Below are 55,814 nucleotides of genomic sequence, written 5' to 3'. Positions count from 1 at the left end.
CCTCGGCGGGCCTCACCTGGACTAACGCCAGCAGCATGCTCGGTGTCGCCGGGACGGTTTCCACGACCAGCATCACGGTCGGGGGTCTGACGCTCCAGCAAATCATGGCCAGCGCCACCACCGCGCAGGGCGACCGCATCACCTCCGGGACCTCGGCCGTGGTGATGAACAGCGCCACCGGCATCGTCAGCATCACGCAATTCGGGGCCGTCGCCTCCTATGTGCATCCCAGCCTCGGCTATGTCGGGCCGGGGGTGAGTGCCACCGGCACCGTCAGCGGCTCGAAGGTGGCCACCAATGTCGTCAAGTTCTCCGGCGCGACAAGTTCCTGCGCCACGGCGGCAGATGAGGGCGCATTCTTCTACGACACCGCCAGAAAGCGCCTACAGGTGTGCAGCCTGAGGAACTGATAGGCTGCACGCCCGTCGTGCGGATTTCGGGAACGCGGGGTTCTATCCGCACCAGTTGTTGCGGCGAATGGAATCGTTGTTCTTGGCGATATAGCCCCGATGCGCGGCGATGATCTTGTTGCGGCTTGGCAAGGCCTCGCAGGTATTGACCCGCTTGATGACGTCCTGATGGAACGCGTTCATCCGGCGCATGTTGGCGCAGGCTGTTCGGTTCGACAGATTGCCGGTGCCCATGAACTCGGCTTTGACCCGCTCCCTGAGGGCAGTGGATTCTCGGGTGAATTGAGCCTCGATCTGCGCTTCCGAGACGTTGCAGCGGGGAGCAGCCTTCGGTGCGCCAGCCGGGGCGCTCGGTGCCGTTACCGTCGCTCCGGGAGGAATCCGGTCCGGACAGCGCAAATATTCCACGGAGTGCCCGTCGAATATCGGTCCATCGCCGGTGATGGCCTCGCCGTTCTCGATCCCTATATGGACGGTAGCGCGGGCCGGACGGCCAGAGCGTGGGCTTTCGGCATCTTGGATGGTGACGCGATAGGCCATCTCGCTGACGCGTTTTACGGCGATGATTTTCGAGACGGAAACATTGCCCGGCGCACCCTGGATGATAGAGTTTTTGGTGATCGTCATGCCCATGTTGGAGCCGCAGGCTTCCTCGGCACGCAGCCGCCAGGTGCCCTCGAATGGCAGCGCACCGGGCCGCCGGGCCACCGGTTGGGCCGGTTCTGCCGAGGCGCGAGGAGCAACGACCGCGACGCTGGCGGGCGTGCCGTTCGGCGCCGAGCCGACAAGTACCTCGGGATCGAAGGCGGCTAGGCCCGTGGTGAGATAGTTTCCGGCTGGGGCGCCCTTGGCGATGGCGTCGGCGCACAGGCTGCGCAGCCGCTCGCGGGTTTCAGTGAGGCCGTCCAGGTTGATCTTGCCGACGATGCGGCTTTGAGCCGTAAAGTCCATGACTCCGGAGTAGTCGGGCCGTTTGCGGACCTCGGGCGGCGTATGCTTCTCTAGATCGAGCCAATTTTTGACGAAATTCTCCCAGGCGGCCGGTGTGGCCAGGCCGTTGCGGTCGAGAATGAAGCCAACATCCCACCCGCCCATCGGAAAACTGATTTCCTTCTCGCTGAAGCCGGGCTTGAATTTCACCCGAAAGCCGATGGCGTCCTTGGCCCGGCAATACATCATGAACGCTACCACGGACTGCGAATCCGTCGCGCGGGCATAGGCGACCGGCGCTCCGGTGACGTTGGTGTTGATGGTCCACTGCTCGATTTTCTCGCCTGGGGGAGCCGCAGCCGCGACGGGCGCGCCTACTGGCGTCTGCGGCGGCGGAGAGGGGGGAGTTGCGGGCGCCGCTGCCTGGCCCGGTGCCGGGGCGGAGGCCTGCCCCGGCTTGCGGACGATCTCGACGCACATCTGCTGCTGGCGCGGCCGGAGCGAGGCCTTGGCCTCGTCTGTCATTTCCGACATGGCGAACTCATGCACGCCCATGCAGGTACAGAACTCCTCGACCTCGCCGAGTTTCAGGTCAGCGGGAGCCGAAGCCAGGTGCGCCTTGCAGAATGCGGCCCCCTGGGCGACGCCCTGCCGCAGCGCGTCGGTACCAGCAGGGGGGGCTGAGGCTTGCGCCTGGGCAACAGGAGGCGCAGATGGCGCGGCCGTTGCCTCGATGCCGCAGATTTTCTCGATACGGCCGATTTCCCGATCAGCGTTGCGCAGCGGGATCGTATCGTATCCTGCCTTCAGCCCCGCATCCCGTATTTTCATGACCTTGCCGGTCTTCATGGCGGTGAGGAAGCCCGGCGGAAGGGCAACAGCCCTGTTCGTGTACGCCAACTGCGGCGAACCGGGAGCCCGGAAAGTCATCGGGAATCTTTGCCCGTCGATGTCCATCACCACATTGCCTGTGATGTCCGGTCCCGGCGCCGCAGCGTAGAAGTTCATGCTGCCTTTGGCGTCGCAGCGCAGGAATGTGCAGACATATTCGTCGCCAGGCATGACTGCGCAGCCCTGTGCGGCGTTTTTCTGGTCACCGGCGGCAGGCTCCCAGCCTGCCGCCCATGCTGCGGCGCTCGACAGGATGAATCCGGCGACGGCTGCCGCCCGGCCGATAGTCCTAGCCAACATGCTTCCCCCAGCTTCGATGCCGACCGTGCGGCTTAACCCTCGGATTTCTACTTCTGCTCGTTGATGTATTCCACACTGACGTCGCCGCGTCCGGCGCCACGATAGGCCTTCGACCGGAGCGTACCCGGCCGGGGATTGGTGGAAGGGCCGATGTGGGATCGGCCTTTCGCGGTTTTAGAATTCTCTACCCTTGCAGAAGTTCTGCCGGATGAAGGCCAGGGCCTTTTCGGTCCTGGCATAAGCCTCGGAGGCGTTATGCGTGAATCCGCCGGGGCCGAAATGAGCCACATCATTGTTATGGCATTCGGTAGTTTTGGCGGGAATGCGCGTGTTGGCGCCGTCCTTGGCCGTGGGGCTGGAACAGGAAGCGCCCTTTGCGATTCTGAGCCGGGTTGTCATGGAGCGGCTGCCGTCGCGGATGGGGCTTTCTAGGGATGGGTCGGCCAGGCCGATGACGCGATTCAGGTCAAGCGTGTTGATCCAAGCGTAATTGTAGTCCGGATTTTTCGGGTAGGTTTCATGACGCGTCGTCGTGACGATGCAGTTCTTTACCGAAATCGTCCACCAGTCTTCGCTGTTCGGATTGGTGAAACGCTTGTTGAGATCGCGTCGGAACGTGCCGTTGGCAAAGTCCCACTGGTTGGTGTTGACCGGGTCGTAGAGCACCAGCACGGCTTCTTCGAGCGTCTGCGCGTTTGCGGAGGATGCCGCCAGTAGGGCGGCGGCGAGGCCCGCCAGGAAACAGATTGCGGCACCAGTGCTGCCAAGGGTCAGGTAACGCTTCTCGTTGTCGTCCGATTGATTGGCCATATGTTACCCCCGGAAGTGGAATTCGGTGCAACATTATTGCTCATAGTGGTACATTCCCTATAGAATTGGAGGTTTGATTGGCTATAGAGAGATTCTTGGCCTGCGATTCATCACGCGTTCATCTGAGATGCCGTACCAAATCGGCGTTTTCCGCATGCGCAACACTATGAGCAATAAGGTTGCGCCAGCGCGAGGTCGAAGCGTGCAAGCCTCGAAACGCGACGCCTCTCCGCTCTATGGCGTCCATGGCGGGCGCAAGTACCTGACATCGGCTGAGCGAGGGCGCTTCATTGTAACGGCCGCGACGATGCCCGAAAGCGCCAGGCTGTTCTGTCTGGTGCTCGCTTGGTCGGGCGCGCGGATATCGGAGGTTCTCGCGCTTTCGGCGGCGAGCATAGACCTGGACCGGGGAATGATCGCCATTGTGACGCTGAAGCGACGCAGGAGAGGGATCGTCCGCGAGGTGCTGCTGCCGCCTGAACTCGTCAGAGCGCTCGATCGACATTTCCGCTTGCGGCTTCGCCAGGTCTCAGTTGAGCAGGCAGACCGCCGTCTATGGCCATGGTGCCGACAGACGGGCTGGCGTCAGGTTAAAGGCCTGATGGCTGCCGCCTCCGTAACCCCATCGGCCGCGATGCCGAAAGGGCTGCGCCACGGCTTCGCCGTCGCCGCACTCCAGGCATTGGTTCCAGCCACCCTCGTTCAAAAATGGCTTGGCCATGCGTCGCTACGGACCACTGCGGTTTACGCAGATGTGTCCGGTGCCGAGGAGCGTGGTTTCGCGAGGCGGATGTGGTCCTCGGCACTGAAGCGGCAGTAAGCTCTCGGACGCTGCCTCCGCCGTTCGTTTTCGGAGTTTTCGACCGAGGCAGATGGCTAAGTGCGCGCGTTTCGCACAAAATTCGCGGGAAAAGACGCTTCCGCATGCCTATTTCAGATGTCGTATTCGCACCGGGTGATACTATTCAACTATGCTGGACATTACGCCTGAAGATATCGCTGCGTTGCAGGATGACGTCCTGCGGGAGCTTGTAGGGAGGCTCTGCGAGGCAACCGTTAGGGCGAGCGGCCTATCCCCTTCGGGGGTGACGTGGTCTGGACATCAGGACGCCGCAGATGGCGGTATCGATGTTCGTGTCGAAGCCGATGGTGCTTTGAATGGCTTCGTTCCATCACAGAATACCGGCTACCAGGTCAAAAAGCCCGATCTTCCGCCAGCCGCCATCCGAGATGAAATGGCTCCAGAGGGTATTCTGCGGCCATCTATCAAGGAGCTTGTCGATCGATCCGGCGCCTATGTGATCGTAAGCTCCGGGGCATCGGTAACCGACGCGGCCCTGACGCTGCGTAGGGACGCAATGCGCCAGGCTGTGGCGGGCGTCGCCAACGGTTCTTCTCTTGCAGTGGACTTCTATGACCGCCGCCGCCTTGTGACCTGGCTCACGGAGCATCCAGGCCTCATCCCCTGGATCAGGGCAAAGGCCGGGCGCCCAATGTCCGGCTGGCAATCGTACGGCCAGTGGGCTGTTGCCCCAGAGGGGGACGAAGCGCCGTATCTCTCGGATGAAAGGGTTCGTCTGGTTGTCAGTGGCAACCGCTCGCAAACGCTAACCGCTCTCGAGGGCCTGAAGCACGTCCGAGATATTCTGAGGAAACCTCGGAAGTCCGTGCGATTGGTAGGCTTATCCGGTGTCGGCAAGACGCGGTTTGTACAGGCATTGTTTGAGGGCATCGGAGAAAACCCGCTAGACCGCTCGGCGGTTGTATATGCCGACATGGCGGATAGCCCCGATCCGCTGCCCACGGCCTTGGTAGGCCAATTGGTCGCTCAAAAGCGGCCGACTGTCGTTGTGGTCGACAATTGCCCGTCAGACCTCCATCGCCGCCTGACCGAGCAGTGCCGGGCGGCGGGAAGCCTCGTCAGCGTGCTCACCGTCGAATACGATATCCGCGACGACGAGCCCGAAGGAAGCGAGACCGTCAAGATCGAGGCGGCGTCAGCCGACCTGATCGAACGGCTCATTCGGCTACACGTACCCGAGCTGCCTCCGCTTGATGCCGCCGCTATTGCACGTTCGGACATTTCCGGTGGCAATGCGAGGATTGCTCTGGCTCTAGCCCGCACCTACAAGCCCGGCGAGTCGCTGAGCCGTTTGAATGATGCAGAGCTTTTCAAGCGCCTCTTCCAGCAACGGAACGAGCATGACCCCCGCCTGCTGGCTGCGGCAGAGGTTTGCTCGCTGGTTTATTCGTTCGATGCCGAAATACGCGATGGCGATCAGGCTGAATTGCCGCTGCTAGCGGCTCTGATCGGCCAGTCACCGGAGGAACTTTACCGGCATGTGGCGACGCTCAAGGGGCGTGACCTCGTGCAACAGCGTGGCCAATGGCGGGCGGTGCTGCCGCACGCCATTGGCAATCGGCTGGCGAAATCTGCCTTGAAGCAGTTGCCGATTGCTCCGATCGAGGCCCGGCTCGTGACCGAGGGTTCGGAGCGTCTCGCCCGGTCGTTCTCACGGCGGCTCGGGTATCTTCACGACAGCGCCGAGGCTGTGGCACTGGCAGGGCGCTGGCTCGGCCGGGGCGGCTTTCTGGGCGATATCGATGCGCTGAACGAGCTTGGCATGACGATGCTGACCAATGTTGCCTCTTTGGCTCCTGAGGCAGCATTGCAGGCTATTGAGCGCTCTTTGGCTGCTGGAGAGAAAAGCGCGCTGCTGGATGAGAGGGGTTCCCGGCGGCATGATGTCCTCAATCTCGTTCATCACATAGCGTATGATGCAGCGCTCTTCGGTCGATGTGTGGATGTCCTCGTCACCTTCGCGAAGGTTGAGAAGCCGAATGAGAACCATGACAGCTCAATCGGCGTGCTTCGTGCTCTCTTCCAGGCGCGGTCCTCGCGAACACATGCAACCGTTGACCAGCGCGTCTCCAAGATTCGCGCACTGCTCAGGTCTCCCGATAACCGTGAGCTGGCCATGGGTGCTAAACTCCTGGCGATGATGCTGAAAACAGGCCATTTCTCGCCACGTCTCATCGCTGACTTCGGCAATCTCGCGAGAGATCTGGGGTATGAACCCCGTACTGCAGCCCAGATAGAGGAATGGTTCTCGCGATCGATCGACCTCGCGGTCGATCTGCTCAGTGACGCCGGATCCTCCGCCAAAGACCTGCGTATCGAACTCGCGCCCCTTTTACCGGGACTTTGTACGGATGCGAACGTCCCCGAAGCCGTGGATCGCCTCGTCGATGCGGCCTCGGCCAAGGAATATTGGCAAGATGCGTGGATTTCTGTTCGCCGGTCTATCCGCTTTGCCGACAAGCAGAACAAAAAGAAGAAACTCGAACAGCTAAAGGCATTGGAGCGCAAGCTTGCCCCGTCGAACCTGAGCGAGAGGGTCAAAGCAGTTGTCTTTTGCCAGAGCCATATGGCAATCGACCTGATCGAGCTGGAAATCGGCAAAGAGAAGGACTATTCGGCGGCGCGCGACAAAGTCGATGCTCTGGCGGAAGAATATGGGCAACAGGTCGCTGGAGATGAGGCGCTTTTCGCGGAGCTGCTGTCGGTCGTTGCCTCCGGGAGTGGCGCCTATCTAGGTGTTTTCGGGCGAGGCATGGGGCTTGGAGCCCCCGATCCGGAAGCAATGTGGCAATCGCTCAGGCAAGCAGTAGCTCAAGTTGCCGAACCTGATCGAAACCCGCAGGCGATGCTGGGCTTCATAGAAGGGGTCAAACAAAAATCGCCAGCACTAGCGACAAAGCTGCTGGATGATGCCGTCACGGATGATGTGCTTGGCCCATTTTTCCCGCCGATCCAGGTGGCAGCAGGCCTTGATATCGCCGGGATGGCTCGGTTGCAGCTTGCTCTGGAAACCGGACTGGCGTCGGTCTGGCAGTATCGATGCCTGATGTATGGCCGCGTGACCGAAAATGCTGATCCGGAAATGCTTGCGAAACTACTCGGCACGTTAGCCGGTAGGGAAGAGGGGCATCTGGTGGCAATCGACATTCTCGGCATGTACTTCCACCGAGATGACAGAGAAACAAGGCCTTGGTCGCATCATATTCTCAAGGTCGGCCTGTCGCTTCTTGCACTGGTGCGTTTCACCGACGACGAAAATAAACTGGATTACGACTTAGCAAAAATCGCCTCCGTCTGCCTCAAAGGTCGCTCTGGCCCTGCTGCGGCTCGCAATATTGTCCGAGAGTACCGAAAGTCGTCGATTGGGCGTTATGTTTCACCTTATGATTTCAATGACTTCCTATCGACTGTATTTGCACTCCAGCCGGAGGCCTGCCTTGACGCAGCTCTTCTGAAGCCGTCCCGCTCTCGACGGCAATGGAGTGATCCATTTGAGGACGAAGATCGCCCCATGGGAATCTTCAGCAAAATCCCTACACCAGCGCTGATGGCGTGGTGCCAAAAGGACCCTGACATCAGGTTTGAACGAGTGGCTGCATACGTTCCTTACATGACCGCCGCCTCTGACGAGGAAAAGCCGACGTGGACGCCGGTGGCCCTTGAAATTTTGCATGCAGCGCCAAACAGGGCTGCTGTCCTGGAACGTTTTATCGCCAGGTTCGAGCCCAACAGCTGGAGCGGGTCGCGCGCTGCGATTATCGAGAAGCGCGCGGAATTACTCTTGGATCTCGACAGCGATGGCAAGATGGGGCTCCGGCCTCTGGCAAGGGAGGCCTATGAGAAGCTCAAAGATGTTGTCCGACAGCAGCGCGAGTGGGAGGAGAAACGCGAACGCGAGCACGACGAGGCATTCGAGTAGGGTTTTTCATGCAGTACGCCTTGGTCGATCATCAGCGGCTTGAAGCCTTTGCTGGCGGTTCGGGGCAATGCCCGACCTGCGGATCAAGAATGGTCGCCAAATGCGGGCCGCGCGTCATGCATCATTGGGCACATACCGGGCGCCGGAATTGTGACCCATGGTGGGAAAACGAAACGCCCTGGCATCGCGCCTGGAAAAGCCTGTTCCCGGAGGAATGCCGCGAGATTTGTCACGTCGCACCGGACGGGGAAATTCATCGGGCCGACATCAAAACGCCAACCGGCATCGTGATCGAGGTCCAGCACTCGGCGATGTCGGACGCTGAACGACTCTCCTGCGAAGCCTTCTATGGAAATCTGGTCTGGATCATCGACGGCAGCGTATTTCGCGACAATTTCGACATCTATCACCTGCTTCCCGACCCTGCTTCGCCCCTGGCGCAGGATCTCGTTTGGTCAAAGGCCACTCGCCCTATGCAAGGAGCGGCGAGAGGCCTGTTCTTCAGGCTATCTGAGGGCCTGCTAGAGAACCCTCTGATCACAAAGGCCACCCTGCGTTCTGGTTGGATTCACGGCATCCATGAAATCGAGGATCAGGTAAATCAAGCATACCGAGGCCACCATCAATATGACTGGGTCCGGCCACGGCGAACTTGGCTGGACGCCAAATGTCCCGTTTACATCGATTTTGGTGAGGAGTTTCTGACCAGATTGGAGACCTATGACGAATCTGGCCTACCATGCATCCGCCGCGTGTCGAAGCGGAAATTCGTTCACGACGCCATGGTTGAGCGGAATGCTCAGGCAATCGCCAGCCGCTTTTATCCTCTGCCGCGCGAATAATTGAGCTACACTCATAAAAGGGGCGCGAGATTAGTCAATGCAGCGTCCTGCAAGTGTCCTTTCCATAAACTAAACCATTGGAAGCAAACAGGATCGCGATTATGCATAAGCATAAGATGGGACGCCGTCGCGACCCGTCACGTTTAGAATAAACCCAGCGTCAAGTCAGGCCGAATCAAGTAACCTGATGCATTCCTCAGCGACATACTCCGGCACGCTCTCAAATTTGTGCGGATTGAGCTGCATCACGTACTCATTCTCGATGTGATACGACTCATTTATGAACTTCGTGATGACGTTGTCCTCGTGCTTTCCTCGAATGATACGGAAAAGCTGAATTTTTTCGTACCCGACATTCGTTGCGGCAAACTTAAGCTTCATTGCGGCATCATCGTTTACGACCCCTACCAATGCGTCGTAATCAAAATCGGGAATACGTTTCTTGATTTCTGTTTCGGCCGTCAGCTTCTCTGCCGCTGTCATGTCGCGGTTCTCTGTAGCTGACTGAATGGTCGGGAGGGCCCGCTTCTTGAATAGGCTTGCCAGAAGATTATATTCGAGGCCCGCATTATCCATTATCTCGTAAAACCGCCTCAGATAAATCGACTTGATCAGATTGTCTCCGGGAGCATTGACGATCTCGGTGCAAATCTTTGCGAACGTATGGATATCATTCGATTTGATCGGTACTTCGGTCACTACCCCCGCACGCGACGAGAGGAAAGTCGCGGAGGGATGAGACCCTTCAAAAACCTTCGCCGTGCTCTTGATCACATCGATCGCTGGCTCAATGTCATGAGTGAGCATCAGGGTAGTGCGATCTCTAAGGCTGGCCTTGCCCTTGAATAGCTCATAAAGGATCGCAAATTTCTTGTTTTTGTCGAAAGATGAAATCGGATCGTCCAAAATGATTATATCCGGATTCTCGCTTATCACTTGGTGCATGAAGAGAACGAGAGCAAACGCATTCTTCTCACCATAGCTTAGATGTTTTGATGCTGTATCGATGTGGTCAGCCAGATCCCTGTGAAGGAGCTTCATTTTATACGAATCGGGCTCGCTTATGATGACGACCGTATATTTATAACCTGCTGATCTAAGGAAGCTGTTTATGCATTCTTGATTTTCTTCAATAGCCTTTTTGATTCTTGCTTTGTGCTTATTGATACTGCCCTGAAGAACGCCGACCTGTTTTATGAGTTCTTCCAGCTGCACATTGATGGGATCGGTAACTTTGCGAGTTTCAGCCGAATCTAACTTCTCGGTCATTCCGAGATCAATTTTCAGAAGCTGGATTTTGTCGGCAATTTTCTCGACATCACGAAGAGAAAAGAAGGAAATATTGCGGAGCCCTTCGAGCATTATGATAAGAGAATCAATATCATTCTTTAGCCCACTCAAAAAACTCTTCTCTGGCGCCGTCAACTCAAGCTTCGCCTTCGTAATCTTTTCGAGATTTTCCTGGCATTTTGCGCTGAAATACTTCCCAAGCCGCTCGATAACCGCTTTAAGCGTATTTAGATGCCCGATGGCTGTAGCGTCGTATTCCTTGGCGACGGCGAGGGGGATGTCTTTCTGGGGCCCCTCCGGCAAGCTCGTTGAGCAATATGGGCAGGTATCACCCAGTTTAAGGAACTCATTGCCCTTGATCTGCCACCCAATCCATTTCGAGGGGTCCGGGCTTTTGATGAACGATTCAAAAGGCTTGAGCGTTTCCGGTATATTTTCAATCTTGTTGCCGGAGCCATAAGCTTTTAGCATCTTGCTCGACTTGGGAATCGACCCATCAGCATTCGTTTTCCCGAAAGCGTCACGCAATTCTTTCAAGTCTTTTGTAGTTTGCTCGATCTCCACGTCATCAGCGAATGCCTTTTTGATACCGGCAAAGAGCTGCTCTATTTCGAGCATTGTCTTAGAATATTCAGGGGTCTTAATGAATATGTCGAAGCTATTTTTAACTACCTCGTCCTGCTGGAAAGCAAATTGATTTACATACTCTTCGTCGAAGACGAGGGCCGAATTGATACCCTCAATACCGGTTACTTTAGGCTGACCGGATCCAGCTTTACCGCGCCCCTTAAATGGGGCCAGCTCTGCCAAACTGCCGTCATTACGAGCCTGACTTACTATCGCCTTGGCGATAGTGCTCTTACCTAGCCCATTGGGGCCGTATTTAATGTTTAGGCTGCCCTTCTTAAGGATTATATCGGCGCAATCAATGCTGTTGCAATTCTCAATCTTAACTTGATAATCAGCCATGATACGCCTTCTTTCCTTTATTGTTATTCATCTTGAAATAGGCTGTATGGCGCCGATCGAGTCTTTGCCTAGGACTGTCGCAAGCCATCAATGAAGCCACTCATGACCTCTTCTAGCGTTCCGAAAGAGGGGACTTTGACAAAATGCTCGGCCAGCTCGGTGTGCAACGTCGCCAGCTCCTTCTGGACCGGGTTCACCCCATGCCCGGCCGCCGCGCGGCCTTGATGCAGCACGTCCCAGGATGAGACACGGTTGGTCCTGGTCGTCGGCGCGTCGCCGTGCTTGCCGAAGCCTTGGACGATCTTCGTTTCCTTGTTCCAAATCGGTTTGAACAGCCGGATCAGATAGTCCTCGGCCGGGGTTTCCCATCCTGTCTGAACGGCCAGCGCGCGACACTCGAAATCGGCGATATCGAGAGATTCCGACGCTTTCAGAATGGTCTTCCGGTGCTCGTTGAGCCGAGCAGCAAGACGGGCGCCTTGTTCGACCGGCGTGCGGGCATCGTGCGAGCCAGGCGCTGCCTGCCCGACGTAGATCGGGGTCTCGGTCTTGCTGATGGGCGCGTAAGGTGCGAAATCGCCCGTGTAATACAAGGCGTAGATACCCGAACCGTAACGTGGCTCGAATGCATCCAACGGATGGCGTGGCTGCGCGGTCATCGCCAGCGCGATGAAAAAGCCAATGGTGCGGGGATTGCCCGGATCGAAAACGTCCTTCGGACGCTTGATCGGATCAAGCTCCGCGAGAAGCGCGGTTAGTTCGCCCGCCGCGCGCTCTATCTCGGAGTTCAGTTTGCTGCGGCTACGCGGGTTGAGCTCGGTCGCCCTTGCCTGGGCAACGATGTCCGACAAGTCCTGACGAAGTTTGGCGACCAGCAGATTGGTCGCGGAAGGGGGAGATTTGCTCATTTCTGGCGGGTAGCTCCGGAGGCCGCGACCAGATGCGTGCGCACATGACTGGCGATGATGCTAGCGAGATCCACCGGCACGGCGTTGCCGAGCTGGCGCATGGCCTCCGACCAGGAGCCATGGAACACGAAATCGTCCGGGAAGGTCTGCAGGCGGGCGCTCTCGCGGACGCTGAAATAGCGCAGGCTACCGTCCGGCCGGACCACCATGTTCTCGCCGCCCGGCACGCCATGCACGCCAGCCTTCAGCGTCTTGGCGGGTTCGTCCATCGGACTGCCGGTGTGGCCGGGATAGGAGCGGGCGCCGCCCTGGAACCGATGGTTCGAGATCTCCGCGGCCTGGCGCGGGCGGAACTCCGGATCGGGCAAGTCGCCGATCGCGTCGCGCACCGTGCGCCAGGGCAGCAGGATGGGCGCCCCCTTGGTCGTCAGGACGCGGTCCTTCCTCGCGACCCGGTGCCGCTCCCAATAGGTGCCCGCGGCGCCTTTGTCCCAAAGCAGCGCTTCCTTGGAGTGCGTCTCTTTCGGGAACGACCACTCGATGCCGAGACCGCGGCGGAACCCCACGAACACGACGCGCTCGCGCTTCTGCGGCACGCCGTAGTTGGCGGCGTTGAGCACGCGATGCACCACCTGGTAGGTCAGCCCGGCGTCGCCGCGGCGACGGCTGGTGTGATGGCGCTCCAGACGACCCAGGTGGTCTTCCCAGGTCTGGTCGCCGCAGCGGACTAGCTCGGGATAGGTCAGCTGTAGCTCGATGTAGGCCAGATAGCTCGCGAAGCTCGCGCGGGTCAGGCCCTTCACGTTCTCGAAGATGAACGCCTCGGGCTTGGATTCGCGGACGACGCGAACGGCTTCCGGCCACATGTCGCGGGAATCGTCCTGGGCGCGATGCTTGCCGCCAAGCGAGAACGGCTGGCAGGGCGGCCCGCCCGTCACCAGCTGAATCTTGCCCTCGTATTTCTCGAAATTGACCTTCTTGACGTCGCCCTCGGTGGGCGTCGGCCAATTCGCGACCGCAGGTACGCCGCGGGCCTGGTTCTCGCGGATTGTGTCGCAGCACCAGCGGTCCCATTCCACGACGGCCTCGGGCTTGAAGCCCGCCTGGCTCACGCCGATTCCAAGGCCGCCGGCACCGGCGAAGAGTTCGATTGCGCGCATCATCGGTCCGTTAGAAATTCCCGTAGTTTGTTCTCTAATTGTTCTTTATCTCTTAATTCGCACTGCCAGACAACCAGAACGCGCCAGCCATTAGCTTCTAACGCTGAAATTGCATGCAGGTCTCGCGACTGATTCGCCACGAATTTCGCTTGCCAGAAGTCAATGCGGGTCTTGGGTTGCCTGGCAAGACGGCAGGCTGGATCGGGGTGTTGATGCCAGAAACAACCGTGCACGAATATCACGGCATGGTGCCGCGGAAGCACAATGTCCGGCTTTCCCGGCAGGTCGCGGCGGTGAAGCCGGAAGCGGTAACCGAGCCGGTGAACGATCCGCCGAACAGCCAGCTCGGGACGGGTGTCCTTGCCGCGGATAAGGCTCATCCGCTCGCTTCGTTCTGTCGGTGATAACGAGTCGGCCATAGGATTACGTCATACAGCTAGATGATGTCGCGCATGTACGCACACCGCATGAGGGCGTTCGCAGTGTAAGGCCACTGATAATGCATTCGAAAAGGGGCTGCCGCCCCGCGCCGTCAAGGCCAAGGCGAGCGATTGGTCGGCGGTTGCCGCCCAATCGGCCTTGACGGCGCTCCCCGCTTTTTGGGGCTGGACATCGGGCTGCAAAGGGCAGCCCTGCCTTGAGAAGGCGGCTTTTCGAAGCTCTGAGGCACGATTGCAACGCGGTTAGTCAAAATGTCCGACAAACTCTGGCGGGGCAGGCGAGCTTTTGGTAGGGTGTCCGCGAAGAGTTTGGCCGTCATTGAGCCAACGATACCGTTCCCTCCATTTCAACAAAATTAGGCTTGGTCGGCGAGGCATCAACGCGCGCTTTGCTAGCACAAGAATTAGCACAAGCACAAATTAACACAAAAAATAACTAACAATTTCATATAGATATGAGATACCTAGGAGGACTTAAAATGCCTCGCCGGAAACGGCATGCGGGTTCGATCCCCGCCGTCCGCACCATGCTCTCAAGGGGCTGTGGCGCCAGCGAACACTCGGCATTGTCGAAAGCGGTCCCGCCCATCTTGGCTCAAGCAGTGAGCAGGGCGTTTGGTCGCGCGAGGCGAAACGCATTCAACCGGGCCGCGACTGCTCGCGAAACTGGCGGGGCGCGACGCCTGTCATCCGTCGGAAGGCGCGGCTGAAATGTGCTGGGTCGGTGTAGCCGGAGGAAAAGGCGACATCGATGATCCTGCAATCGGTGTCGCGCAGCAGCCGGCTCGCATTCTCGTATCTGACCGTGTCGAGGATGTCCGAATAGGACAGGCCGATCAAAGCGAGCTTGCGCTGAAGCGTCCGCGTGCTGACGCCTGCGATCTCGGCGACGTCGGCAAGCGCCGTTGTTCCCTCGTCGAGATAGGCCGGCAGCATCAGCTTGAGCAGTTCGACGATGTCGTAGGCGGAAGGGTCATCCTCCTGGTTCCGCGGTGGCGCAAACGTCGCGACCGAACGGTTGGGGAGGCTGAGGAGCGCGATCGGCAGGCTGATCCAGGCGGCATGCTGGCCCGATAGAAACCGCACATTCGGCCAGCAGGATCGCGTCGCCGGGCTCGGCGCATAGGACGATTCAAAGGCGATCGCCGTTGGCATCCAGCCGGGCCCTGCGAATTGCCGGACGATGTAGATCGAGAAGATGTTCTGGATCCATTGCGCGTATTTCAGATGCAGGAGCCCAGTCCCGGCAAGCCTGCTGCAGACCCGCACCTGGTCCGCGTCATGCTCGATCCACATGCTCAGAATGGTGTCTTCGCGCGACGCCCAATGGCAGGCGTGCCGGAGCGCGACGAGCAGCGTCGGGGAATGCGCGATCAGGGCGCGTGTCTCTTCCCTCATATGGGAGAAATGCAGCCGCTGGGCGGCGAGGAAGCCAAAATCTTCGATACCCTGGGTTCTTTGGGCGGTCTCGACGAAGCGCAGCGCCGGCAGGAGCGGCAAATAGAGATCGCTTTTCTCGGCCAAGGATGATGGCAGCCGGGACTGCTCCAGAAGCGTCTCCGTCGGGGCGCCGATATCGTCGAGAATGCTGACGAAGGGCAGCAGGAACTGGCCGCGCGTCAGGGGGATATCAGCCATCGGACCTCGCCGCGATCACCGCGTTGGCGCTTTTCACAAGGCCGAATCCCGGAGGGTTCGCGACCGGCGAGGAGGAAGAATAGCCGGTCGCGATTGGCGTGAAATGGCAAGACGAGCAGGCGGCCCATGCACGAAATGCTCACGACGATAGTCGCCGGCCGCTGGGCCGCGATCGCGTGCTGCTGAGCTGGAGCGCTCGCGCAGGTGCCGACAGGGCATGCAAGGCGGGAGACGAGCAACGATGTCAGGCGCAACGGCGCGCAATCTCGCCATCGGCTCGATGGTGGCTTCCTTGTGCGGGTCGGTCTGGGCATCCGATCTCCGGCAGCCCGCCGCGCCGCCGGCTCCCGTCCTCGCGTCGGGACCGAGCTTTTCGGTGACCAGCTATGTCTGGGCGACCGCGATCGATGGCAGGAGCGGAACGCTGCCGCCGCTGCCGGCCGCGGATATCCATCTGCGCTTCCGCGACGTGCTCAAGGAACTCAACGGCGCGCTGATGGCATCTGCCGAGATGCGCATCGAGCGCTGGAGCGTCCTGGTCGACGGGCAGTTCTCGCAGGTGACGACCGGCGGCAATCTGCCCGGCTCCTTCTTTTCGGCGCTGAAGCTGCGCTCGCAGAGCACGACCGTTCAGGGCTCCGTCTTTTACCGGGTCTATGAGGACACCGTGCTTGCGCTCGATGTCGGCGGCGGCGTCCGGTTCTGGAACCTCGACACCAAGCTCGAGATCCTGCCCGGTCTCGCCGATCTTCGCATCGATCATCGCGAATCCGAGATGTGGGCCGATCCGATTGTCGGCGCCCGGCTCGGCGTGACGCTCGGCGGTCCGTGGAGCTTGACGGTGGCGGGTGACATCGGCGGCTTCGGCGCTGGCTCGCGCCTGACTTGGCAGGGCCTGGGCAGCGTCAACTACGCCTGGAGCGAAAACCTGACGCTGAAAGCCGGCTATCGGGCCCTCCATGTCGATTATCGCGATGGCGGCTTTTCGTACGACGTGACCCAGCACGGGCCTGCCGTTGCCGCGACATACCGGTTCTGACCGGGGCCTTCATGAGTTCAGCGGAGGTCGAAAGGGATGGGAATGTCGATGACTGGGAATACGGTTCGGGCCGCGGGCGTCTCCGTGTCGATGCTGCTCGCGCTCTGCGGGCAGGGCTTTGCGCAATCGGCCGAAGCGCAGCCTCAAGTTACCGATCCGCATTTCAAGATCGCGCCAGGCTACCTCAAGCGGTCGGACCTGCCGAACAGCCTGGTCCTGCTCGGCCCGCCGCCCGAGGCGGGCTCGGCTGCGCTGGCCCGGGACGAAGAGGCGCGCAAGGCGACAATCCCCCTGCGAAACACCGCGCGTTGGAAGCTCGCCCGTGCCGATGCCGATCTCGCCTTTCCGCAGGCGGCCGACAATTTCTCGTGCGCGATGGGTGTCAGGATCGATAGCGAGCAGACCCCACGCCTCTATGCGATGACGCAGAAGATGCTCTCGGATTTCGGCCTCTCAACCTATGGTGTGAAGACCAAGTACAACCGGGTCCGCCCCTTCGTGGTTCACAACGAGGCGACCTGCCGGGCCGATCAGGAGGCCATTCTGCGCGGTGACGGCTCCTACCCTTCAGGGCACACGGCTGCGGGCTGGGGCTGGGCGCTCGTCTTCGCGCAGATCAACCCCGAGCGCGCGGATGCACTGCTGAGGCGCGGCATCGAATTCGGGCAGAGCCGCGTGATCTGCGACGCGCATTGGCAGAGCGATGTCGATGCCGGCCGGATCATGGGCGCGGCGACCGTCGCGCGGCTGCAGACTAATGCTATCTTCCTCGCCGACCTCAAGGCCGCGACAGCGGAAGTAAAGGCCGCCAAGGCGAAGCAGGTACTCCCGGCCTCCGAATGTGCCGTGGAGGCTGCTGCGCTGTCCGTTCGGTAACGACGAGCACATCGATCAATGACAGCAATGAGGTACCGTTCAATGCGAATGATTTCGATCTACAGCCTGAGTTTCCTGGCTCTCGCGCCGTGCGCGGCGTCCGCACAATCGGTTCCGGTCAATGTCGGCAACTTCAAGCGAGCCGAGAGCGATTTCTATATGCGCAAGACGGCCGACGCTGGCGCCCTCGGCAAGTTCGCCCATAGCAGGACGCCGACGCCGATCGATAATCAGCCCGTAGTCCGGATGAACCGGGATACGCTCTATTCCCAGGCGCTCTTCGACCTCGACGCCGGTCCGGTGGCCATCACCCTTCCCGATGCCGGCAAGCGCTTCGTCTCGATGCAGGTCATTAGCGAAGACCACTACACCCCGATGGTGGTCTACAAGCCGGGCCGCACGACGCTCACCAGGGACAAGGTCGGGACCCGCTATGTGTTCGTCGCGGTCCGTATCCTGGTCGATCCCAACGACAGCAAGGACCTCGCGCAGGTCCACGCCCTGCAGGATGCGTTGAAGGTGGAGCAGAAGTCGGTCGGCAAGTTCGAGGCCCCGAACTGGGACCTGGCTCAGCAGAAGAAGATTCGTGACGCGCTCGAAGCGCTCTCCGCCGCGTCAGGCAGCTTCACCAACGCGTTCGGCCCGAAAGGAAAGGTCGATCCGGTCATGCATCTGATCGGCACGGCCGCCGGCTGGGGCGGCAACCCCGACAAGGACGCATCCTACCCTTCGTTCACCCCGGCCAAAAACGACGGCAAGACAGTCTACAAGCTCAGGCTCAACGATGTCCCCGTCGATGCGTTCTGGTCGATCAGCGTCTACAACGACAAGGGCTTCTTCCAGAAGAACGACTACGACGCCTATTCGGTCAACAGCATCACCGGCAAGAAGGGTGCTGATGGCGCGATCGATATCCAGTTCGGCGGCTGTGACGGCAAGATTGCGAATTGCCTGCCGATCACGCAGGGGTGGAACTACACATTCCGGCTCTACCGTCCTCGCGCCGTGTTCCTGAACGGCACGTGGAAGATCCCGGAGGCGCAGCCTGCATCGTAGCAGGCGTCAGATTCGTCTGTTGCACCGGTAAGTCGCGATAACCCACGCAAGCTTGCCGTTTGCCGAATGCTTGAACTGGCTCGGCGGTCACCCGCCGTGCCGGGGTCGTTATAAATCCAACCGCTTGGATATGCTGTTTTGCCCGAACCGGTCGCTGCCAGAGGCAGCGATAACCAAATTCCCCACTCGCCAAATTTGACCGATAATGCCCGAGACGGGTGGGAAGCGGGCGAAAATGCCTCGGAGGTCTAAGGGAAGAAGCCGACTCATTCAGGCTTCTTCGCGCTCGTAACCGTCAGCGCCAATCCGACCAGCACGCAGGCGACGCCCGCGATGAACAGCGGCCCGAGGTTGTCTCCAAACATCAGTGCGGCCGCCCCGACTCCGATGATCGGCTGAAGATATTGGATGCTGGCCGCCACGCGGGCTGGCAGAACACGCAGCAGGTGGAGCCACAGGAACAGTCCCAGCACAGTGACCATGACGCCGAGATAGACCGCGGTCGCGACGCCGATCGCGGTAGTCGTGAAAGGCGTGTGGAGCATTTCCCAAGCCGCCCATGGCGACAGCGCGAGGAAGCCAAACAGGGTGCTCCAAGCGGCCACCGGGGCAGTCCCATACTGCTCCGTGAGCTCGACGCTCCAAACGTAGTAGAAGGCGATCGTTAAGGTGGACAGCAGGACCAGCGCGGCTCCCCATAGGCTCGTCTGCGTAGCGGACGAAGAGGCGTCGCCCCGCCCCCAGGCGACCAAGGCGATGCCGACGAAAGCGATAGCAAGGCCCAGCGCCTGAAGCGCCGATACGGGCTGCTTCAATCGTAGCGACGCGAACACCACGACGAACACCGGGATCGCCGCCGAGATGGTCGTCGCCACCGACGCGGACGTACTGAGAACCCCGAAGGTCTGGGCGACTTGGCCGATGCCAATGCCGAGGACGCCGAGTGCCGCGACGCGCGGTATCGCGCGCAGCGGAAGGCCCTGCTTACCGACGATGAAGACAAACATCAGCGGCACCGCGATCAGAAAGCGCAGGCCGGTCAGCGTCAGCGGCGGCAGGGTCAATAAGCCGAGCTTTGTGATTGGAATTGATAGGCCCCAGACGACGGCGAGGAAAAGGGCTGCGCCAAGGTTGGCGAAGTTCGAATTCATAGCGATGGCCCGGCGCTGTTGCTGTGGACTGCTAACGCGCCTTTTGAGGTCCCGCCAGTGGCGTATGAGCGCTATGGGTCGAAAGCAGGCGCTTGGTTCTGGCGGGACAAGCGCTGGCGGCCTTGCTCTTTCTCGGTTCGGCAGATGAAGGTAGCGGCTGCTACCCCCGCCGATGCTCTACCTTCGGCAGGAACCAGGCGAGCAGGCCGATCGCCGGCAGGAAGGCGCAGAGGCGGTAGACCGCTTCGATGCCGATCCAGTCGGCGACTTCGCCGAGGATCGCCGCCGCAAGCCCGCCGAGGCCGAAGGACAGGCCGTAGAACAGGCCGCCGATCAAGCCGATCCGGCCCGGCATCAGCTCCATCGCGTAGATCAGGATCGCGGCGAAGGAGCTCGCCATGATCAGGTTGATCACCACCGTCAGCACGCCGGTCCAGAACAGGTCGGCGAAGGGCAGCAGCAGCGAGAAGGGCAGGGCGCCGAGGATCGAGAACCAGAGAATGCGGTTGCGGCCGACCCTGTCGCCGATGATGCCGCCGGCGAGCGCCCCGACGGCGGCGGCCGCGAGGAACAGGAACAGCATCAGCTGCGAACCCTGCACCGAGATGCCGAACTTCCCGATCAGGTAGAAGGTGTAATAGGAGCTGAAGCTCGACGAATAGGCGTTCTTCGAGAACAGCAGGATCACCAGGATGGTGATCGCGAAGGCGATCTGGCCTTTGGTATGCGCGGGGATGGCAGGTGCGGCAGCTTCGACCTTTACGGGCTTCGGAGCGGCGGCCGCAGCCTTGCTCAGGCTGGCATAGCGGCGCGCCGTCCAGACCATCAGGACCATGGCGAGCAGCGCCGCGGCCGAGAACCAGGCGACGCTGGTCTGGCCGCGCGGCACGATGATGAAGGCGGCGAGCAGCGGGCCGAGCGCGCCGCCGCTCTGGCCGCCGACCTGGAAGATGCCCTGCGCCAGCCCCTGCTGGCCGCCCGAGGCGTTGCGAGCCATGCGGGTCGCCTCGGGATGGAAGATAGAGGAGCCCAGCCCGACGCAGGCCGCCGAGATCAAGAGCAGCGCGTAGCTGCCGGCATAGGCGAGGCCGATCAGCCCGGTCAGCGTGCAGCCCATGCCGACGACCATCGAATAGGGCATCGGGTTCTTGTCGGTGTAATGGCCGACGACCGGTTGCAGCAGCGAGGCGGTAATCTGGAAGGTCAGCGTGATCAGGCCGATCTGGCCGAAATCCAGCGCGTAAGCCGTCTTGATGATCGGGTAGATCGCCGGGATCAGCGACTGGATCATGTCGTTAAGCAGATGCGTCGCGCTGAGCGCGAACAGCACCGGCAGGTCGGCGCGGCGGGTGGAGGCGATCGGCTTGCTGACGTTCATGCGGATGATTTCGCCGGGCGCAGCTGCGAATCCGGGCGAGGGCTCGCCCGATGGCTGCGGAGCCGGCTCATAGCACCATGCCCGGCTGACAACCCAGAGCCGCCGGCACAGGTCCGCCCTGATGTGGACGCGGGATTGGCGGCGGCAGGCGGGCTGCCGCCGCGATCCGCTGGTTACTTCACCTCGCCCGCGATCTCGGCGAGGGCCGGAGCCTTCTGGATCAGGCCGCGCTCGACGAGGAAGGCGCCGAAGCGCTCATAGCGGCGCTGGTCAAGGGCGCGCGGGCGCTTGGCGAAGCGCGGCAGGGTGTCGATCCAGGCCTGGCGGTTGAGGGCGTCGTCGAGATCGGGATGGGCCGCGATGAAGAGCTTCCAGGCTTCCTGTGGATGGTTGGTCAAATAGAGCGCCGCCTTCTCGATGGCGTCGAGGAAGCGCGGCAGGCGGTTGTCAGCGAGGGCGTCGCGGCGGGTGATCAGGATCAGCTCGTCATAGGCCGGGACGCCGTGCTCCTCGGGATAGAAGGCCGTGCCGGGGTGGCCTTCGAGCTTGAGCTGCGTCAGCTCGAAATTGCGATAGCCGCCGATGGTGGCGTCGACCTTGCCGCCGATCAGCGCGGCCGAGAGCGCGAAGTTGACGTTGACCAGCTTGACGTCGTCGAGCTTGAGCCCGGCCTTGGCCAGCATCTGGCCGAGCAAGGTGGTCTCCGTGCCCGAGACGGCGTAGCCGATGGTCTTGCCCTTGAGGTCGGCGAGGCTCTTGATCGGCCCGTCGGCCTTGACGATGACGCTGTTGAGCGGGGTCTCGACCAGCGTGCCGACGCGGACGATCGGGATGCCGGCGGCGTGGTCGAGATAGAGATTGGGCTGGTAGTGGATGCCGATATCGGCCTGGCCGGCGGCGACGAGGCGCGGCACGGCGGAGGGGTCGGAGGGCGGCACCATGGTGACTTCGAGCCCGGCCTCCCTAAATAGACCGAGTTGCTGCGCGACGACGAGCGGCGCGTGGTCCGGATTGACGAACCATTCGAGCATCACCGTCAGCTTGTCGGCGGCGCGCGCCGGGCTGGCGAGGCCGGCGGCCAAGACGAGGCCGGTGGCGAGGAGAGTGCGTCTGGTCAGGGCGCGGAGCGTCATCAGGCGAAATCCTTCTGCGTGATCGGCTTGAAGCGAAGTGGCGTCACGGCTCGCTCGCCCAGGGGAGGAGGCGCGGGCCGAGCGCATCGACGAGATGGCGCAGGACGAGGCTGAGCACGGCGAGGACCGTCATCGCGGCGAAGACCGTGTCGGTCTGCATGCGGGCATTGGCCTGGACCATGACGAAGCCGAGCCCGGCGGAGGCGCCGACCCATTCGCCGATCACCGCGCCGAGCGGCGCCAGCGGAGCCGCGACCCGCAGGCCGGTGAGCAAGCTCGGCATCGCCAGCGGCAGGCGGACATAACGCAGCGTCTGCCAATGCGTCGCCGTGGTCAGGGCGGTGGCGTCGATCAGCTCGGGATCGGTCCGGCGCAGGCCGTCGGTGAAGGCGGAGGCGACCGGGAAGAAGATGATGATCGTCGCCATGATCACCTTCGAGCCCATGCCGAAGCCGAACCAGACCACCAGCAGCGGCGCGATGACGAAGACCGGGAAGGATTGCAGGACCAGCAGGACCGGCCAGATGAGGCGACCGAGTCGCGGCAGCGCCACGATCGCGAGCGCGGTCAGCGCGCCGAACAACGAGCCGAGCACGAAGCCGAGCGCCATCTCGGCGATGGTGGTGAGGCTGTGGCTGAAGAGGAAGCCGGGCTGGCGCTGGAAGGCCAGCGCCACGTCGAGCGGCGAGGGCAGGATGTAGCGCGGTGGCTGGAACAGCCAGATCGCGCTTTGCCAGGCCAGGAGCAGGACGAGAATCGTCCGCAGGGCTGGAGCGAGCGCGGCCATCATCAGCCCCGCTGCGGCCGAACTGCGCTCTATCCTGTCCTGCGTCGTCAAAGCTCGCCTTTCCGGTGGAAGGCGGGCACGGGGATGAGCACTGACGAGGCTGCCCCGAGCGACTCCCTCCGCCAGCATGATCTGGTTCAGGTTCGAAGGGTGCTTCTCAGCTCGCCTTCCGGCGAACGCCCCCGTCTCTCGATTGTGCTTGTGGCAGAAAGGCTTGCGCCTGTCACGCCTGCCTCAGGCCGCAGCGCGCCGCTCAGGCTTCGTCATAGGCCGAGTCGAAGAAGGCCTTCTCCAGCGCGACGGTACGCAGGAAGAAGTCCCGACTCGTCTGCGTCTCGCTTGGGCCGACACGGTCGAGCTCGCTTCGTAGGAAGTCGACGAAGTCGCGGAAGTCGGGATTGTCGTGCAGGGTGATCCATTCGGCATGGACGAAGTTCGCCGGCAGCGGCTCTGACACCTGCTGGGCCCAGTCGAGATAGAGCCATTCGGCCACGACCAGCACGGAGAGGGCGGCGGCGTAAGAGCGCGTCGCGGCGGCTTCGCGCATGATCGCCTTGAAGCCGGCGGTGGCCTTGCTGTCGGGAGGCGTAGCGCGGTCCTGCTCGCTGACGCCGAGCGCCGCGAAGGAGCGCAGGAAATAGGTGTTCTCCTCGCCGCTGACCATGCCGATGAAGCGGCCGAAGCGGATGCGGGCCTCGAAGCTGTCGGCGCCGGCGAGCGCGGCGCCGAGCAGGGTCAGGAAGCTGTCGAGGAAGCGATGGTCCTGGATCAGGTAGCGGGCCATGACCGCGTTGGAGACCGAGCCATCGAGCAGTTCGCGGACGAAGCGGTGGCCGACGGATTGCGACCAGGCCGGCTGGCTGGCCTGGCGGAGGGTCTCGGTGAAACGTTCGGTCATGGGCGTAGCCTTCTGCTGATCGGGCTCTCCCTATCAGCAGCGGCGCCGCGACCGCACGCTATTTCAGCCGCGCCGCGACGATCTTCGCGAGCTCGCCGACGCGCGCCTTGGCCTCAGCGTGTAGCGCCTGATCGCGCTCGCCGCCGGAGACGCGGACATCGACCGTCACCAGCCCTTTGCGGATATGGATGCGGTTCATGATGTCGAGCGCCGCCTCGTCGCCCAGCCCTTCGACCGGCGTCTTGGCCTCGGAGACCTTGATCGCGCTCTGGAACCAGCGCTTCGACAGGTCCTCATTGGCGGCGACGTTGCGGACGCTGACCTGGATCTGGTTGAGCTCGACCGTGCGCTTGCCGTCCTTCTCGACGGTGCGTTTGGCGTCGAACTGGCAGCCGATCGGGTTCGGCAAGGCCTCCTGCCGGTTCTCGCGGCTCTCATGGGTGATCTTGCCCATCAGCTTGCGCGGATCGCTGATGGTCATGCCGGGGAAGGCGGCCTTGACGTCTGTGGGCGTCAGCAGCGCGCAGGCGTCCGGCCACTGCTCGACCGGGGCGACGGAGGAGGGGCGGGTGTCCGCCGGCACGGTCACGGCGCTGTTGGTCGCCACCTGCGTCGGTGCGTCGACCATGCCGGCTCCACCCTGCCAGCGCGCCGCCGCCTGCTTTGCCAGAGCGAGTGCGTTCGGCGCGGTCTGCTCGGAATAGAGATCGAGCGAGACGGCGTAGATCAGATCATCCTTGCGGGCGCGGATCACGACGCTGGACGAATTGGTCTCCTGGAAGGCCTCGTCGCCGATGCCGGAGAGCTGCTCGAGCTTGAGGGTGATCTTCGGATCGCTCGCGACCTTCTCGCGGGTACCCTTGATCGAGGCGAAGGCCTGGGCCGGGGTTTCGCGGCCCTTGGCGACGCCGTCCCAGCGGATCACCGTGACCGAGGCGAAGCGGGCATGGTCCATCTTCGAGGTAGGGCTCGGCAGCTTCACCGAATACATGCAGCTCTCGGCGTATTGCGGGCCGCGGCTGATCGGGCTCAGCGTCGGGCCCTTGGCGGTGATCGGGCGGCCGGGGAAGAGCGCTTCCAGATCGGCCTGCGGCAACAGGCGACAGGCATCGGGTGCCTTACCCGCCGCGGTCGGTTCCGAAGCGGCCGGAGTGGCCGTCGTTGCGGTCTGGGCGAGGATGGGGCTGGCGAGAATCAACAGCAGCGGCGTCACGAGCGCGGAACGGGCGAGCATCGGATCGGTTCTCCAGGGACGGGCGCAAGCTGCAGCGGAGGGCGGTCGCGCCGTTCGGGGACTGGCGAATCTAGGTGCGACGGTGGCGCGATCATGGCGCTGCGGCAGGTCGCGACGGAGATTGCTGACACAGGCTGTCAGCCGGAGAGGTGTCAATACAAACCAATTGGTATGTATGGGAGGAAGCGATGATGAAGCTCTACGGATTCGGACCGACGCGGACCTTGCGGGCGTTGTGGGGGCTGAACGAGCTCGGCATTCCGTTCGACTATATCCATGTCGACCTGCTCGGCGGTGAGGCGCAGACGCCGGCATTCCTCAAGATCAACCCGGCGGGCAAGCTGCCGGTCCTGGTCGATGGCGACAATGTCCTGCCCGAGTCGGCGGCGATCATCCTCTATTTGTCCGAGAAGTTTCCGGAGAAGCGCCTGCTGCCTGACGATCTCGACGAGCGGGCGCAGGCCTATCGCTGGATCCTGTTCGCGATGACCGAGCTGGAGCAGCCGCTCTGGCGCATCACCAAGCACAGCTTCCTCTACCCGGAGGAGCAGCGGCTGCCGCAGGACATCACGCTCGCCAGCGAGGAGTTCAGGCGCATGGCGGCGGTGCTGGAAGCCCATATGGTGGGGCGCGACTTCATCGTCGGCGACCGGATGGGGGCGGCAGACTGTGTCACCGCCTATCTGATGGATTGGGCGAACGAAGACGGGCTGCTCGACGGCTTCCCGCATCTGCAGCGCTATCTCGAACGCATGTATGCCCGCCCGACGGCGCCGCAGCGGATCGCGGAGGCCTTCGCCAGCGTGCAGCCGGCAGCATAGCGGGGCAGAGGGGAATCGGTGGGCAGGTGGCTCAATCCTGGCGCCGCACCATCACGGGAGCGGCGACGCGCTTCGGGCCGAGACGCTCCAACAGCGCTGCCACCGCAAGCCCGCTGACGCCGCCCATGATCTTGACGAGCGCATCGAGGATGCGGGCGTGCCGGCTCGCCTCGAAATGCTGGGCGAGTTCGAGCCCGGCGGCGCCGACGACGATGCAGGTGAGAATCACGCCCTTGCGAGCGGGATAGGCGGTGGCGAGAGCCGCCGCGGCGACCAGATAAGCGATGAAGCGCTCGAGCTGCGGCCCCATATGGGAAATATGCGGGCGGGCGCCGATCGGTGACAGCGTCGCGAACACGACGACGGCGACGGCAGCCCAGCCGATCAGCGCAGCCCAGCGGCGCATGGAAAGCTCCAGCCCGAAAAGCCGCAGCGTCGTCCTTTGCGTGTCCCGCTGCAACATTCCGTCTCCGGAAAGCAGAAAGGGCCCAAGCGGTCGTCGCTCAAGCCCTTGAAACTGTTGGCTCCCGGAGCAGGATTCGAACCTGCGACCAATCGATTAACAGTCGATTGCTCTACCGCTGAGCTATCCGGGATCGGTGGGCGGCGTATAGCGACGCTGCCGGCAAGGCGCAAGCCTTTTGCTGGCATCGGGCCGGAGAAAATCGTGGGCAGCCGGTCTGCCCCATGGTCAATTCACAATGCCGGCAGAGTTTCGGTTGCGGCGCGCTGCGGCATGTGGTTATACGCCCGCCGTGGAGCGCGCTTCGGCGTCGCTCCCGGATGGCCTCGTGGCGGAGTGGTTACGCAGAGGACTGCAAATCCTTGCACCCCGGTTCGATTCCGGGCGAGGCCTCCACCTTCTTTCTCATGCGCTGATATCGCTGACTGCCGAGCAGATCGCCTGCCGGGGGTGAAGGCGCGCGGCAGCTCAAATCGCTCAACCCGAGCGGCGGCGCCTGAAGCGTTCGATCAGCCCGAGGCACCACTGTGCGAACCGCGCCATCGGCCGCCGGAGCGGCGGCACGTCGGCTGCCAGCAGCATCAGGCCCAGCGGCAGCATCCAGACGCCGAGAATCGGCAGGAACGAGAAGAGGCCGCCGAGGATGAGCGCCAGCCCGGCCGGGATCCTGATCAGACGGGAATCGCGATGGCGGAGCCAGCGCATCGCCCTGGCGAGCCGGGGAGGGAGCTCGGCCTCGATCCGCTTGAAGGCGGCCCTCAGCTCGTGTCGTCCTGATGGAAAGTGCATTTCACCTCATTCGTCGCTGTCCAGCTGAACGCGCAACTCGGCTCGTCGTTCTCGCCGCAGCAACCGCTGATGAGGATGCAAATGGGAACGAAAGCGGCGCTGACACGCGCAAGGCGGCGCAATCGGGCGCGAAGCGGCCATATGTCGCGCGGGCGGACGGGGGGACGAGATGGGATGGAAAGATCTGGTCCGCAGCGTGCGCAAGGTGCTGGGCGGGCGGTCTGCGTCCGAGCCAGCCGTGGAACTCACCCAGTACGAAATCCTGCTGAAGGACTACGGGATCGGCTCGATCTTCCTGCACGACGAGATCCCGCGCCTCTATGGCGAGCGCGATGCGATGCGCCGGGCCTGGCGGGAGCGTGATTTCGCAGCCTATCGCGCCGCCTTCGAGGCGGCCCGGGTGCAAGGCGATCTCGCCGAGAACGGCAAGCCGCGCTATGCGCTGATCAGGGACTGGTTCCTCGACGCGTTCATGGCGATTCCCGACAGCGACGATGCCGGGCCGCGGCATGAAGCGCTGCTCGACAGTTTCGCCACCTATTTCAAGCGCGAGCCTTCGGCCTTCTCGGCTGCGACCTATGCGGATGCGCTGCGGGTCACGGCCTATGCCTGGCGCGGCACGGCCTGCGCCGCCGACGTCAACCTGGACCAGGGGGAGCAGTTCGACAAATTCCTCCGGCAGGCGGATGCGGTGCTGGACAGCCAGCCCGACCCTGCGGACTTCGCCTGGCGCGCCAGCGATTTCCGGCGCGGCGCCGAGACCGGCTCGTTCAGCGAGTACCAGCGCCGGTTCGAGGCCGCCTGGGGGCTCGACCGCTACAATATCGACCTGTGCCGCAACTTCGCCCGGATGATCATGCCGCGCTGGCTTGGCCGCGATGCGCATGACCTCGAGGTCTTCGCCCGACGTGCCGCCGAACTGACCAAGGACCGCTTCGGCTACGGCTTCTACGCCCTGATCCAGGCGGCCAACACCGAGGTCGGCGAGCATGAGCTCGAGGACACGCTCTGCGATCCGGCCTTGGTGAAGCAGGGCTTCGAGGACCTCGTCGCCCGCTTCCCGACGCCGAGCAACTTCAACCTCTATGCCGACATGCTGGAGTGGATGAAGGACACCGAGGCCCTCGCCGACCTGCTCGACAGCCGCTTCCGCACCATCGTGCCGGAGATCTGGTATGGCGACACCCTCGACGACAAGTTCGTCTATGCTTTCGAGACGTTGCTCGAGGCCGATGAGGTCCTGAAGGGGCGCCGGCGGCCGGCCTGAGCTAAAGGGGGCACGAAGCTTTGCCGCGCAACCGTCGGGGAGGGTTTCGGAAGAGGCCCCGCCTCCTTCTTCGTCCGCAGGTCATGCTTTCGCGGTGCACGTCATGCGTGCGTGATTCGTTGGCATTGCGCTGCGCCGCGCTGTAGCATTCGCCCGGCTCTCGTTGAGCGCAGGGGGATGCCGTGAAGCTTCTCCGCGTCGGTTCGAATGGTCCGGATGTCGGGCGGGTGCAGGATGCGCTCAATCAGTGCATGCTGCTGCCCAACAACCGGCTGACGCGGCCGCCCATGGCCAGGCTGGCGGTGGACAATGTCTTCGGCCCCAAGACCAAGGCGATGGTCTGCGAGTTTCAACGCCTCAACGGCGCCAAGGCCGATGGCGTCGTCGGGCCGGTGACCCTGTACCTGCTCTTCCCGTACATCGCCTTCAAGGCGACGCTCGCAGGACAGGGCCTGTTGCGCGGCACGGCGCGCGGCCGGTCATATCTGCGCAGTGCGGCCTCGACGCCACGCCTCCTGGCGCAGATGGCGCCGAGCTTCCGGCCGCCTACCACTGCCGGTCTGCTGGCGACCGGCGCCGGGGACAGGGATGAGGAACCGGAGGGGGTAAGCGTCGAAGCATTGGTTGGCCGGGGTTTCAAACATGAGTTTCGGCCATGGTTCCGGTTGAAGGAGGACGAGCCGGAAGGGGGCAGATCGTTCAGCATCATGACGATCGAGGGCACCGCCGTGCGCTGGAAAGGATGCGAAGTCGGGGGCCAACTGGAATTCAGCCACCCGGTCGGGGCAGAAGGAGGCTCAAGCTGGATCTGGGAAGGTTCCGTGGCCGGCAAATACACCAACTCCAAGATCGAAGGAGGGCCGCTCTCCGCTGGTTTCAGCCCGGTGGTCGAAGCGAAAATCCGCGAAGATGCGTTCGGGGCGGCGATCGCACTCGAGGCCGAAGCCAGCGTGCAGTTGAACAAGGATCTGGCGGAACTGTATGTCGGTGGCAAGGTCGGCCTCCAGTGGGACACGAATGACGGCGCCATCCAGGGCGGAGCGGAGGTGACGGCCGGTGTGAAGGTGCGGTGGGACCTCGTTCGGCTGCCGCGCAAGAACAGCAACTAGCCTGGGTTCTGCGCCCGGCCGCTGCACGCGCCTTGCCAGCCGCAAGTTCGCCAGGGGGCTGCCGTCGGCCCATTGCTCGCCGATATCTGGATGCCCGTTCCGTTGGCTGGCCCGATCCGGTCCATCGCCAGCACCGGTCCGGCGAGTGATCGTCGCGACGGCTTGCCTTTTGCGGCCGCCTCGCCCAAAACCCGCGGGCAGGGTCGAGGCACCCGTCCGGGTGTCTTCCTTCGGAGATTTTGAGCATGAGCAGCTTCGCCGAACTGCGGCGCATGATGGTCGATTGCCAGTTGCGCACCTATGACGTGACCGATCGCGCCGTGCTCGCCGCGGCCGATGCGGTGCCGCGCGAGGCGTTCCTGCCGGGCGAATTGTCCCATCTGGCCTATCTCGACCGACAGGAGCCATTGCCGGGCACGGGCCGGGCCCTGCCGGCGCCGATGGTGACGGCACGCATGATCCAGGTGCTCGAGCTGCAGCAGGGCGAGGAAGCTCTCGAATATGGCGGTGGCTCGGGCTATGGCGCGGCACTGATGGCGGCGATGGGGGCTGAGACAACGTTGCTCGAGCCGGACGAGGCCGCGCTGGCGCTGGCCCGCACCGCTTTCGCCCAGCCAGGCGTCGCGGCCGCCGAGCTGGTCGCGAGCCTGCCGGAGCGCCGGCAGTTCGATGCGGTGCTGGTCAGCGGCGCTTGCGAGGTCCAGCCGGAGTCCCTGTTCCGCCATGTCCGCCAGGGCGGGCGGCTCGTCGTGATCGAGGGCGTCGGGCGTTCGGCTCGCGTCATCCTCTACCGCAAGGCGGGCGAATCGCTTTCCGGCCGGCCGGTCTTCGATGCGGCGGCGCCCGTGCTGCGCGAATTCCGCAAGGCGGAGGTGTTTGCCCTGTGAGTCAAGCCGCCCTCGGGCCGGTTTTCCCCAGAAGGCGTAGGTCGTCGGTACTAATCCCGGCGGGAGTGTCGCATTTTTGCGGCAGTTGCGAATTGAAAAGCGGCCAGTTCCTCTCGCATCATTGGCGTGGAGAGCTGCAAAGCTTATGATTTTAAATCGAGTGCCGAGGCTGGGGCGATGCCTGGGCGTGACTAGAGTCCGCACAAGAGGCGTCCAGTGATTGTAACGCGACCGACCTTGAAGAAGACCGCAAGCCGTCTGGTGATGGCCGGCATGCTGGGAGCCGTCATGGGCTCACCGGCGCTGGCGCAGACGATGGACGCGGCGCTGGGGCGAGCCTACTCGGCCAATCCGACGCTGAACGCGCAGCGCGCCGCAGTGCGCGCCACCAACGAGAACGTGCCGCAGGCACTGTCCGGCTATCGCCCGCGCATCACCGCCTCCGCCGATATCGGCGCCAGCATCACCGAGAGCGACACCCCGTTCAACGCGCAGGGCACCGGCACCGCGCATAATCGCAGCCTCTCGCGGACCAACCCGCGCGGCGGCGGCCTCCAGATCGACCAGAACATCTTCGACGGCGGCAAGACCCGCAGCTCCGTCAGCCAGGCCGAATCGCAGGTGCTCGGCGCCCGCGCCACCTTGCTCAATACCGAGCAGAACGTGCTGCTCGACGCGGCGACGTCCTATATGAACGTGCTGCGCGACACTGCGATCCTCAACCTCAACCGCAACAACGTCGAGGTGCTGGAGGAGCAGCTGCGCCAGACCAAGGACCGATTTCAGGTCGGCGAAGTGACGCGCACCGACGTGGCGCAGGCCGAGGCGCGCCTGTCCTCGGCGCAGTCGCAGGCGATCCTGGCGGAGTCCAATCTCAAGACCTCGATCGCGCGCTTCCGCCAGAACGTCGGCATCGAGCCCAAGAATCTCGCTCCGGGCCGCCCAGTCGAGAACCTGCTGCCGAAGTCGCTGCCGGCCGCGCTCAACATTGCGCTGCAGGGGCACCCTGCCATCATCGCCGGGTTGCACGGCGTCGATGCGGCGGAATTGCAGGTCAAGGTCACCGAGGCCGACCTGTATCCGGTCCTCGGTGTGCGCGGCACGGTGCAGCAGCGCTACGACAACCAGTTCTTCGGCGACAACCGCACCTCGGCCACCGCGGTCGCGACTCTGACCATCCCGATCTACGAGGGCGGGCAGGTCTATTCGCGTACCCGCCAGGCCAAGGAGACGGCCGGACAGCGCCGGATCGAGGTCGACACCTCGCGCGACACGGTTCGCGCCGCCGTCGTCTCGGCCTGGGGCGCGCATGATGCGGCCAAGGCGCAGATCGTCTCGGCGCAGGCACAGGTCCAGGCAGCCGAGACCGCGCTCGCCGGCGTGCGCGAGGAAGCCAAGGTCGGCCAGCGTACCACGCTCGACGTGCTGAACGCCCAGCAGGAGCTGGTCAGCGCGCGTTCGAGTCTGGTCACGGCGCAGCGTGACCGCGTCGTCGCGTCCTATGCGGTTCTCTCGGCGGTTGGCAAGCTTTCGGCCGATACGCTGAGGCTCAAGGCCGAGCGTTACGACTCCCGCAAGCACTATGATCAGGTCAAGGGCCTGCTCTGGGGCACGCAGACGCCGGACGGGCGCTGAGCCGTCCGACTCTGCCGGCGTAGCGCAGCACCGGCGCAACACTCCGGATTTCTCCTGTGGGCGGCCGCAAGGCCGCCTTGCCTGTTGGTTTCCCGGTGAAATACTCATCAGCGGGGCGCACTGATTCCATAGGCGGCCCTTGAGTCGAGTGACCGGAATCAGCATGAGCGCGCAGCCCAAGGCCAATGAACCTTCGATGGAGGAAATCCTCGCCTCCATCCGGCGGATCATCGCCGATGACGAGAAGCCCGCTGCGCCGCCCGAGGAGGCTGCTCCGGAGCCGGTTGCCCTGGCGCTGCAGCCCGAGCCGGAACCCGAGCCTGAGCCTGAGCCGATCGAAGACGACGTGCTCGACCTCGGCGCCGAGGCCGAGCGCATCGAGGAAGAGCCGGCTGCGATCGTCGAGGCGCCGTCGGACGACGTCGACTTCGTCGAGCCGCAAGCCATGGCCCAGCCGGAGCCGGAACCCGAACCGCCTCAGCCGCTGGCCTTCGTGCCGCCCCCGATCCAGCCGCAGCCCGCGCCGCCGATGGATATGGCGGCGTTGATCTCTGACCAGACCGGCGCCGCCGTGCAGAGCGCCTTCGGCGCGCTCGCCAACACCGTGCTCAGCAACAATGCGCGCACGCTGGAGGATTTGGTCAAGGACATGCTGAAGCCGATGCTCAAGACCTGGCTCGACGACAACCTGCCGACCATGGTCGAGCGGCTGGTCCGGGCCGAGATCGAGCGCGTCGCCCGCGGCGGACGGCGCTGAGGCGTCAGCGCCGCCGTTTCCGGGCAGGTGCCGGGCGCGGCCCGAACGCCCCGCCTTCGTTCAGGCTCTGGATCGCATAGCCGGCGAGCGCCATCAGGGCGGTCTGCGGCCCGAGGCGCGAGACCAGGAGCTGCATGCCGAGCGACAGGGGCCGGGGATAGCGGCCCGACGCCGCCTCCGAGGCGACCCAGGCGCCGACGAGGTGGACGAGAAGTCTCATCGCTTTCTCCCGATCAGAGCAGGACTTTGCGGTTGCTGCCGAGGTCCGGCCGTGAACCGGTGACGGCCGCGGCCGCCATCTTGACCGAGGTCACGATCTTGCCGGGACTGTCCCAGAACTCGGCCAAGGTGGGCCGCACCTTGAGGACGCGGATGTTGGGATCATCCTTGCTCTCCCAGAAAGCACGCGCGGCCATCGACCAGAGCTCGGCGATGCGGCCGCGATCGTCGAGCAGGTTGGCGGTGCCGCTGATCGAGACGTATTTGTACGAGCCATTGTCGCCGAAGCAGAGGCAGACATTCTCGTTGATCTCGATCTCGTCATCCTTGTGGGCACGCAGGTCGGTGAGGAAGTAGATCGCATCCTCGTCGCGACGGGCATGGGCGCTCATCGGGCGGGCACGCAGCTGGTCGCCATTGCCGTCATGGCTGACGAGCATGCACAGGCCGATCTCGTCGATCAGCTCCCAGGCGCGGTCCTGGTCGGTCTTCCGGGTCATCGGGCGGTTCCTTTCGCGGTTCCTCACCCAACGGCCGAAGCGTAGCCGAGGTTCCGTTTGCGGCGGTCGCCGAATTGCCGGCATTGCTGGTAAGCTCGCTTTCCACGAGGCGCGAGGTTTGCCATGGCCAAGTTCAAGTCCCGCAACGACCTGAAGTCCAACACCAAGACGGCGATGATCGAGCTGCTCAATGCGCGGCTCGCCGATGGCATCGATCTCGCGCTCGTCACCAAGCAGGCGCACTGGAACCTGAAGGGCCCCGGCTTCATCGCCATCCACGAGATGCTCGACGGCTTCCGCGGCGAGCTCGACACCCATGTCGACACGGTGGCGGAGCGGGTGGCGCAGCTCGGCGGCATCGCGCTCGGCACGGTCCAGGTCGTCGCCGGCGCGAGCAAGCTCAAGGCCTATCCGACCGACATCGTCGCGGTGAAGGACCACCTCGCCGAGCTGATCGAGCGCTATGCCGAGGCCGCCAAGTCGGTCCGGGCGGCGATCGATTCTGCCGACGAGGCAGGCGATGCCGACACCGCCGACATCTTCACCGGCTATTCGCGGACGCTCGACAAGGCGCTGTGGTTCCTGGAGTCGAACGCGGCCTGAGAGCGCTTGCGAATTTGACTGGCGCGGCCGGCTAACACGGCCGTCTGCGCTTCCGGTGCTCACGGACATCAGTCCGCTCCGCTCCGGTTCTCGACCGCCGCGCCATCCGTCACGTGCCAGCGAATTCTCAAGCACTCTCAGCCGGCGGGGTGGTCCTTGCGTCGAAAGCGTTGACGCGGGGCCGTCGCATGCGCTCTTAAGGCCGCAGACCTTTTGGCTTTCGTTTTTCGCGGCCGGGGCAGGTTCCCCGGCCGTTTGGCGTTCGAGCAGAGCGATGATGGACAAGACATTCGAGCCGGCGGCCGTCGAGGCGCGCATCAGCAAGGCCTGGGAGGAGGCGGATGCCTTCAAGGCGGGGCGCGGAGCCGCGCCGGGGGCCGAGCCCTATTGCATCGTGATCCCGCCGCCGAACGTCACCGGCTCGCTGCATATGGGCCATGCGCTCAACAACATGCTGCAGGACGTGCTCTGCCGCTTCGAGCGCCTGCGCGGCAAGGACGTGCTCTGGCAGCCCGGCACCGACCATGCCGGCATCGCGACGCAGATGGTGGTCGAGCGCAAGCTCGCGGCCGAGAACAAGACCGACCGCCGGACCATGGGCCGCGAAGCCTTCCTGGCCGAGGTCTGGAAGTGGAAGGAAGAGTCGGGCGGGACGATCGTCAACCAGCTCAAGCGCCTCGGCGCCTCCTGCGACTGGTCGCGCGAACGCTTCACCATGGACGAGGGGCTCTCGGCCGCCGTCCTCAAGGTCTTCGTCGGCCTGCACAGGCAGGGGCTGGTCTATCGCGCCAAGCGGCTGGTGAACTGGGACCCGAAATTCCAGACCGCGATCTCCGACCTCGAGGTCATCCAGGTCGAGAAGACCGGCACGTTCAAATGGCATGGTGGCGGCGAGGAGGCGTTCGACGCCGGCAAGCTGGAGAAGGCGCTGGCCAAGGACCCGAACGGGCATCTCTATTATTTCGACTACCCGATCGAAGGCGCCACCTACGATCCCGAGAACGCTTCGACCTACATCACCGTCGCGACCACCCGGCCGGAGACGATGCTGGGCGACACCGGTGTCGCGGTGCATCCGGAGAACGACAAACTCAAGGGGCTGATCGGCCGGAACGCGGTTCTGCCGCTGGTCGGCCGCGTCATCCCGATCTTCGGCGACGACTATGCCGATCCGGAAAAAGGCACCGGCGCGGTCAAGATCACCCCGGCGCACGACTTCAACGACTTCGATGTCGGCAAGCGCAATTCGCTGAGGGTTGTCAATATCCTGGACGGCGAAGCTCGCATCCTGATTCAGGACAATGCCGACTTCCTGGAGGGTGCTGCGCCCGAGGCCGAGACGCTGACGCTCGACGGGCTCGATCGCTTTTCCGCGCGCAAGGCGGTGGTCGGCCTGATGGCGGCGCGCGGCTTGCTGCGCAAGGTCGAGCCGAACACCCACACCGTGCCGCATGGCGACCGTTCGGACGTGGTGATCGAGCCCTGGCTGACCGACCAATGGTATGTCGACGTCCAGCCGCTGGCGCAGCGCGCGCTCGCGGCGGTCAAGGACGGCAAGACGAAGATCACGCCGGAAAGCTGGACCAAGACCTACAATGACTGGCTCGAGAACATCGAGCCCTGGTGCGTTTCGCGCCAGCTCTGGTGGGGCCATCAGATCCCGGCCTGGTACGGGCCGGACGGCGAGTGCTTCGTGGCTGAATCGGAGGCCGGCGCGCAGGCGCTGGCGCTCGCCCATTACGGCGGGGCGGTCGAGCTCAAGCGCGACGAGGACGTGCTCGACACCTGGTTCTCCTCCGCTTTGTGGCCGTTCTCGACGCTGGGCTGGCCGGAAGAGACGGCCGAGCTCAAGCGCTACTACCCGACCGCAACGCTGGTCACCGCCTTCGACATCATCTTCTTCTGGGTCGCCCGGATGATGATGATGGGCCTCAACTTCATGGACGAGGTGCCGTTCAAGGACGTCTACATCCACGCCATCGTTCGCGACGAGAAGGGCGCGAAGATGTCGAAGTCCAAGGGCAACGTCATCGACCCGCTCGTCCTCATCGACAAATACGGGGCGGATGCGCTGCGCTTCACGCTGGCGGCGATGGCGGCGCAGGGACGCGACATCAAGCTCGCGACCTCGCGCGTCGAGGGCAACCGCAACTTCGCGACCAAGATCTGGAACGCGGCGCGCTTCGCCGAGATCAATGGCTGCCTGCGGGCGGAGGGCTTCGATCCGGCGGCGGTCACGCTGCCGCTCAACCGCTGGATCCTGTCGGAAGCGGCGCGCACGACTGAAGCGGTCGCGGCCGGCATCGAGAGCTTCAAGTTCAACGAGGCGGCGGACTCAGCCTATCGCTTCGTCTGGGGCCAGTTCTGCGACTGGTATCTCGAACTGTCGAAGCCGGTGCTGCAGGCCGAGGAACTTGATGCGGCCGGCACGGCGGCAAGGGCGGAAACGCAGGCGACGGTCGCGCATGTCATCGACCTGATCTGCCAGCTGCTGCACCCGTTCATGCCGTTCCTGACCGAAGAGCTCTGGGCCCAGAAGGCCAATGCCGGCGCACCCCGCGCCGTGCCGGCCGGGGAGGCGGGCCTCGTCTGCCTGACGCGCTGGCCGGAGCTCTCCGCACTCGTCGACGAGAAGGCCGAGGCCGAGATCGGCTTCGTCGTCGATCTCATCTCCGACATCCGCTCGATCCGCTCCGAGACCAATGTGCCGGGCGGGACGCAGGTGCCGCTGGTGCTGGTCAAGGCGAGCGCTGCAACCAGGGCCGCAGTCGAGGCCTGGGCGCCGATGATCGAGCGCCTGGCGCGGCTCTCCGCGATCGAGTTCGCTGAGCAGGCTCCCGGCCAGTCGGCGCAGATGATCGTGCGCGGCGAGGTCGCGGCGCTGCCGCTGGCGGGGATCATCGATCTCGACGCCGAGCGGGCGCGCCTGACCAAGGAGCTCGGCAAGCTCGACCAGGACATCCTCGCGGTCGAGCGCAAGCTCGGCAATCCCGACTTCATGGCGCGCGCGCCGGAGGAGATCGTCGAGGAGAACCGCGAGCGCAAGGCGGCGGCCGAGGCGCGCAAGCTCAAGATCGCGGAGGCATTGGAGCGGCTCGCCTGAGCCGCTCCTGTCACGTGCGCGTCAGGCGAAACTTGGTATGGTTCCAGGCAATGAGCCTGGAGCCCTGCCATGTTCCGCCGCAACGCCTTCGGTCAGTTCAGCGTCGATGATTTCCTGACCGAGGCCGGCACGCCGTCGCGGCGGCGATTCCTGACCGGGCTCGCGGCCTCCGGGCTGCTGCTGACCGGCGGCGGCGTCATCGACCAGCGCGGCTGGGCCAATCCGGTCTTCGCCGCCTATCCGTTCGGCCTCGGCATCGCCTCGGGCGATCCGTCCGCCGATGGTTTCGTGATCTGGACCAAGCTCGCGCCGCTGCCGCTCGCCCGCAATGGCGGCATGCCGATGAAGGCGGTCGAGGTCGCCTACGAGATCGCGACCGAAGCCAATATGCGCGGGAGCGTGCAGCGCGGCACGGCGCTGGCCCGGCCGGAGCTCGGGCATGCGGTCCATGTCGAGATCGCCGGGCTCGAGCCGAACCGCGACTATTTCTACCGCTTCAGCTGCGGGGGCGAGCGCACCATGATCGGCCGCGCCCGGACGCTGCCGGCAGCGGGGGCAAGCGCCCAGCGCGTCAGTTTCGGCGTGCTCGGCTGCCAGCGCTACGAGGACGGCTTCTTCAGCGCCTTCCGCCATGTCGCCGAGGAGCGCTTCGACTTCGTCTTCCACTATGGTGATTACATCTACGAGTACCGGATGGTCAGGCCGAACGAGCGGCCGCTGCCGGTGGCGCGAGTGATGCCGGGCGAGCCCGACGAGATCTACGCGCTCGCCGACTATCGCCAGCGCTATGCCATCTACAAGATGGATCCCGACCTCCAGCTCGCCCATGCCTCGGCGCCCTGGATCGTCTCCTTCGACGACCACGAGGTCGACAACAACTTCGCCGGGATGGTCTCGGAGGAGAACATTCCGCCCGAGATCTTCGCGCTGCGCCGGGCGGCCGGCTTCCAGGCCTGGTACGAGCACATGCCACTGCGCCGGACCTCGCTGCCGAACGGGCCGTGGATCCAGGCCTATCGCCGCTTCCACTATGGCGACCTCGCCCAACTGGACGTGCTCGACACGCGCCAGTTCCGCAGCGACCAGCCCTGCGGCGATGGTTCGCATGCGGCCTGCGCCGATGCGTTGAAGCCGGAGAACACCATGCTCGGCGAGAAGCAGGAGGCCTGGCTCGGCGAGGGGCTGCGTGGCTCCAAGGCAACCTGGAACGTATTGGCGCAGCAGGTGATGATGATGCGCCACGACCGTGATCCGGCCCCGGAAAAGGTCGGCTACAGCATGGACAAATGGGATGGAGCGGTCGCCGCCCGCAAGCGGCTGTTCGACACGCTGGAGAGCGCCCGTATCGGCAATGCCGTGGTGCTGACCGGCGACATCCATCAGAACTGGGCCGGCGAGCTCAAGGCCGATTTCGACGATCCGAGGTCGAAGACGCTGGGCGTCGAATTCGTCGCGACCTCGATCACCTCGGGCGGCGATGGCGCCGACATGACGAAGGCCGGAGAGGTGATCCTGAAGAAGAACCCGCATATCGGCTTCTTCAACAACCAGCGCGGCTACATGCGCCACAGCCTGTCGAAAGAACGCTGGCAGGCGGAGTACCGCGTTCTCGACAAGATCACGGTGCCAGGCGCGGCGGTCTCGACCCGGGCGAGCTTTGTCGTCGAGGCCGGGCAGCCCGGCATGAAGCGCGCGTGAGGGCGCCATTGCATCGTGGCGACCGGGACGCCTCCTGACCGCCACGAACCTGTCGTCATATTGACTCTAGCCCAAGAGATTAGTGGCCTGATCGCGCCAATTGAATTAATGCATAGGACGCAGGGCAGCCCTGCAACCGGCGCGAGAACCCAGGAACGGTTTCCCCTTCATGCTCAAGCGTGCTTACGACTGGTGCGTTTCCTACGCGTCCCACCCCGCTGCGCCCTGGCTGCTCTTCGCCATCACCTTCGTCGAAAGCTCGGTGAGCCCGCTGCCGCCGATCCCGCTCCTGATCCCGATGTGCATCGCAAGGCCCGATCGCGCCTGGTTCTATGCCGGCGTCTGCTCGCTCGGTGCAGTCACCGGCGGCTATCTCGGCTATGCGATCGGCGCGCTGCTCTATGAATCGCTCGGCGCCTGGCTGATCGGCATCTACGGCCTGCAGGAGAAGGCGGCCCACCTGATCCACACCTCGCAGGACTACTGGTTCTGGGTGCTGCTGACCAAGGGCCTGACCCCGATCCCGTTCAAGATCGTCACGATCATGTCCGGCTTCCTGCATTTCGACATCTGGAAGTTCACGGTCGGCATGGTGATCTCACGCGTCACCTTCTTCGCGATGATCGCGGTGGCGCTGCGTTATTACGGCGACGACATCCGCATCTTCATCGAGAAGCACCTGCCGATGACGGCGCTGGCGCTGGCCGTGATCATCGTCGGCGGCTTCTTCGTGCTGCCTATGGTGCTCTGAGTCTCTGGTTTATCGCATTTTCTTCACGCGAACCGGTGTCCACTTCGCTCGAAAATGCTTTAGCGAAAAGCCCTCAGACCTCCGCAAGCTGCTGATGGACCGGTTGCTCGCCGCCTGACCTTCGGGCGGCGTTGCCTTATGGTCGTTCCGACAGGACAGCGGTGGAGGGTTCGATGCACCCATTCCAACGATCGGGTGGCAAGGCATGAGCGCCCGCCGCCCCGACCTCGCCGAGCTGGATTTCGGCCATTTCGCCCGGCAGTTCGACCGCTGCCTGCGCCAGGATCGCGTCATCGCCTTCTCGCAATGGCGCGACAACGTCGCGGCGATCCCGCCCGGCCTGCAGGACTTCTTCTGGCGCGTCGTCGAGGTCAATCTCAGCCCGGCCGCCGAGGCGCGGCTGCGCGGCTTGCGCGAGTGGAGCGGCTTCTATGGCGAGATCCTCGACTCCCGCTTTCGTCGCCCCTCCGCCGACCGGCCGCAGTTCCGCACGCCGAAGCAGGCCTTCGATGCCTATTCGGCGATCTTCTGGCGCTTCGGCTCGACCGAGGCCCGCTTCGATCTGCGCTTCGGCCGCCTCGTCCTGCTGGCGCTGCGCAAGGAGAGCAGCACGATCGCCCACCGCGGCAAGGGCTCCTATGACGACCTCGTCGTGGTGATGCGCCGGACCGGGCGTTTCCGCGAGCTCACGAGCTTCCCGATCTGCACCGAGCCGGGCGCGCAGTATTCGCAGCGCGCCGGCAGCGGCGACAAGCGCTACAAGGGCGTAGCGTTCAAGAAGGCCGACGGCGTCGACATCAACAAGGACGGCATCAAGGATGCCGGCCGCCTGACCGAGGGCACCTACCAGTATTTCGAGAAGAAGGGCGGCTTCCTCGGTGACCGCGCCTTCCAGGTGAAGACCACGCAGGTGGCCGAGCGCGACACCGACGGCGATGGCCGCTTCACCCAGGACGACAAGAGCCGGATCGACCCGAAAGGGGCGGGGACGAGCATGTATATCCACCGCGGCGGGGCGGACAATGTGCTCGAGCCCAATACCTGGTCGGCCGGTTGCCAGACCGTTCCCAAGAACCGCTATCCGACCTTCCTCAAGGCGGTCGGCAAGCCCAATGCCTTCTACTATGTGCTGGTCAATGCCGCCTCGTGACGCCCTCGCCGCCGGCTTGATGGCGGCGCTGCTGCTCGCCGCTCCGGCCGTGCGGGCGCAGTCGGAGGGCGTGGCGCCGGCGCCGGCCGGGCAGGTCGCCTGTTCCTTCGGCGCCTTCGTCAACGAGAGCGACCCGGAGGGGCTCAATGTCCGCGCCGGCCCTGGCACCAGCAACAAGGTGGTTGGCACGCTGCCGCCGGTGAAGCTCAGCAGCGACGATCCACCGGTGCGCGCCATGGTCGAGGTCGAGGTCTCGGCCGGTGCCAATGGCTGGTTCAGGATCGCCAAGGCGCGCGACAACGAGACGCTGACCGACGCGCCGCCACGGCCGATGTTCAAGGGCTCAGGGTGGGTGAGCGGGCGCAAGCTGACGGTGAAGTCGCAGGCCGCCATCGGCCGGCAACGCCCGGATTCCAAGGCGCTGGCGGTCCTTTCCGGCCAGGACGGCATGAGCTTCGATGGCGACGCCTTCGTCCAGAATGGCCGCCTCATCGGCTGCAGCGGCAAATGGGTGCTGGTCGACTATGGCCTGCCGGCGGGCAGCGAGGTGCTGTCCGGGCTCACCGTCGCTCCGGCCGCGAAGGCAGGAGCTGAAGCCGGCCGCTTGCGCGCCTGGGTCGACCGCATCTGCGCGACGCAGGAGACCAGCTGCGACGGGGGTTAAGGGCGCAACCGATCCCCTCTCCTCTTGCGGGAGAGGGCTAGGGTGAGGGGGCTCGCGACGCTGATTATCAGGATTCCGCGACGCTTTCCGAAGCTTTCAAGACCTGAGCGACCCCTCATCCGGCCCTGCGGGCCACCTTCTCCCGCAAGGGGAGAAGGGAAGGCGCGTGCCTGTCCAAGCCGCACGCCTAGCGCTTCCGGAACACCACGCTGAGATTGTTCGCCGGCATCGCCGTCACCTCAGGCTCGGCGAAGCCCGCGGCCCTGGCGAGCTCCGTGACGGCCTCGAGTTCGCGCAGCCCCCATTTCGGATTGCGCCGGCGCAGGCTGTCGTCGAAGACGGCATTGCTCGCTGCGAGCGGCACGCCGTTCTGGCGATAGGGGCCATAGAGATAGAGCGGCCGGCCCGCCGGCAGGAGCTGCGCCGCCTGCCGGATCAGCCCCTCGGTCGCCGCCCAGGGCGAGATATGGACCATGTTGATGCACAGGATCGCATCGGCCTCAGCGACAGGCCAGCGCGGCGCGGTCGCATCGAGGCGGATGGCGAGGCGCAGATTGGGCAGGGCGCTCTCGCCGGCCCAGGCGTCGATGCTGGCGAGCGCGGCCGGGTCGGGGTCGCTGGGCTGAAAGGTCAGGTTCGGGAACGCGCCGGCGAAATGAATGGCATGCTCGCCCGAGCCGCTGGCAACTTCGAGGACCAGGCCCCGCGCCGGCAGGACCTCACGCAGCACGGCGAGGATCGGCTCGCGGTTGCGCTGCGTCGCCGGAGCAAGCTGCCGGGGATCGTCCTGGGTCATCGTCTTCTCCCATCGCGTTCGGCCGTCAATGCGTTATAAGCGGCAAAGAAGCAGGCCGATAGCGAGCGCGGTCCTGCAGCCCCCGAGCTGGTTTTGTTAACGGAGATCCTGGTCGTCGTCGTCCTCACCGTCATCAACGGTGTGCTTGCCATGTCGGAACTCGCGGTCGTCTCCTCCCGCCCGGCACGGCTGAAAGTCCTCAGCGATCAAGGCAGCAAAGGGGCCGCGAAGGCGATCCGGCTCGCCGAGAATCCGGGGCGTTTCCTCTCGACAGTACAGATCGGCATCACGCTGGTCGGCGTGCTCTCCGGCGCCTTTTCCGGCGCGACGCTCGGCGCGCGCCTGTCCGAATGGCTCGGCACCCATGGCTTCTCGAATGCCGTCGCCGATGCGCTCGGCGTCGGCAGCGTCGTCGTCCTAATCACCTATCTCTCGCTGATCATCGGCGAGCTGGTGCCGAAGCAGATCGCCTTGCGCGATGCCGAGCGTGTCGCTGCGCGCGTCGCGCCGGCGATGGTCGTGCTGGCCAAGGTCGCCTCGCCGCTGGTCTGGCTGCTGGACGCGTCGGGCAAGCTGGTGCTGGCGCTGCTCGGCCAGAAGGGCGAATCGGAGGAAACGGTCACCGAGGAGGAGGTCCGCACCATCATCGCCGAGGCCGAGAATGCCGGCGTGCTGGAGCGCGACGAGCGCGAGATGATCTCGGGCGTGATGCGCCTCGCCGACCGCTCGGCGCGGGCGCTGATGACGCCACGCCGCGAAGTCGAGGTGATCGACCTCTCCGATACGCTCGACGAGATCCGCGGGCAAATCCGGGCGACCCGGCGCAACCGCCTGCCGGTACAGGATGGCGAGGCCGATTCGATCATCGGCATCATCGAGATGAAGGACCTGTTCGAGGCGCTCGCCGACGACAAGGTCGAATTGCGCAGCCTGGTGCGCGAGGCGCCGGTCGTGCTCGACACCACCGGTGCGCTCGAGGTGCTGCGGGCGCTCCGCGCCACCCATGTCCATATGGCGCTGGTCTTCGACGAATACGGTCATTTCGAGGGCATCATCACCTCGAGCGACGTGCTCGAGGCGATCACCGGCGTCTTCCAGGACGAGGATGAGGAGGAACCGGCGATCGTCACCCGCGCCGACGGCTCCTTCCTGGTCGCCGGCTGGATGCAGGTCGACGAGTTCTCGCACGAGCTCGGCATCCATGTGCCGCGCGATGCCGACTACCAGACCGTCGCCGGCTTCGTGCTGGCCGAGATGAACCGGCTGCCCAATGTCGGCGAGAGCTTCCAGAAGGGCCATTGGCGCTTCGAGGTGGTCGATCTCGACGGCAGGCGGATCGACAAGCTGCTGGTCAGCCGGGTGGATTGAAGAAGCTCTCACGGCTGATGAAGGGCGCGGGGAACCCTTCTCCCGTGTGGGAGAAGGGCAGGGATGAGGGCCTGCCCTATCCGCAGAAGACGCTCCGGCAGCCGCTTCGCCCTGATAATCAGCGGCGGTCCCTCACCCCTACCCCTCTCCCATCCGGGAGAGGGGATCCCGCGCATGTTCCGTCCGTTGCGCTTACGGAAAAAGCTTTTGACGCCGCTCAAGCCAACTGATGTAAGATAAGTGCAGGGGCCCATCGCGACCGCCCCGTGAGGCGTCAGCCCAAGGATCGCGTCCACTCTCCTTCGTGCAAGGATGGACGCTCATGTCTTCCAACATCCAGATCACACCTGCGCAATTGTCCCGGCTCGTCGGCCTGCCCGATGCGCCGACCCTGGTCGATGTCCGCATCGACGAGGATGTCGCCGCCGATCCGCGCCTGCTGCCGGCGAGCGAACGGCGCAGCCATAGCGACGTTGCCGACTGGGCCGGCGCCTATTCCGGCCGCAAGGTCGTCGTCATCTGCCAACGCGGCCAGAAGCTCAGCGAGGGCGTCGCCGCCTGGCTGCGCCACGAGGGCGTCGAGGCGGAGAACCTCGCCGGCGGCTTCGAGGCCTGGCGTGAGGCGGGCGGGCTGCTGGTCGAGACCGGCAAGCTGCCGAAGCGCGACACCGCCGGGCGCACGCTCTGGGTGACGCGGGCGCGGCCCAAGGTCGACCGCATTGCCTGTCCCTGGCTGATCCGCCGCTTCGTCGACCGCAGCGCCGTCTTCCTGTTCGTCTCGGCTTCGGAGGTGGCGGCGGTCGCCGACCGCTTCGGCGCCACGCCGTTCGACATCGACGACGTGTTCTGGAGCCATCGTGGTGAGCGCTGCAGCTTCGATACGATGATCGAGGAGTTCGGGCTGGCCTCGCCGGCGCTCGACCAGCTCGCCACCATCGTCAGGGCGGCGGATACGTCGCGGCTCGACCTCGCGCCGCAGGCGGCCGGCTTCCTCGCCGCCTCGCTCGGCCTGTCACGGATGTATCGCGACGATCTGGCACAGCTCGAGGCCGGCATGCTGCTCTACGACGCCTTCTATCGCTGGTGCCGGGATGCGACCGAGGAAACCCATAACTGGCCGTCCGCGCCGGGAAAGATCTGAGGACCAGGCGATGACGACTGTGACGAATGAAGGGGCGGCGATGGCCGCCCCCGCCACGCCGACGCTCGCTGAGGCGACGCGGGTCTGGCTCAAGATCGGCCTGCTCTCCTTCGGCGGGCCGGCCGGGCAGATCGCCCTGATGCACAAGGAACTGGTCGACGAGCGCCGCTGGATCGGCGAGCGCCGGTTCCTGCATGCGCTCAACTACTGCATGCTGCTGCCGGGGCCCGAGGCGCAGCAGCTCGCCACCTATATCGGCTGGCTGATGCACCGGACGATCGGCGGGCTGATCGCCGGCCTGCTCTTCATCCTGCCGGGCGCGCTGGTGATGTGGGGCCTCTCCTTGCTCTACGTGCTCTACCGCCAGGTGCCGCTGGTCGATGCGGTCTTCTTCGGCATCAAGGCGGCGGTGCTCGCCATCGTCGTCGAGGCGGGCTTGCGGATCAGCCGGCGGGCGCTGAAGAACCGGGCGATGGTCGCGATCGCGGTCGCCGCCTTCCTCGCGCTCTTCCTGTTCAAGGCGCCGTTCCCGCTGGTGATCCTCTGCGCCGGGATCATCGGCTGGCTCGGTCATCGCCGGGCGCCCGCTTTGTTCGGCGGTGGCGGCCATGCCGGCAAGGAGGGCGCGCCGGAGTTCAAGGGCGTGGTCGACCTGATGTTCGAGCGCGGCGAGCTCACCCATGCCGAGCCTTCGGCGAGGAGGGCACTCAAGGTGCTGGCGGTCTGGCTGCCGCTTTGGCTCGGGCCGATCGTGCTGCTCTGGGCGCTGCTCGGCGGCGGCAACGTCTTCACCCAGATCGGCGCCTTCTTCAGCGCCATGGCGGTCGTCACCTTCGGCGGTGCCTATGCTGTGCTGGCTTACGTCGCGCAGGCCGCGGTCGAGACCTATGGCTGGCTGGTCGCCGGCGAGATGGTCGACGGGCTCGGTCTCGCCGAGACGACGCCGGGACCGCTGATCCTGGTGCTGCAGTTCACCGGTTTCCTCGCCGCCTGGCGCGGCCATGGCGGGCTCGATCCGCTCCTCGCCGGCAGCCTCGGCGGCCTGCTGACGGTCTGGGTCACCTTCGCACCCTGCTTCCTCTGGATCTTCCTGGGAGCGCCCTATATCGAGGCGCTGCGCGGCAACAAGGCGCTGTCGGCGGCGCTGACCGCGATCACCGCTGCGGTCGTCGGTGTCATCGCCAATCTCGCGCTCTGGTTCGGCCTGCATGTGCTGTTCAGGACGGTCGAGTCGTTCGTCCTCGGCCCTCTTTCGCCGGACTTGCCGGCGCTTGCCTCGCTCGATTGGCGGGCCGCGCTGCTGGCAGCGTTGGCAATGATTGCGCTGCTGCGCTTCAAGCTCGGCATGGTCCCGGTTCTGGCCGTCTGTGCGGCGGCGGGGAGCGTGCTGGTGCGGCTGTCGGCGTAGTGGAGATTGTTGCGTCAATTGGAATTCTGAACTGCCGACCGCAGTAATTGCGAGTCGAGAGTGAAATGGTCATCTCGTGGGGCGGAGGCACCAGATGACCCACCGTTTCCTCGAGATCGCGACGACACCGGCCGTGAAGGCGGCGCAGGAGGCGCAAGGCAGCCGGCGCTCCTATGCCAGGCAGGAAGAGGGCGAGCCGCACAATGACCGCCTCGGCGAGGCCGAGGCCGGCTTCATCGCGGCGCGCGATTCCTTCTATCTGGCGAGCGTGTCGGAAACTGGCTGGCCCTATCTGCAGCATCGCGGCGGGCCGCAGGGCTTCCTGCGCGTGCTCGACGAGACGACGCTCGGCTTCGCCGATCTGCGCGGCAACCGGCAATACTTAAGCCTCGGCAATCTCACCGCCGATGACCGGCTCTGCCTGTTCCTGATGGATTACGGCCACCGGGCACGCTTGAAGATCTTCGGCCGGGCGCAGTTCCATGACCTGGCGGCTGAGCCGGAGCTGGCACAGCGCCTGATCGTGCCGGGCTATCGCGCCATGCCGGAGCGTGGCATGACCATCAAGGTCGAGGCCTTTGACTGGAACTGCCCGCAGCACATCACGCCGCGCTTCAGCGAGGCCGAACTGGCGCCGGCGCTCGCGCCGGTACGACAGCGGCTGGAAGAGCTGGAAGCGGAGAATGCCCGGTTGAGGGCCGAACTCGCGGCCCGCGCCGACGCCTAAATCTAGCGTCGCTCGCCGGGCTCGATCACCCGGTACTCGGCGTCGACGATCTCGCCGCGGGCGGTCTCGGGCTGCCGGCGCTCGAACGGGTTCTGCGGATCGATGCCGGCAGCGCGCATGCGGCGGCGCATCTGCCAGGCGGCGAAGGCGCCGCCGGCGATGACCAGCGGCACGAGGATCAGGGCCAGGCTGGCCGCGACCAGGAAGAGCAGTACGCCGACGACAAAGGCACCGGCCATGACAAGCCAGCTCGCCCAGCGCGGCAAGCGGACCAGCCTGGCGCTGGCGGCGTTGTTGAGGTCGATACGGATCATTGGCTCGTTTCGTTTCGTGTCACCCGCTGACAATCTAGGAAGCGAATGCGGCGTTGACGAGATCGCGCGAGCCCAGGCGATGACGATTTCGTCAGGACGGCGCGCGCCAGTCATAGATCCAGGCATGGCGCTTGCGCATACCGTCGGGACCCATGCGGCGCATGGCGAAGTCGCGGGCGAAGCTCCAGGGGCGGCCGAGGTGATAGGCCTCGCCGTTCTTGCGGCTGGCCTGCTGGACCCGCGCCGCGCGCTCGCCGCGCGCCTTGGCATAGGCCGCCAGCGCCGCCGGTACGGAAGCCGTTCCCTCGCTCCCTAGCCGCGTCGCGAGCTCATGCGCCAGAACGGCCGCGTCCTCGATCGCGAGCGCCGCACCCTGGGCGAGGAAGGGCAGGATCGGGTGGGCGGCGTCGCCGAGCAGGGCGATGCGGCCCTTCGCCATCCGGGCGGGCGCACGGTCGTAGAGCGACCAGATCCGCCAGTTCGGGGCGCGCTCGATCAGTTCACGCAGGCCGGGACCGGCATTGCCGGCGATCTCGGTCAGTTGCGAGGCCTCGCCCTCGCGCGACCAGCCGGGACGCGCCTCGCGCGCAGCACGGATCAGGACGAGATTGATCTCCTTGCCGCCGGAAACGGGATAATGCACCGCATGGCGGGCCGAGCCGAGATGCAGCGCCACCGCCGGGCGACGCAGCGCTTCCGGCAGGCCTTCCGCCGGGATCAGCGAGCGCCAGGCCTCCCAGCCGGTGAAGCCGGGCTCGCCCGCATCGCCGACGAGGGCGCGGGCGCGCGACCAGAGGCCGTCGGCGCCGATCAGGGCCATGGCGTCGACCATCTCCGTGCCGCCGCTCTCGCTGCCGAGCGTGACGGTGACGCCTTCCCCGGTCTCATGCGCATCGACGAGGCCGCGGCCGATGATCCAGCGGATGTTCGGCAGGGTCCTGGCCGAATCGAGCAACAACTGGTGCAGGTCGGCCCGCTTCAGCGAGCGCGAGGGCGTCGCGCCCTCGACCGGTGGGGCGAAAGGCATGGCGAGCAAGGGCTTCCCGCCGCCCCAATGGCCGATCGCCAGCGCTTCGGGGCGAATCGCGGCGCGGCGCAAGGCCAGGCCGAGATCGAGCGATTCGAGCACGCGCCCGGCATTGGGCGAGACCTGGATGCCGGCGCCGGCCTCGTCGAAGCGGGTGCGCTTCTCGGCGATGGCGACGGGGATGCCGCGGCGGGCGAGCGCGATCGCGGCGGTCAAGCCGCCGATGCCGGCGCCCGCGATGAGGATCGGGAGAGTGGCCATCTGGTCAGCCCCGCCGCGCCCCCGGCGGGATGTGCCTCACGCCGCCTTGGCGGCGGTGTCGTGGTATTCGCACTCGGCCGGCTTGCAATGGCCATGGCCGACCGACGGCTCGTATTTGAACAGCGTCGAGCAATAGGGGCAGACGATCTCGTCGTCCGAGCCCATGTCGAGGAAGACATGCGGGTGGTCGAACGGCGGCTTGGCGCCGATGCACATGAACTCGCGCGCGCCGACATGGATCACGGCGACGCCGGGATCATTGTGGAAATGCGGGGTGCCGTGATCGGCCATGGTTCTCGTCCTTGCAAATTCGGCGGCACCATAATCGTTCGCCGCGGGCCGCGCCAGCGTGCGCGCGACAGATCGATCCCGATGCTGCCGTGACCTGTCGCCGCTGCATGCCGCGAGCCGGTCAGGGTTGGCGGGCGCAGCTCTGGCCGATCTCGCGAGCGCGCTCGATTTCCGCCGGGCTCAAGGCGTCGGCGGTCACCTTCACCCAGAGATTGGCCTGCTTGAGCCCGTCCATCGAGCAGGAGCAGACGCGCTCGCAGAGCTCCCTGGGCGAGCCGTTTCCGGTGCAGGAACGCTGGCAGGCGGTCAGGAACGGCGCGGCCTCGGCGTCCGGCAGTTTCGCGGCCATATGCCCGGTCGCCTGCATGAACAGGAACAGCGCGCCGATGAAGAGCGGCTGGTGGACGAGATAGACGAAGAGGCTGTTGCGGCCGCCGAAGACGACGAGCCTGGCCGGGGCTGAACTCGCCTGCCAATTCGCCCAGCTGCTGCCCCGCGCTTTCGGCAGAGCGATCCGCGCCAGCGCCATGCCGGCGAGCACGCAGCCGAACCAGGGGAAGACCGGCACGAAATCGGCGGTGAGCGGCCAGGGGCCGAAGCCGAGGAAAGCGAGCCAGTCCTGCGTGAAGACATCGTGGCCCAGGATGAAGGGCAGGGCGAAGACGACGGCCGCCGTGAGCGCGATCACGGCAGTCGGCAGGAACAGGAAGGGCAGGGCCAGCACGCTCGCAAGCGCGATATGGTGCAGGATGCCGAAGAAGATGAAGACGTCCGGCAGCGCGAACCAGGTGGCGGAGGTGACGAGGACCGCGGCGCAGGCGATCAGGGCGACCCGGCGCAGATAATTGCCGCGATCGAAGCCCTTTTGTGTCGCGAGGACCAGGCTGAAGCCGACGATCGCCAGGAAGGAACCGGCGATCAGCCGGGCGAAGGCGCGCCAGGCCGGATCGCTGACGACGTCGACCCGGATCAGCTTGAAGAAGGAGAGATCGTAGGCGAAGTGGTAGACGAACATCGCGAGCAACGCGATGCCGCGGGCCAGATCGACCAGTTCGATACGGCCGCCGGCCGAGGATTGGGCTTGCTCGCTCATGGTCTCGTCATAAGCGGCTCGATGCGCTGCGGAAAGGGGCGTGGAAGCTTCTCCTCAGCCCTCATCAACTTGCGCGAGTCATTCCCGGGCGCTGCGTAGCAGCGAGCCCGGAACCCAGAACCGATGCCGTATCCGGAAAGGCTGTCCGATCGCCACGCTTCGATGAGCACACGCATCGGTTCTGGGTTCCGGGCTCAGGCCTGCGGCCTGCCCCGGAATGACGGGCGAGGTTCCAGCGACACCGGTCGCCCGGGACGACCATCGCCCATGTGAGAGGATGCTACCCAAAGCCGCGCGGGCATGGCAGACCAGCCCTCAGATCAAGCAGCTGGCGGCAGGGCCGATGCAGACATTCGATTCCGATGGCGTGTCCATCGCCTATCTCGACCTCGCCCCAACCGGCGAGGGCTCCGGCGATCCGATCGTGCTGATCCATGGCTTTGGCTCGAGCCATGCGGTGAACTGGGTCAACACCCAGTGGACCAAGACGCTGACCCATGCCGGCCGGCGCGTCGTGCTCTACGACAATCGCGGCCATGGCCGCAGCCAGAAGCTCTACGACCCCGAGGCCTATCACTCGAACATCATGGCCGAGGATGCCCGCCGGCTGATGGACCATCTCTCGATCGAGCGTGCCGACATCATGGGCTATTCGATGGGCGCGCGCATTTCCTCGCACCTGACGCTCGCTCATCCCGAGCGCGTGCGCTCGCTGCTGCTCGGCGGGCTCGGAATCCATCTGGTCGAGGGCGTGGGCCTGCCGCTGGGGATCGCCGACGCGATGGAGGCGCCTTCACTCGCCGACCTGACCGACCCGATGCAGCGCATGTTCCGCGCCTTCGCCGAGAACACCGGCAGCGACCTGCGGGCCCTCGCCGCGTGCATTCGTGGTACGCGCCAGACGCTGAGCAAGGCAGAGGTTGGCCGGATCGCGGTGCCGACTTTGGTCAGCGTCGGCACTAGGGACGACGTCTCCGGCTCCGGGCCGGAGCTGGCGGCGTTGATCCCCGGCGCGGAAAGCTTTGCCATCGAGGGGCGGGATCATAATCTCGCGGTCGGCGACCGTACGCACAAGCAGGCAGTCGTCGAGTTCTTGGCGCGCCGGCCGTAGAATAATAATCTCCTCAAGTAGAATATTATTCTACGGCAATGGCTTGCGACTATTATCTCGCAAATCGATTCTTGTTCTTCCCAGCTTGATTCAGCTAGAAGGCGGCACCACGTGCTCTGGCGCGCGCTGATCGCGCCAGATTGATCTACGAGCGAACCGCAGTGGAGAACGCCATGCCATCCGGGCGCCCGAATATCGAGATCCGCGATCCCGCCACCGGCCTCGACCGGCTCGACCCGGTCTGGGCGCGTCTGCGCAACGAGGCGGAGCTGGCGATCGCGAGCGAGCCGGCGATGGCGAGCTTCATCCTGGCGACGGTCACGAACCAGCCGAGCTTCGAGGCGGCGGTGGGCCATCGCATCGCCGCGCGGCTCGGCCATGGCGCCGTGCCGGCCGAATTGATCGCGCAGGCCTTCGACGAGGCGATCGAGGCCGATCCGGAGATCGGGCAGGGCATCCGCGCCGACGTTCTCGCCGTGCTCGACCGCGACCCCGCCTGCTACCGGCTGATCGAGCCGGTGCTCTATTTCAAGGGCTTCCACGCGCTGCAGACGCATCGCCTGGCGAACTGGCTGTGGCGGCAGGACCGGCGCGACTTCGCGCTCTACCTGCAGAGCCGCTCCTCCGAGGTGTTCCAGACCGACATCAACCCGGCCGCGAAGATCGGCAAGGGCGTCTTCCTCGACCATGCCACGGGCCTCGTCGTCGGCGAGACCACGGTGATCGAGGACAATGTCTCGATGCTTCAGGACGTGACGCTGGGCGGCACCGGCAAGCAGGGCGGCGACCGCCATCCGAAGATTCGCAAGGGCGTGCTGATCGGCGCCGGCGCCAAGATCCTCGGGAACATCGAGGTCGGGCAATGTGCTCGTGTGGCGGCCGGCTCGGTCGTGCTCGCGGCGGTGCCGCGCAACACCACGGTCGCCGGCGTGCCGGCCAAGGTGGTCGGCGAGGCCGGCTGCGCCGAGCCCTCGCGCTCGATGGACCAGATCCTCGCCGGCGATTGCGGCGGCGGCATCTGAGGCCGTCCCGAACTCTACTCCAGCGGCCGTCTGACGGCGTTTTCTGCGCTTCCGGTGCTCACGGACCAATGTCCGCTGCGCTCCGGTTCTCGAAAACACCGCCAGCCGACTCGCTGGAGCGACTTTCGAGAAGACCTCCGGGTCTATACCAGATGCAGGGCCGATCAGTCCTGCACGAGCTTCTTCTTGTGGTCGTCGAGATGGCCGAGATCGCGCTCGGGGTCGAGCCGGTCGCGCACGCGCTGCTTGAGCTGCTTCACATCGGGGAAGCCGCCATCGACGGTGCGGTCCCAGATCATGTCGCCGTCATAGTGGATCTGGAAGATGCCGCCGGTGCGCGGGATCAGCACGACCTCGCCGAGATCCTGGCCGAAGGTCTGAAGCAGCTCCTGCGCCATCCAGGCGGAGCGGAGCAGCCAGTTGCACATGCTGCAATAGGTGATGGCGATGCGCGGGCCGGGCTTGGGTTCGGTCATGGGATGATCCTGAACGAGTAGGAGAGCTCTCTTAAGCCGCGGCCGGCCCCGTGCGCCAGTCTCTTCCTGAGCGGGTGTCGTAACGTCATTGCTCTCGCTCAGGTTGTGTGCAAGCATCGCTTGTGGCGTGTGGGTTGGGGGCGTCATGGGCAGCGCGTTGCGTGCGTTCCTGCTGGCATTGCTGTGCCTGGCGGGGTTGATTGCACCTGCGGGGGCGTTGGATCGGGCACGGTTGAACGAGGCCCGCCCGATCAGCGAGACCGAATTGGCGGAACTGCTGCAGGCGGCCAGCCGCGGACGCGCCGGCGTCAGCGGTGCACGTGTCGATGCCGGCGACTTCGTCGTCATGGCCGGCGGCACCGAGATGCGCTTCGGCTTGGCGAGACTGTCGGCCCAGCTCAACGCCGAGCCCGATGCGTTCCGAAAGCAGCGGGGCTTCGACAGCCTCTTGCAGAAGCTCGACCGGGTCGCAGCCAGCGGCGATCCGAGCAAGCCCGCTTCGGCGGAGATCGCACGCTTCCGCGATGCGCTGCTGCCCGTCCTCAAGAACCGCTCCTATGTTGAGGAGTTCGCGGCGCTCGCCCGCAAGCAGGGCGTACCCGACGGCAAGCTGCTGCATTTGCCGCTCGCCGGGGATGTCATCGTCGTGCCGGCGCAGGATCTGCCGCGCATCACCCGCTTCGTCTCGGTCGGGGAGGGGCGGCGCTATGGCATGAGCGATGCGCAGGTGTTCGAGGCGGCGCTCGCCAATCTCGAACGGCGCGCCAAGACCTTCGAGATCCATGACCACGGGCTCTTCCGGGCCTTCGACTTCACGCCGCCCGACTACAACGTCTCGCTGCTTCTGCTGCCGAACCCCTGGAAGGACATTCCCGACCTGCCGAAGACCGTCGTGATCGCCATGCCGGGGCGCAGCGTGCTCGCCTTCGGTGATGGCGACGACCCGAAAGCCGTGGCGGCCCTGCGTGCGATCGCCGCGATGAAGGACGATTACCCGGTCAGCCGGATGCTGTTCCGCCTCGGACCCGGCGGGCTGGAGCCAGTTCGCTAAGGGGTAGCCGAGCACTCGGGCGGTCAGTTTCCCAGTTCGCTGATCATGGCAGCTACCTGCTGTGGGCCGTTTGCGCGGTCTGGTTGTAAGAGCGGGCCGTGTATGTCATGGCCAGATTGCCGATTTCCCGGCGAACCTCTCCGACAGCCAATACCCAGCCGAGCCTGACGATGATCACACGACGTGCGCTTTTCGTTGGGGGCGGGGCGACGCTGCTTGCCGGTTGCGCGCCGACCCAGCAGCAACACGGCCTATCCCTGGAGCTGGTCCAGGGCTTCAAATTCGCCGGGATCGAGGGACGGGTCGATCCCGAGGTCAAAGGCGTTTGGCTCTCGATGAAGGACGACTTCCTCAAGTCGAAGGGGGTCGTCGCTCCGCAGCCCGACACCGAGAACCCAGGCGCGCCGCCCAAGGAGGTGGTCATGCCTCCGGATGCCGAGTTCAAGGCGTTCCTGTCGCGTGAATTCGACCAGCGCGTCAGGCATGTCTTTGCGGAGCCACTGACGCAGGAGCTGAAGGGCACGCGTCCGGTCAAGGTCATCGCCACGCTGATCGCGGTGTATATCCCGCCCTATTGGGCAAGGTTCTTCAAGCAGCTCGCCGTCGGCGCGGAAGGCGATCGGAACAGCATCGGCGTCAGCTTCGAGATCGTCGACGCGAAGTCCGGGCAGAGCCTGCTGCGCTCGGCTCCGATCGGGCAACTCGGCGTGGGCGGAGCGTACTGGATCGATCTGGGCGGCCCGCGCGGCATGTTCCATCAGGATCCGATGGTGCGCATGCTGACGCTGCTGCAGCCGCAGTTCAGCGACTGGCTGCTCAAGCGAGCGGGGACCTGACGCGCAGCTTTGCCATCGATGCCGGACGCCCTCGGATCGGGACCTATGCGACGCTTCATCAGACTGACACTGCGAACCGTCGTGACCGTCCTCGTGGTCGCCGTACTCGTTCTCGCCGGCTTCCGGATCGGCGCGGCCTGGCGCGAGGCCAATTCCAGCGTCACGCCGCCGGCCGATGGCCGCCTCGTCGCGATCTCGGGTGGCCAGATATTCTTGCAGCAACGTGGGCCGCAGGGCGGCCGCCCGGTCGTGCTGGTGCCGGGCACCGCCGCCTGGAGCGGCTTCTGGCTCGATATCGCCGACAAGCTCGGGCAGGCCGGCTACAGGGCGATCGCGGTCGACCTGCCGCCGTTCGGCTATTCGCTGCGCGATCCGAAGAGCAACTATTCGCGCGCCGAGCAGGCGCGCCGCCTCTCCGAGCTGATCGCGGCGATGGAGCTGCGCAACGTCGTGCTCGTCGGCCATTCCTTCGGCGCCGGGCCGGTGGTCGAGATGGCGATGCGCTACCCGGAGCGGCTCAAGGGCCTGGCGATCGTCTCTGGTGCACTCGGCCTGCCCGAGGATGGCGCTCCCGTTCAACCGGCCAATCCGGTGCTGGAGACCCTGCTGCGGCTGCCGGTCGTGACCGAGGCGCTCTCGGCCGGGATCGTCACCAACCCGCTGCTGACGCACCGGCTGCTCGTCATGATGCTGCACCGCCACGAGGCGGCGAGCGAGGCGATCGTCAACGTGCTGTCGCAGCCTTATCGCCGCGCCGGAACGACGCCGGCCTATGGCGCCTGGCTGCCGGAGCTGCTGCTACCGGACCGCATCTCGTTCAGCGTCGAGCCGGCGCGCTATCGCGCGCTCAGCCTGCCGACCGCGATCATCTGGGGCGAGAAGGACGGGGTCACGCCGCTGGCGCAGGGCGAACGCCTGCACCGGCTCCTGCCGAACTCCTCCTTCGACGTCATCGCCGATGTCGGCCACATCCCGCATATCGAAGAGCCCCAGGGCTTTCTGGCGGTCCTGCTGCGGCGTCTGCGCGAGCACTGACGGGTCCAGGCAGGGCGCGGCCGGACTGGCGCGGCGCCAAACCTTGCATCGCGCCCCAAAACCGCCTAATGCGACCGCGTTTTCCGGCCCTAGCGGGGCGCTGTCAGGAACAAGGTGTCATGGCCAAAGAGAAGTTTGCTCGGACGAAGCCGCACTGCAACATTGGTACGATTGGTCACGTCGACCATGGCAAGACGTCTTTGACGGCTGCGATCACGAAGGTTCTGGCTGAGTCTGGCGGCGCGTCGTTCACGGCGTATGACCAGATCGACAAGGCGCCGGAAGAGAAGGCGCGCGGCATCACGATCTCGACGGCGCACGTCGAGTACGAGACCCCGGCCCGCCACTACGCTCACGTCGACTGCCCCGGCCACGCCGACTATGTGAAGAACATGATCACCGGCGCGGCGCAGATGGACGGCGCGATCTTGGTGGTGTCGGCGGCCGACGGCCCGATGCCGCAGACCCGCGAGCACATCCTGCTGGCGCGCCAGGTCGGCGTTCCGGCGCTGGTGGTGTT

General features: G+C 64.7%; 52 protein-coding genes, 2 tRNA genes and 1 riboswitch (1 of these 55 running past the window's edge). Of the genes, 30 read left to right on the top strand and 24 right to left on the bottom strand.

From position 1 onward, the window contains the following. Positions 1–410, top strand: partial view of a hypothetical protein gene (locus AC07O0_RS00270; RefSeq protein WP_494619090.1) — the 3' end only. The gene continues 1,504 nt to the left of window position 1, outside the view; the window shows 410 of its 1,914 coding nt (coding positions 1,505–1,914); the start codon falls outside the window, past its left edge; the stop codon is at positions 408–410. A 42-nt stretch (positions 411–452) separates the two neighbouring features. Here the strand turns inward: AC07O0_RS00270 and AC07O0_RS00265 are convergent, their stop codons facing one another. Then, positions 453–2,528: a hypothetical protein gene (locus AC07O0_RS00265; protein WP_494619089.1), complete on the bottom strand. Its 2,076-nt coding sequence runs from the start codon at positions 2,526–2,528 to the stop codon at positions 453–455. A gap of 177 nt (positions 2,529–2,705) precedes the next feature. Next, positions 2,706–3,341: a hypothetical protein gene (locus tag AC07O0_RS00260; RefSeq protein WP_494619087.1), complete on the bottom strand. Its 636-nt coding sequence runs from the start codon at positions 3,339–3,341 to the stop codon at positions 2,706–2,708. 202 nt (positions 3,342–3,543) lie between these two features. Here AC07O0_RS00260 and AC07O0_RS00255 point away from each other — a divergent pair, with 202 nt between their 5' ends. The 3 genes from AC07O0_RS00255 (at position 3,544) to AC07O0_RS00245 (ending at position 8,964) form a co-directional block, all read left to right on the top strand. Then, entirely contained in the window at positions 3,544–4,161 is a 618-nt protein-coding gene (locus tag AC07O0_RS00255; protein ID WP_494619085.1) for a tyrosine-type recombinase/integrase, read from the top strand. Positions 4,162–4,312: 151 nt separating this feature from the next. Beyond that, on the top strand, positions 4,313–8,122 hold the full coding sequence (locus AC07O0_RS00250; protein WP_494619083.1) for a hypothetical protein: 3,810 nt from the start codon (positions 4,313–4,315) through the stop codon (positions 8,120–8,122). Between the two features lie 8 nt (positions 8,123–8,130). Further along, entirely contained in the window at positions 8,131–8,964 is an 834-nt protein-coding gene (locus AC07O0_RS00245) for a competence protein CoiA (RefSeq protein ID WP_494619082.1), read from the top strand. Positions 8,965–9,129: 165 nt separating this feature from the next. Here AC07O0_RS00245 and AC07O0_RS00240 read toward each other — a convergent pair whose 3' ends face one another. From AC07O0_RS00240 to AC07O0_RS00220, 5 genes are all read right to left on the bottom strand, one after another. Continuing rightward, positions 9,130–11,223, bottom strand: coding sequence for an AAA family ATPase (locus tag AC07O0_RS00240; protein ID WP_494619081.1), 2,094 nt, complete (start codon positions 11,221–11,223; stop codon positions 9,130–9,132). A 68-nt stretch (positions 11,224–11,291) separates the two neighbouring features. Continuing rightward, entirely contained in the window at positions 11,292–12,131 is an 840-nt protein-coding gene (locus AC07O0_RS00235; RefSeq protein ID WP_494619079.1) for an Eco29kI family restriction endonuclease, read from the bottom strand. Next, positions 12,128–13,291: a DNA cytosine methyltransferase gene (locus tag AC07O0_RS00230; RefSeq protein ID WP_494619077.1), complete on the bottom strand. Its 1,164-nt coding sequence runs from the start codon at positions 13,289–13,291 to the stop codon at positions 12,128–12,130. The genes AC07O0_RS00235 and AC07O0_RS00230 overlap by 4 nt, the downstream gene beginning before the upstream one ends. After that, positions 13,291–13,671 carry a very short patch repair endonuclease gene (locus AC07O0_RS00225; RefSeq protein WP_494619076.1) on the bottom strand — a complete coding sequence of 127 codons (381 nt, stop codon included), beginning with the start codon at positions 13,669–13,671 and terminating at the stop codon, positions 13,291–13,293. Before AC07O0_RS00225 ends, AC07O0_RS00230 begins: the two co-directional genes overlap by 1 nt. Positions 13,672–14,370: 699 nt before the next feature. Then, a complete protein-coding gene (locus AC07O0_RS00220; RefSeq protein WP_494619074.1) occupies positions 14,371–15,369 on the bottom strand; it encodes a helix-turn-helix transcriptional regulator in 999 nt (332 codons plus the stop codon). 376 nt (positions 15,370–15,745) lie between these two features. On the opposite strand from AC07O0_RS00220, the gene AC07O0_RS00215 reads away from it, so the two are divergent. The 3 genes from AC07O0_RS00215 to AC07O0_RS00205 are packed head-to-tail and all read left to right on the top strand — an operon-like array spanning position 15,746 to position 18,340. After that, entirely contained in the window at positions 15,746–16,408 is a 663-nt protein-coding gene (locus tag AC07O0_RS00215; protein WP_494619072.1) for a hypothetical protein, read from the top strand. 48 nt (positions 16,409–16,456) lie between these two features. Continuing rightward, positions 16,457–17,284 (top strand): acid phosphatase, encoded by an 828-nt coding sequence (locus AC07O0_RS00210; protein ID WP_494619071.1) that lies wholly within the window; start codon positions 16,457–16,459, stop codon positions 17,282–17,284. Between the two features lie 48 nt (positions 17,285–17,332). Continuing rightward, on the top strand, positions 17,333–18,340 hold the full coding sequence (locus AC07O0_RS00205; RefSeq protein WP_494620620.1) for a DUF1254 domain-containing protein: 1,008 nt from the start codon (positions 17,333–17,335) through the stop codon (positions 18,338–18,340). A 266-nt stretch (positions 18,341–18,606) separates the two neighbouring features. Here AC07O0_RS00205 and AC07O0_RS00200 read toward each other — a convergent pair whose 3' ends face one another. From AC07O0_RS00200 to AC07O0_RS00175, 6 genes are all read right to left on the bottom strand, one after another. Beyond that, the gene (locus tag AC07O0_RS00200; RefSeq protein WP_494619069.1) at positions 18,607–19,491 is read right to left on the bottom strand and encodes a DMT family transporter; all 885 of its coding nucleotides are present in this window, start codon (positions 19,489–19,491) and stop codon (positions 18,607–18,609) included. Between the two features lie 160 nt (positions 19,492–19,651). Beyond that, positions 19,652–20,869, bottom strand: coding sequence for an MFS transporter (locus AC07O0_RS00195; protein ID WP_494619067.1), 1,218 nt, complete (start codon positions 20,867–20,869; stop codon positions 19,652–19,654). A 173-nt stretch (positions 20,870–21,042) separates the two neighbouring features. Beyond that, positions 21,043–22,002: an ABC transporter substrate-binding protein gene (locus tag AC07O0_RS00190; RefSeq protein WP_494619065.1), complete on the bottom strand. Its 960-nt coding sequence runs from the start codon at positions 22,000–22,002 to the stop codon at positions 21,043–21,045. 43 nt (positions 22,003–22,045) lie between these two features. Then, positions 22,046–22,789, bottom strand: a complete 744-nt coding sequence (locus AC07O0_RS00185) for an ABC transporter permease (protein WP_494619064.1) — start codon at positions 22,787–22,789, stop codon at positions 22,046–22,048. Between the two features lie 97 nt (positions 22,790–22,886). Continuing rightward, a riboswitch (TPP riboswitch) is annotated at positions 22,887–22,983 on the bottom strand. Positions 22,984–23,042: 59 nt separating this feature from the next. Beyond that, positions 23,043–23,687 carry a TenA family protein gene (locus tag AC07O0_RS00180; RefSeq protein ID WP_494619062.1) on the bottom strand — a complete coding sequence of 215 codons (645 nt, stop codon included), beginning with the start codon at positions 23,685–23,687 and terminating at the stop codon, positions 23,043–23,045. 58 nt (positions 23,688–23,745) lie between these two features. Further along, positions 23,746–24,921 (bottom strand): hypothetical protein, encoded by a 1,176-nt coding sequence (locus AC07O0_RS00175; protein ID WP_494619060.1) that lies wholly within the window; start codon positions 24,919–24,921, stop codon positions 23,746–23,748. A gap of 191 nt (positions 24,922–25,112) precedes the next feature. Here AC07O0_RS00175 and AC07O0_RS00170 point away from each other — a divergent pair, with 191 nt between their 5' ends. After that, entirely contained in the window at positions 25,113–25,742 is a 630-nt protein-coding gene (locus AC07O0_RS00170; protein WP_494619059.1) for a glutathione S-transferase family protein, read from the top strand. A 31-nt stretch (positions 25,743–25,773) separates the two neighbouring features. Here AC07O0_RS00170 and AC07O0_RS00165 read toward each other — a convergent pair whose 3' ends face one another. Together AC07O0_RS00165 and AC07O0_RS00160 are read right to left on the bottom strand one after the other, a co-directional pair. Then, the gene (locus AC07O0_RS00165; RefSeq protein ID WP_494619057.1) at positions 25,774–26,148 is read right to left on the bottom strand and encodes a hypothetical protein; all 375 of its coding nucleotides are present in this window, start codon (positions 26,146–26,148) and stop codon (positions 25,774–25,776) included. Positions 26,149–26,263: 115 nt separating this feature from the next. Beyond that, a tRNA-Asn gene (locus AC07O0_RS00160) sits at positions 26,264–26,338 on the bottom strand. Positions 26,339–26,527: 189 nt separating this feature from the next. Between AC07O0_RS00160 and AC07O0_RS00155 the strand changes: the two genes are divergently transcribed. Then, positions 26,528–26,601 (top strand) — tRNA-Cys (locus AC07O0_RS00155). An 81-nt stretch (positions 26,602–26,682) separates the two neighbouring features. Here the strand turns inward: AC07O0_RS00155 and AC07O0_RS00150 are convergent. Further along, positions 26,683–26,994 (bottom strand): hypothetical protein, encoded by a 312-nt coding sequence (locus tag AC07O0_RS00150; RefSeq protein ID WP_494619056.1) that lies wholly within the window; start codon positions 26,992–26,994, stop codon positions 26,683–26,685. Between the two features lie 169 nt (positions 26,995–27,163). On the opposite strand from AC07O0_RS00150, the gene AC07O0_RS00145 reads away from it, so the two are divergent. From AC07O0_RS00145 to AC07O0_RS00125, 5 genes are all read left to right on the top strand, one after another. Beyond that, on the top strand, positions 27,164–28,261 hold the full coding sequence (locus tag AC07O0_RS00145) for a hypothetical protein (RefSeq protein WP_494619054.1): 1,098 nt from the start codon (positions 27,164–27,166) through the stop codon (positions 28,259–28,261). 182 nt (positions 28,262–28,443) lie between these two features. Beyond that, the gene (locus tag AC07O0_RS00140; RefSeq protein WP_494619052.1) at positions 28,444–29,370 is read left to right on the top strand and encodes a peptidoglycan-binding domain-containing protein; all 927 of its coding nucleotides are present in this window, start codon (positions 28,444–28,446) and stop codon (positions 29,368–29,370) included. Between the two features lie 245 nt (positions 29,371–29,615). Next, positions 29,616–30,257, top strand: a complete 642-nt coding sequence (locus AC07O0_RS00135) for a protein-L-isoaspartate O-methyltransferase family protein (protein WP_494619050.1) — start codon at positions 29,616–29,618, stop codon at positions 30,255–30,257. 237 nt (positions 30,258–30,494) lie between these two features. Then, complete coding sequence (locus AC07O0_RS00130) at positions 30,495–31,892, top strand: TolC family outer membrane protein (protein ID WP_494619049.1); 1,398 nt, start codon at positions 30,495–30,497, stop codon at positions 31,890–31,892. A 163-nt stretch (positions 31,893–32,055) separates the two neighbouring features. Next, on the top strand, positions 32,056–32,649 hold the full coding sequence (locus AC07O0_RS00125) for a PopZ family protein (RefSeq protein WP_494619047.1): 594 nt from the start codon (positions 32,056–32,058) through the stop codon (positions 32,647–32,649). A 4-nt stretch (positions 32,650–32,653) separates the two neighbouring features. Here AC07O0_RS00125 and AC07O0_RS00120 read toward each other — a convergent pair whose 3' ends face one another. Beyond that, complete coding sequence (locus tag AC07O0_RS00120; RefSeq protein ID WP_494619046.1) at positions 32,654–32,869, bottom strand: hypothetical protein; 216 nt, start codon at positions 32,867–32,869, stop codon at positions 32,654–32,656. A gap of 13 nt (positions 32,870–32,882) precedes the next feature. After that, positions 32,883–33,368 (bottom strand): pyridoxamine 5'-phosphate oxidase family protein, encoded by a 486-nt coding sequence (locus tag AC07O0_RS00115; protein ID WP_494619044.1) that lies wholly within the window; start codon positions 33,366–33,368, stop codon positions 32,883–32,885. A gap of 123 nt (positions 33,369–33,491) precedes the next feature. Here AC07O0_RS00115 and dps point away from each other — a divergent pair, with 123 nt between their 5' ends. The 6 genes from dps to AC07O0_RS00085 all read left to right on the top strand — a co-directional run bounded on the left by dps (position 33,492) and on the right by AC07O0_RS00085 (position 41,337). Beyond that, positions 33,492–33,971 carry a DNA starvation/stationary phase protection protein Dps gene (gene dps, locus AC07O0_RS00110; RefSeq protein WP_494619043.1) on the top strand — a complete coding sequence of 160 codons (480 nt, stop codon included), beginning with the start codon at positions 33,492–33,494 and terminating at the stop codon, positions 33,969–33,971. A gap of 274 nt (positions 33,972–34,245) precedes the next feature. Further along, on the top strand, positions 34,246–37,074 hold the full coding sequence (locus AC07O0_RS00105; protein WP_494619042.1) for a valine--tRNA ligase: 2,829 nt from the start codon (positions 34,246–34,248) through the stop codon (positions 37,072–37,074). A gap of 69 nt (positions 37,075–37,143) precedes the next feature. Then, positions 37,144–38,772, top strand: a complete 1,629-nt coding sequence (locus AC07O0_RS00100; RefSeq protein WP_494619041.1) for an alkaline phosphatase D family protein — start codon at positions 37,144–37,146, stop codon at positions 38,770–38,772. 169 nt (positions 38,773–38,941) lie between these two features. Next, positions 38,942–39,523: a YqaA family protein gene (locus AC07O0_RS00095; RefSeq protein WP_454023972.1), complete on the top strand. Its 582-nt coding sequence runs from the start codon at positions 38,942–38,944 to the stop codon at positions 39,521–39,523. 205 nt (positions 39,524–39,728) lie between these two features. Beyond that, a complete protein-coding gene (locus tag AC07O0_RS00090) occupies positions 39,729–40,673 on the top strand; it encodes a hypothetical protein (protein WP_494619038.1) in 945 nt (314 codons plus the stop codon). After that, positions 40,660–41,337: an SH3 domain-containing protein gene (locus tag AC07O0_RS00085; RefSeq protein ID WP_494619037.1), complete on the top strand. Its 678-nt coding sequence runs from the start codon at positions 40,660–40,662 to the stop codon at positions 41,335–41,337. Before AC07O0_RS00090 ends, AC07O0_RS00085 begins: the two co-directional genes overlap by 14 nt. Before the next feature lie 187 nt (positions 41,338–41,524). On the opposite strand, the gene AC07O0_RS00080 is transcribed toward AC07O0_RS00085, so the two are convergent. Beyond that, positions 41,525–42,133 carry a DUF938 domain-containing protein gene (locus AC07O0_RS00080; protein WP_494619035.1) on the bottom strand — a complete coding sequence of 203 codons (609 nt, stop codon included), beginning with the start codon at positions 42,131–42,133 and terminating at the stop codon, positions 41,525–41,527. A gap of 108 nt (positions 42,134–42,241) precedes the next feature. Here AC07O0_RS00080 and AC07O0_RS00075 point away from each other — a divergent pair, with 108 nt between their 5' ends. The 4 genes from AC07O0_RS00075 (at position 42,242) to AC07O0_RS00060 (ending at position 46,777) form a co-directional block, all read left to right on the top strand. Next, positions 42,242–43,501 carry a hemolysin family protein gene (locus AC07O0_RS00075; protein ID WP_494620618.1) on the top strand — a complete coding sequence of 420 codons (1,260 nt, stop codon included), beginning with the start codon at positions 42,242–42,244 and terminating at the stop codon, positions 43,499–43,501. A 322-nt stretch (positions 43,502–43,823) separates the two neighbouring features. Then, positions 43,824–44,642, top strand: coding sequence for a chromate resistance protein ChrB domain-containing protein (locus AC07O0_RS00070; RefSeq protein WP_494619033.1), 819 nt, complete (start codon positions 43,824–43,826; stop codon positions 44,640–44,642). A gap of 10 nt (positions 44,643–44,652) precedes the next feature. After that, the gene (gene chrA / locus AC07O0_RS00065; RefSeq protein ID WP_494619031.1) at positions 44,653–46,050 is read left to right on the top strand and encodes a chromate efflux transporter; all 1,398 of its coding nucleotides are present in this window, start codon (positions 44,653–44,655) and stop codon (positions 46,048–46,050) included. Positions 46,051–46,144: 94 nt separating this feature from the next. Then, positions 46,145–46,777 carry a pyridoxamine 5'-phosphate oxidase family protein gene (locus AC07O0_RS00060; protein ID WP_494619029.1) on the top strand — a complete coding sequence of 211 codons (633 nt, stop codon included), beginning with the start codon at positions 46,145–46,147 and terminating at the stop codon, positions 46,775–46,777. Between the two features lie 2 nt (positions 46,778–46,779). Here the strand turns inward: AC07O0_RS00060 and AC07O0_RS00055 are convergent, their stop codons facing one another. The 4 genes from AC07O0_RS00055 to AC07O0_RS00040 form a co-directional block, all read right to left on the bottom strand. Continuing rightward, positions 46,780–47,091, bottom strand: coding sequence for a hypothetical protein (locus tag AC07O0_RS00055; RefSeq protein ID WP_494619028.1), 312 nt, complete (start codon positions 47,089–47,091; stop codon positions 46,780–46,782). A 91-nt stretch (positions 47,092–47,182) separates the two neighbouring features. Beyond that, complete coding sequence (locus AC07O0_RS00050) at positions 47,183–48,379, bottom strand: FAD-dependent monooxygenase (RefSeq protein ID WP_494619027.1); 1,197 nt, start codon at positions 48,377–48,379, stop codon at positions 47,183–47,185. 36 nt (positions 48,380–48,415) lie between these two features. Beyond that, the gene (locus AC07O0_RS00045; protein ID WP_057191132.1) at positions 48,416–48,670 is read right to left on the bottom strand and encodes a zinc-finger domain-containing protein; all 255 of its coding nucleotides are present in this window, start codon (positions 48,668–48,670) and stop codon (positions 48,416–48,418) included. 121 nt (positions 48,671–48,791) lie between these two features. Then, positions 48,792–49,763, bottom strand: a complete 972-nt coding sequence (locus AC07O0_RS00040; protein WP_494619025.1) for an acetyltransferase domain-containing protein — start codon at positions 49,761–49,763, stop codon at positions 48,792–48,794. A 343-nt stretch (positions 49,764–50,106) separates the two neighbouring features. Between AC07O0_RS00040 and AC07O0_RS00035 the strand changes: the two genes are divergently transcribed. Further along, positions 50,107–50,874 carry an alpha/beta fold hydrolase gene (locus AC07O0_RS00035; RefSeq protein ID WP_494619022.1) on the top strand — a complete coding sequence of 256 codons (768 nt, stop codon included), beginning with the start codon at positions 50,107–50,109 and terminating at the stop codon, positions 50,872–50,874. Positions 50,875–51,047: 173 nt separating this feature from the next. Next, complete coding sequence (gene cysE, locus AC07O0_RS00030) at positions 51,048–51,896, top strand: serine O-acetyltransferase (protein WP_494619020.1); 849 nt, start codon at positions 51,048–51,050, stop codon at positions 51,894–51,896. Positions 51,897–52,060: 164 nt separating this feature from the next. Here the strand turns inward: cysE and AC07O0_RS00025 are convergent, their stop codons facing one another. Continuing rightward, positions 52,061–52,372, bottom strand: coding sequence for an Rdx family protein (locus AC07O0_RS00025; RefSeq protein ID WP_494619018.1), 312 nt, complete (start codon positions 52,370–52,372; stop codon positions 52,061–52,063). A 232-nt stretch (positions 52,373–52,604) separates the two neighbouring features. Between AC07O0_RS00025 and AC07O0_RS00020 the strand changes: the two genes are divergently transcribed. From AC07O0_RS00020 to AC07O0_RS00005, 4 genes are all read left to right on the top strand, one after another. Beyond that, positions 52,605–53,423 carry a DUF1444 domain-containing protein gene (locus tag AC07O0_RS00020; RefSeq protein WP_494619017.1) on the top strand — a complete coding sequence of 273 codons (819 nt, stop codon included), beginning with the start codon at positions 52,605–52,607 and terminating at the stop codon, positions 53,421–53,423. A gap of 170 nt (positions 53,424–53,593) precedes the next feature. Beyond that, positions 53,594–54,259, top strand: coding sequence for a hypothetical protein (locus tag AC07O0_RS00015; RefSeq protein ID WP_494619015.1), 666 nt, complete (start codon positions 53,594–53,596; stop codon positions 54,257–54,259). A gap of 45 nt (positions 54,260–54,304) precedes the next feature. Further along, positions 54,305–55,294, top strand: a complete 990-nt coding sequence (locus tag AC07O0_RS00010; RefSeq protein ID WP_494619014.1) for an alpha/beta fold hydrolase — start codon at positions 54,305–54,307, stop codon at positions 55,292–55,294. A 119-nt stretch (positions 55,295–55,413) separates the two neighbouring features. Beyond that, positions 55,414–55,814 (top strand): GTP-binding protein (locus AC07O0_RS00005; protein WP_494619012.1); only part of this gene is annotated, 401 nt, incomplete at its 3' end.

This window comes from Allobosea sp. GW821-FHT10B12, from assembly GCF_059415545.1.
Note: the sequence above shows the minus strand (reverse complement) of the source record. Positions and strands in the feature narration are given on the sequence as shown.

Excerpts from the sequence above, each read along its gene's own strand:
- AC07O0_RS00170 (WP_494619059.1), top strand. The coding sequence starts at position 25,113 with ATGAAGCTCTACGGATTCGGACCGACGCGGACCTTGCGGGCGTTGTGG.
- AC07O0_RS00250 (WP_494619083.1), top strand. The coding sequence starts at position 4,313 with ATGCTGGACATTACGCCTGAAGATATCGCTGCGTTGCAGGATGACGTC.
- AC07O0_RS00105 (WP_494619042.1), top strand. The coding sequence starts at position 34,246 with ATGATGGACAAGACATTCGAGCCGGCGGCCGTCGAGGCGCGCATCAGC.
- AC07O0_RS00100 (WP_494619041.1), top strand. The coding sequence starts at position 37,144 with ATGTTCCGCCGCAACGCCTTCGGTCAGTTCAGCGTCGATGATTTCCTG.
- AC07O0_RS00175 (WP_494619060.1), bottom strand. The coding sequence starts at position 24,921 with ATGCTCGCCCGTTCCGCGCTCGTGACGCCGCTGCTGTTGATTCTCGCC.
- AC07O0_RS00230 (WP_494619077.1), bottom strand. The coding sequence starts at position 13,291 with ATGCGCGCAATCGAACTCTTCGCCGGTGCCGGCGGCCTTGGAATCGGC.
- AC07O0_RS00045 (WP_057191132.1), bottom strand. The coding sequence starts at position 48,670 with ATGGCCGATCACGGCACCCCGCATTTCCACAATGATCCCGGCGTCGCC.
- AC07O0_RS00245 (WP_494619082.1), top strand. The coding sequence starts at position 8,131 with ATGCAGTACGCCTTGGTCGATCATCAGCGGCTTGAAGCCTTTGCTGGC.
- AC07O0_RS00120 (WP_494619046.1), bottom strand. The coding sequence starts at position 32,869 with ATGAGACTTCTCGTCCACCTCGTCGGCGCCTGGGTCGCCTCGGAGGCG.
- AC07O0_RS00220 (WP_494619074.1), bottom strand. The coding sequence starts at position 15,369 with ATGGCTGATATCCCCCTGACGCGCGGCCAGTTCCTGCTGCCCTTCGTC.
- AC07O0_RS00055 (WP_494619028.1), bottom strand. The coding sequence starts at position 47,091 with ATGATCCGTATCGACCTCAACAACGCCGCCAGCGCCAGGCTGGTCCGC.
- AC07O0_RS00095 (WP_454023972.1), top strand. The coding sequence starts at position 38,942 with ATGCTCAAGCGTGCTTACGACTGGTGCGTTTCCTACGCGTCCCACCCC.
- AC07O0_RS00200 (WP_494619069.1), bottom strand. The coding sequence starts at position 19,491 with ATGAATTCGAACTTCGCCAACCTTGGCGCAGCCCTTTTCCTCGCCGTC.
- AC07O0_RS00205 (WP_494620620.1), top strand. The coding sequence starts at position 17,333 with ATGATTTCGATCTACAGCCTGAGTTTCCTGGCTCTCGCGCCGTGCGCG.
- AC07O0_RS00060 (WP_494619029.1), top strand. The coding sequence starts at position 46,145 with ATGACCCACCGTTTCCTCGAGATCGCGACGACACCGGCCGTGAAGGCG.
- AC07O0_RS00165 (WP_494619057.1), bottom strand. The coding sequence starts at position 26,148 with ATGCGCCGCTGGGCTGCGCTGATCGGCTGGGCTGCCGTCGCCGTCGTC.
- AC07O0_RS00035 (WP_494619022.1), top strand. The coding sequence starts at position 50,107 with ATGCAGACATTCGATTCCGATGGCGTGTCCATCGCCTATCTCGACCTC.
- AC07O0_RS00125 (WP_494619047.1), top strand. The coding sequence starts at position 32,056 with ATGAGCGCGCAGCCCAAGGCCAATGAACCTTCGATGGAGGAAATCCTC.
- AC07O0_RS00150 (WP_494619056.1), bottom strand. The coding sequence starts at position 26,994 with ATGCACTTTCCATCAGGACGACACGAGCTGAGGGCCGCCTTCAAGCGG.
- AC07O0_RS00085 (WP_494619037.1), top strand. The coding sequence starts at position 40,660 with ATGCCGCCTCGTGACGCCCTCGCCGCCGGCTTGATGGCGGCGCTGCTG.
- AC07O0_RS00195 (WP_494619067.1), bottom strand. The coding sequence starts at position 20,869 with ATGAACGTCAGCAAGCCGATCGCCTCCACCCGCCGCGCCGACCTGCCG.
- AC07O0_RS00185 (WP_494619064.1), bottom strand. The coding sequence starts at position 22,789 with ATGGCCGCGCTCGCTCCAGCCCTGCGGACGATTCTCGTCCTGCTCCTG.
- AC07O0_RS00015 (WP_494619015.1), top strand. The coding sequence starts at position 53,594 with ATGATCACACGACGTGCGCTTTTCGTTGGGGGCGGGGCGACGCTGCTT.
- AC07O0_RS00240 (WP_494619081.1), bottom strand. The coding sequence starts at position 11,223 with ATGGCTGATTATCAAGTTAAGATTGAGAATTGCAACAGCATTGATTGC.
- AC07O0_RS00080 (WP_494619035.1), bottom strand. The coding sequence starts at position 42,133 with ATGACCCAGGACGATCCCCGGCAGCTTGCTCCGGCGACGCAGCGCAAC.
- AC07O0_RS00090 (WP_494619038.1), top strand. The coding sequence starts at position 39,729 with ATGAGCGCCCGCCGCCCCGACCTCGCCGAGCTGGATTTCGGCCATTTC.
- dps (WP_494619043.1), top strand. The coding sequence starts at position 33,492 with ATGGCCAAGTTCAAGTCCCGCAACGACCTGAAGTCCAACACCAAGACG.
- AC07O0_RS00260 (WP_494619087.1), bottom strand. The coding sequence starts at position 3,341 with ATGGCCAATCAATCGGACGACAACGAGAAGCGTTACCTGACCCTTGGC.
- AC07O0_RS00145 (WP_494619054.1), top strand. The coding sequence starts at position 27,164 with ATGGGATGGAAAGATCTGGTCCGCAGCGTGCGCAAGGTGCTGGGCGGG.
- AC07O0_RS00180 (WP_494619062.1), bottom strand. The coding sequence starts at position 23,687 with ATGACCGAACGTTTCACCGAGACCCTCCGCCAGGCCAGCCAGCCGGCC.
- AC07O0_RS00190 (WP_494619065.1), bottom strand. The coding sequence starts at position 22,002 with ATGACGCTCCGCGCCCTGACCAGACGCACTCTCCTCGCCACCGGCCTC.
- cysE (WP_494619020.1), top strand. The coding sequence starts at position 51,048 with ATGCCATCCGGGCGCCCGAATATCGAGATCCGCGATCCCGCCACCGGC.
- AC07O0_RS00210 (WP_494619071.1), top strand. The coding sequence starts at position 16,457 with ATGACTGGGAATACGGTTCGGGCCGCGGGCGTCTCCGTGTCGATGCTG.
- chrA (WP_494619031.1), top strand. The coding sequence starts at position 44,653 with ATGACGACTGTGACGAATGAAGGGGCGGCGATGGCCGCCCCCGCCACG.
- AC07O0_RS00010 (WP_494619014.1), top strand. The coding sequence starts at position 54,305 with ATGCGACGCTTCATCAGACTGACACTGCGAACCGTCGTGACCGTCCTC.
- AC07O0_RS00225 (WP_494619076.1), bottom strand. The coding sequence starts at position 13,671 with ATGAGCCTTATCCGCGGCAAGGACACCCGTCCCGAGCTGGCTGTTCGG.
- AC07O0_RS00235 (WP_494619079.1), bottom strand. The coding sequence starts at position 12,131 with ATGAGCAAATCTCCCCCTTCCGCGACCAATCTGCTGGTCGCCAAACTT.
- AC07O0_RS00115 (WP_494619044.1), bottom strand. The coding sequence starts at position 33,368 with ATGACCCGGAAGACCGACCAGGACCGCGCCTGGGAGCTGATCGACGAG.
- AC07O0_RS00040 (WP_494619025.1), bottom strand. The coding sequence starts at position 49,763 with ATGAGCGAGCAAGCCCAATCCTCGGCCGGCGGCCGTATCGAACTGGTC.
- AC07O0_RS00135 (WP_494619050.1), top strand. The coding sequence starts at position 29,616 with ATGAGCAGCTTCGCCGAACTGCGGCGCATGATGGTCGATTGCCAGTTG.
- AC07O0_RS00070 (WP_494619033.1), top strand. The coding sequence starts at position 43,824 with ATGTCTTCCAACATCCAGATCACACCTGCGCAATTGTCCCGGCTCGTC.
- AC07O0_RS00025 (WP_494619018.1), bottom strand. The coding sequence starts at position 52,372 with ATGACCGAACCCAAGCCCGGCCCGCGCATCGCCATCACCTATTGCAGC.
- AC07O0_RS00050 (WP_494619027.1), bottom strand. The coding sequence starts at position 48,379 with ATGGCCACTCTCCCGATCCTCATCGCGGGCGCCGGCATCGGCGGCTTG.